The 57,105-nt window shown below is 42.4% G+C and carries 65 protein-coding genes, 1 tRNA gene and 1 pseudogene (1 of these 67 only partly in view); all 67 read left to right on the forward strand.

Annotation, left to right across the window (positions count from 1 at the left end; translation table 11 throughout):
* Positions 1-397: prepilin-type N-terminal cleavage/methylation domain-containing protein (locus PHG87_00135; GenBank protein MDD5476609.1), on the forward strand; the 397-nt coding region annotated here is incomplete at its 5' end.
* Positions 398-422: 25 nt separating this feature from the next.
* A complete protein-coding gene (locus PHG87_00140) occupies positions 423-833 on the forward strand; it encodes a prepilin-type N-terminal cleavage/methylation domain-containing protein (GenBank protein MDD5476610.1) in 411 nt (136 codons plus the stop codon).
* A 6-nt stretch (positions 834-839) separates the two neighbouring features.
* On the forward strand, positions 840-1,247 hold the full coding sequence (locus tag PHG87_00145; protein ID MDD5476611.1) for a prepilin-type N-terminal cleavage/methylation domain-containing protein: 408 nt from the start codon (positions 840-842) through the stop codon (positions 1,245-1,247).
* Positions 1,231-1,872 carry a hypothetical protein gene (locus tag PHG87_00150; protein ID MDD5476612.1) on the forward strand — a complete coding sequence of 214 codons (642 nt, stop codon included), beginning with the start codon at positions 1,231-1,233 and terminating at the stop codon, positions 1,870-1,872. The genes PHG87_00145 and PHG87_00150 overlap by 17 nt, the downstream gene beginning before the upstream one ends.
* A 61-nt stretch (positions 1,873-1,933) precedes the next feature.
* Positions 1,934-2,006 (forward strand) — tRNA-Ala (locus PHG87_00155).
* A 16-nt stretch (positions 2,007-2,022) separates the two neighbouring features.
* Positions 2,023-3,510: an AmmeMemoRadiSam system protein B gene (amrB, locus tag PHG87_00160; protein MDD5476613.1), complete on the forward strand. Its 1,488-nt coding sequence runs from the start codon at positions 2,023-2,025 to the stop codon at positions 3,508-3,510.
* Positions 3,507-4,244: an RsmE family RNA methyltransferase gene (locus PHG87_00165; GenBank protein ID MDD5476614.1), complete on the forward strand. Its 738-nt coding sequence runs from the start codon at positions 3,507-3,509 to the stop codon at positions 4,242-4,244. The genes amrB and PHG87_00165 overlap by 4 nt, the downstream gene beginning before the upstream one ends.
* Positions 4,231-5,454 carry a MiaB/RimO family radical SAM methylthiotransferase gene (locus tag PHG87_00170; protein MDD5476615.1) on the forward strand — a complete coding sequence of 408 codons (1,224 nt, stop codon included), beginning with the start codon at positions 4,231-4,233 and terminating at the stop codon, positions 5,452-5,454. Before PHG87_00165 ends, PHG87_00170 begins: the two co-directional genes overlap by 14 nt.
* On the forward strand, positions 5,432-5,866 hold the full coding sequence (locus tag PHG87_00175; protein MDD5476616.1) for a YbgC/FadM family acyl-CoA thioesterase: 435 nt from the start codon (positions 5,432-5,434) through the stop codon (positions 5,864-5,866). Before PHG87_00170 ends, PHG87_00175 begins: the two co-directional genes overlap by 23 nt.
* Before the next feature lie 2 nt (positions 5,867-5,868).
* Positions 5,869-6,372 (forward strand): nitroreductase family protein, encoded by a 504-nt coding sequence (locus PHG87_00180; protein MDD5476617.1) that lies wholly within the window; start codon positions 5,869-5,871, stop codon positions 6,370-6,372.
* Entirely contained in the window at positions 6,372-6,677 is a 306-nt protein-coding gene (locus tag PHG87_00185; GenBank protein MDD5476618.1) for a hypothetical protein, read from the forward strand. The genes PHG87_00180 and PHG87_00185 overlap by 1 nt, the downstream gene beginning before the upstream one ends.
* 390 nt (positions 6,678-7,067) lie before the next feature.
* On the forward strand, positions 7,068-8,315 hold the full coding sequence (locus tag PHG87_00190; protein MDD5476619.1) for a DEAD/DEAH box helicase: 1,248 nt from the start codon (positions 7,068-7,070) through the stop codon (positions 8,313-8,315).
* A 135-nt stretch (positions 8,316-8,450) separates the two neighbouring features.
* Positions 8,451-9,206, forward strand: a complete 756-nt coding sequence (locus PHG87_00195) for a polysaccharide deacetylase family protein (GenBank protein ID MDD5476620.1) — start codon at positions 8,451-8,453, stop codon at positions 9,204-9,206.
* Entirely contained in the window at positions 9,196-10,848 is a 1,653-nt protein-coding gene (locus PHG87_00200) for a glycosyltransferase family 39 protein (protein MDD5476621.1), read from the forward strand. The genes PHG87_00195 and PHG87_00200 overlap by 11 nt, the downstream gene beginning before the upstream one ends.
* A 10-nt stretch (positions 10,849-10,858) precedes the next feature.
* A complete protein-coding gene (locus PHG87_00205; GenBank protein MDD5476622.1) occupies positions 10,859-12,070 on the forward strand; it encodes an MFS transporter in 1,212 nt (403 codons plus the stop codon).
* A gap of 1 nt (position 12,071) precedes the next feature.
* Positions 12,072-12,758 (forward strand): cobalt transporter CbiM, encoded by a 687-nt coding sequence (gene cbiM, locus PHG87_00210; protein ID MDD5476623.1) that lies wholly within the window; start codon positions 12,072-12,074, stop codon positions 12,756-12,758.
* Complete coding sequence (locus PHG87_00215; protein MDD5476624.1) at positions 12,755-13,084, forward strand: PDGLE domain-containing protein; 330 nt, start codon at positions 12,755-12,757, stop codon at positions 13,082-13,084. The genes cbiM and PHG87_00215 overlap by 4 nt, the downstream gene beginning before the upstream one ends.
* Positions 13,085-13,141: 57 nt before the next feature.
* Positions 13,142-14,236 (forward strand): glycine cleavage system aminomethyltransferase GcvT, encoded by a 1,095-nt coding sequence (gene gcvT, locus PHG87_00220; protein MDD5476625.1) that lies wholly within the window; start codon positions 13,142-13,144, stop codon positions 14,234-14,236.
* A 37-nt stretch (positions 14,237-14,273) separates the two neighbouring features.
* Positions 14,274-14,663: a glycine cleavage system protein GcvH gene (gene gcvH / locus PHG87_00225; GenBank protein ID MDD5476626.1), complete on the forward strand. Its 390-nt coding sequence runs from the start codon at positions 14,274-14,276 to the stop codon at positions 14,661-14,663.
* Positions 14,660-15,991 carry an aminomethyl-transferring glycine dehydrogenase subunit GcvPA gene (gene gcvPA / locus PHG87_00230; protein MDD5476627.1) on the forward strand — a complete coding sequence of 444 codons (1,332 nt, stop codon included), beginning with the start codon at positions 14,660-14,662 and terminating at the stop codon, positions 15,989-15,991. Before gcvH ends, gcvPA begins: the two co-directional genes overlap by 4 nt.
* Positions 15,988-17,454: an aminomethyl-transferring glycine dehydrogenase subunit GcvPB gene (gcvPB, locus tag PHG87_00235; protein ID MDD5476628.1), complete on the forward strand. Its 1,467-nt coding sequence runs from the start codon at positions 15,988-15,990 to the stop codon at positions 17,452-17,454. The genes gcvPA and gcvPB overlap by 4 nt, the downstream gene beginning before the upstream one ends.
* A gap of 44 nt (positions 17,455-17,498) precedes the next feature.
* The gene (locus tag PHG87_00240) at positions 17,499-18,242 is read left to right on the forward strand and encodes a lipoate--protein ligase family protein (GenBank protein MDD5476629.1); all 744 of its coding nucleotides are present in this window, start codon (positions 17,499-17,501) and stop codon (positions 18,240-18,242) included.
* Positions 18,223-19,062 carry a lipoyl synthase gene (lipA, locus tag PHG87_00245; GenBank protein ID MDD5476630.1) on the forward strand — a complete coding sequence of 280 codons (840 nt, stop codon included), beginning with the start codon at positions 18,223-18,225 and terminating at the stop codon, positions 19,060-19,062. Before PHG87_00240 ends, lipA begins: the two co-directional genes overlap by 20 nt.
* Positions 19,063-19,074: 12 nt before the next feature.
* On the forward strand, positions 19,075-19,794 hold the full coding sequence (gene thyX / locus PHG87_00250; GenBank protein ID MDD5476631.1) for an FAD-dependent thymidylate synthase: 720 nt from the start codon (positions 19,075-19,077) through the stop codon (positions 19,792-19,794).
* Between the two features lie 10 nt (positions 19,795-19,804).
* Positions 19,805-20,653, forward strand: coding sequence for a cobalt ECF transporter T component CbiQ (gene cbiQ, locus PHG87_00255; protein ID MDD5476632.1), 849 nt, complete (start codon positions 19,805-19,807; stop codon positions 20,651-20,653).
* Positions 20,654-20,663: 10 nt separating this feature from the next.
* Positions 20,664-21,482 (forward strand): ABC transporter ATP-binding protein, encoded by an 819-nt coding sequence (locus tag PHG87_00260; protein MDD5476633.1) that lies wholly within the window; start codon positions 20,664-20,666, stop codon positions 21,480-21,482.
* Positions 21,482-21,820 (forward strand): cupin domain-containing protein, encoded by a 339-nt coding sequence (locus tag PHG87_00265; GenBank protein MDD5476634.1) that lies wholly within the window; start codon positions 21,482-21,484, stop codon positions 21,818-21,820. The genes PHG87_00260 and PHG87_00265 overlap by 1 nt, the downstream gene beginning before the upstream one ends.
* 88 nt (positions 21,821-21,908) lie before the next feature.
* Positions 21,909-22,643, forward strand: a complete 735-nt coding sequence (locus tag PHG87_00270; protein ID MDD5476635.1) for a Fic family protein — start codon at positions 21,909-21,911, stop codon at positions 22,641-22,643.
* A 203-nt stretch (positions 22,644-22,846) separates the two neighbouring features.
* Entirely contained in the window at positions 22,847-23,257 is a 411-nt protein-coding gene (locus tag PHG87_00275; GenBank protein ID MDD5476636.1) for a prepilin-type N-terminal cleavage/methylation domain-containing protein, read from the forward strand.
* 85 nt (positions 23,258-23,342) lie between these two features.
* Positions 23,343-25,283, forward strand: coding sequence for a tetratricopeptide repeat protein (locus tag PHG87_00280; GenBank protein MDD5476637.1), 1,941 nt, complete (start codon positions 23,343-23,345; stop codon positions 25,281-25,283).
* Between the two features lie 161 nt (positions 25,284-25,444).
* A complete protein-coding gene (locus PHG87_00285; protein MDD5476638.1) occupies positions 25,445-25,858 on the forward strand; it encodes a hypothetical protein in 414 nt (137 codons plus the stop codon).
* A gap of 3 nt (positions 25,859-25,861) precedes the next feature.
* Positions 25,862-26,884 carry a type IV pilus assembly protein PilM gene (pilM, locus tag PHG87_00290; protein MDD5476639.1) on the forward strand — a complete coding sequence of 341 codons (1,023 nt, stop codon included), beginning with the start codon at positions 25,862-25,864 and terminating at the stop codon, positions 26,882-26,884.
* Entirely contained in the window at positions 26,881-27,486 is a 606-nt protein-coding gene (locus PHG87_00295; protein MDD5476640.1) for a PilN domain-containing protein, read from the forward strand. Before pilM ends, PHG87_00295 begins: the two co-directional genes overlap by 4 nt.
* The gene (gene pilO / locus PHG87_00300) at positions 27,483-28,052 is read left to right on the forward strand and encodes a type 4a pilus biogenesis protein PilO (GenBank protein MDD5476641.1); all 570 of its coding nucleotides are present in this window, start codon (positions 27,483-27,485) and stop codon (positions 28,050-28,052) included. The genes PHG87_00295 and pilO overlap by 4 nt, the downstream gene beginning before the upstream one ends.
* Positions 28,039-28,407 (forward strand): hypothetical protein, encoded by a 369-nt coding sequence (locus PHG87_00305; protein ID MDD5476642.1) that lies wholly within the window; start codon positions 28,039-28,041, stop codon positions 28,405-28,407. Before pilO ends, PHG87_00305 begins: the two co-directional genes overlap by 14 nt.
* Positions 28,404-30,113 carry a secretin and TonB N-terminal domain-containing protein gene (locus tag PHG87_00310; GenBank protein MDD5476643.1) on the forward strand — a complete coding sequence of 570 codons (1,710 nt, stop codon included), beginning with the start codon at positions 28,404-28,406 and terminating at the stop codon, positions 30,111-30,113. The genes PHG87_00305 and PHG87_00310 overlap by 4 nt, the downstream gene beginning before the upstream one ends.
* 78 nt (positions 30,114-30,191) lie before the next feature.
* On the forward strand, positions 30,192-30,497 hold the full coding sequence (locus PHG87_00315) for a TIGR03936 family radical SAM-associated protein (protein ID MDD5476644.1): 306 nt from the start codon (positions 30,192-30,194) through the stop codon (positions 30,495-30,497).
* Positions 30,475-31,917 (forward strand): Rne/Rng family ribonuclease, encoded by a 1,443-nt coding sequence (locus PHG87_00320; protein MDD5476645.1) that lies wholly within the window; start codon positions 30,475-30,477, stop codon positions 31,915-31,917. The genes PHG87_00315 and PHG87_00320 overlap by 23 nt, the downstream gene beginning before the upstream one ends.
* A 134-nt stretch (positions 31,918-32,051) precedes the next feature.
* Positions 32,052-32,369 (forward strand): 50S ribosomal protein L21, encoded by a 318-nt coding sequence (gene rplU / locus PHG87_00325; protein ID MDD5476646.1) that lies wholly within the window; start codon positions 32,052-32,054, stop codon positions 32,367-32,369.
* Between the two features lie 5 nt (positions 32,370-32,374).
* Positions 32,375-33,328: a GTPase ObgE gene (gene obgE, locus PHG87_00330; GenBank protein MDD5476647.1), complete on the forward strand. Its 954-nt coding sequence runs from the start codon at positions 32,375-32,377 to the stop codon at positions 33,326-33,328.
* Entirely contained in the window at positions 33,306-34,079 is a 774-nt protein-coding gene (proB, locus tag PHG87_00335; protein ID MDD5476648.1) for a glutamate 5-kinase, read from the forward strand. The genes obgE and proB overlap by 23 nt, the downstream gene beginning before the upstream one ends.
* Positions 34,076-35,332 (forward strand): glutamate-5-semialdehyde dehydrogenase, encoded by a 1,257-nt coding sequence (locus tag PHG87_00340; GenBank protein ID MDD5476649.1) that lies wholly within the window; start codon positions 34,076-34,078, stop codon positions 35,330-35,332. Before proB ends, PHG87_00340 begins: the two co-directional genes overlap by 4 nt.
* Positions 35,329-35,895 carry a nicotinate-nucleotide adenylyltransferase gene (gene nadD, locus PHG87_00345; GenBank protein MDD5476650.1) on the forward strand — a complete coding sequence of 189 codons (567 nt, stop codon included), beginning with the start codon at positions 35,329-35,331 and terminating at the stop codon, positions 35,893-35,895. The genes PHG87_00340 and nadD overlap by 4 nt, the downstream gene beginning before the upstream one ends.
* Complete coding sequence (rpe, locus tag PHG87_00350; GenBank protein ID MDD5476651.1) at positions 35,892-36,542, forward strand: ribulose-phosphate 3-epimerase; 651 nt, start codon at positions 35,892-35,894, stop codon at positions 36,540-36,542. The genes nadD and rpe overlap by 4 nt, the downstream gene beginning before the upstream one ends.
* Positions 36,535-37,923, forward strand: a complete 1,389-nt coding sequence (locus PHG87_00355) for a phosphoglucomutase/phosphomannomutase family protein (protein ID MDD5476652.1) — start codon at positions 36,535-36,537, stop codon at positions 37,921-37,923. Before rpe ends, PHG87_00355 begins: the two co-directional genes overlap by 8 nt.
* Positions 37,913-38,518, forward strand: coding sequence for a lysophospholipid acyltransferase family protein (locus tag PHG87_00360; protein MDD5476653.1), 606 nt, complete (start codon positions 37,913-37,915; stop codon positions 38,516-38,518). Before PHG87_00355 ends, PHG87_00360 begins: the two co-directional genes overlap by 11 nt.
* 35 nt (positions 38,519-38,553) lie before the next feature.
* Complete coding sequence (locus PHG87_00365) at positions 38,554-40,095, forward strand: 30S ribosomal protein S1 (GenBank protein MDD5476654.1); 1,542 nt, start codon at positions 38,554-38,556, stop codon at positions 40,093-40,095.
* Positions 40,095-41,261, forward strand: a complete 1,167-nt coding sequence (tyrS, locus tag PHG87_00370) for a tyrosine--tRNA ligase (protein ID MDD5476655.1) — start codon at positions 40,095-40,097, stop codon at positions 41,259-41,261. Before PHG87_00365 ends, tyrS begins: the two co-directional genes overlap by 1 nt.
* Before the next feature lie 117 nt (positions 41,262-41,378).
* Positions 41,379-42,065 (forward strand): transposase, encoded by a 687-nt coding sequence (locus PHG87_00375; protein MDD5476656.1) that lies wholly within the window; start codon positions 41,379-41,381, stop codon positions 42,063-42,065.
* A 92-nt stretch (positions 42,066-42,157) separates the two neighbouring features.
* Positions 42,158-42,421, forward strand: a complete 264-nt coding sequence (locus PHG87_00380; protein ID MDD5476657.1) for a SemiSWEET transporter — start codon at positions 42,158-42,160, stop codon at positions 42,419-42,421.
* The gene (gene rfbA / locus PHG87_00385; GenBank protein ID MDD5476658.1) at positions 42,418-43,284 is read left to right on the forward strand and encodes a glucose-1-phosphate thymidylyltransferase RfbA; all 867 of its coding nucleotides are present in this window, start codon (positions 42,418-42,420) and stop codon (positions 43,282-43,284) included. The genes PHG87_00380 and rfbA overlap by 4 nt, the downstream gene beginning before the upstream one ends.
* On the forward strand, positions 43,277-44,098 hold the full coding sequence (locus tag PHG87_00390) for a sugar nucleotide-binding protein (protein MDD5476659.1): 822 nt from the start codon (positions 43,277-43,279) through the stop codon (positions 44,096-44,098). The genes rfbA and PHG87_00390 overlap by 8 nt, the downstream gene beginning before the upstream one ends.
* The gene (gene rfbB, locus PHG87_00395; protein ID MDD5476660.1) at positions 44,071-45,102 is read left to right on the forward strand and encodes a dTDP-glucose 4,6-dehydratase; all 1,032 of its coding nucleotides are present in this window, start codon (positions 44,071-44,073) and stop codon (positions 45,100-45,102) included. The genes PHG87_00390 and rfbB overlap by 28 nt, the downstream gene beginning before the upstream one ends.
* 60 nt (positions 45,103-45,162) lie before the next feature.
* Positions 45,163-46,221, forward strand: coding sequence for an NAD-dependent epimerase/dehydratase family protein (locus tag PHG87_00400; GenBank protein ID MDD5476661.1), 1,059 nt, complete (start codon positions 45,163-45,165; stop codon positions 46,219-46,221).
* A gap of 44 nt (positions 46,222-46,265) precedes the next feature.
* The gene (locus tag PHG87_00405; GenBank protein MDD5476662.1) at positions 46,266-47,303 is read left to right on the forward strand and encodes an NAD-dependent epimerase/dehydratase family protein; all 1,038 of its coding nucleotides are present in this window, start codon (positions 46,266-46,268) and stop codon (positions 47,301-47,303) included.
* A gap of 84 nt (positions 47,304-47,387) precedes the next feature.
* Positions 47,388-48,566, forward strand: coding sequence for an ATP-binding protein (locus tag PHG87_00410; protein MDD5476663.1), 1,179 nt, complete (start codon positions 47,388-47,390; stop codon positions 48,564-48,566).
* 40 nt (positions 48,567-48,606) lie between these two features.
* Positions 48,607-49,380: a hypothetical protein gene (locus PHG87_00415; protein ID MDD5476664.1), complete on the forward strand. Its 774-nt coding sequence runs from the start codon at positions 48,607-48,609 to the stop codon at positions 49,378-49,380.
* A gap of 292 nt (positions 49,381-49,672) precedes the next feature.
* Positions 49,673-50,005 (forward strand): MarR family EPS-associated transcriptional regulator, encoded by a 333-nt coding sequence (locus tag PHG87_00420; GenBank protein ID MDD5476665.1) that lies wholly within the window; start codon positions 49,673-49,675, stop codon positions 50,003-50,005.
* A 15-nt stretch (positions 50,006-50,020) separates the two neighbouring features.
* Positions 50,021-50,550, forward strand: a pseudogene (locus PHG87_00425) (Zeta toxin family protein).
* Positions 50,547-50,696: a hypothetical protein gene (locus PHG87_00430; GenBank protein ID MDD5476666.1), complete on the forward strand. Its 150-nt coding sequence runs from the start codon at positions 50,547-50,549 to the stop codon at positions 50,694-50,696. The pseudogene PHG87_00425 and the gene PHG87_00430 overlap by 4 nt, the downstream one beginning before the upstream one ends.
* 7 nt (positions 50,697-50,703) lie before the next feature.
* Positions 50,704-51,423: a phospholipase D-like domain-containing protein gene (locus tag PHG87_00435; protein ID MDD5476667.1), complete on the forward strand. Its 720-nt coding sequence runs from the start codon at positions 50,704-50,706 to the stop codon at positions 51,421-51,423.
* The gene (locus tag PHG87_00440; protein ID MDD5476668.1) at positions 51,407-52,156 is read left to right on the forward strand and encodes a hypothetical protein; all 750 of its coding nucleotides are present in this window, start codon (positions 51,407-51,409) and stop codon (positions 52,154-52,156) included. The genes PHG87_00435 and PHG87_00440 overlap by 17 nt, the downstream gene beginning before the upstream one ends.
* Entirely contained in the window at positions 52,146-53,393 is a 1,248-nt protein-coding gene (locus tag PHG87_00445) for an oligosaccharide flippase family protein (GenBank protein ID MDD5476669.1), read from the forward strand. Before PHG87_00440 ends, PHG87_00445 begins: the two co-directional genes overlap by 11 nt.
* Positions 53,390-54,184, forward strand: coding sequence for a glycosyltransferase family 2 protein (locus tag PHG87_00450; GenBank protein MDD5476670.1), 795 nt, complete (start codon positions 53,390-53,392; stop codon positions 54,182-54,184). Before PHG87_00445 ends, PHG87_00450 begins: the two co-directional genes overlap by 4 nt.
* Entirely contained in the window at positions 54,120-55,103 is a 984-nt protein-coding gene (locus PHG87_00455) for a glycosyltransferase (GenBank protein MDD5476671.1), read from the forward strand. Before PHG87_00450 ends, PHG87_00455 begins: the two co-directional genes overlap by 65 nt.
* On the forward strand, positions 55,100-56,605 hold the full coding sequence (locus PHG87_00460) for a radical SAM protein (GenBank protein ID MDD5476672.1): 1,506 nt from the start codon (positions 55,100-55,102) through the stop codon (positions 56,603-56,605). The genes PHG87_00455 and PHG87_00460 overlap by 4 nt, the downstream gene beginning before the upstream one ends.
* A gap of 5 nt (positions 56,606-56,610) precedes the next feature.
* Positions 56,611-57,105 carry the 5' portion of a glycosyltransferase gene (locus PHG87_00465; GenBank protein ID MDD5476673.1) on the forward strand. It continues 345 nt past the right edge of the window, so the window shows 495 of its 840 coding nt (coding positions 1-495); it begins with the start codon at positions 56,611-56,613; its stop codon lies beyond the right edge, outside the window.

The raw sequence follows: 57,105 nt of genomic DNA on the forward strand, positions 1-57,105 counted from the left end.
AAAAAAAGGGGGTAAAATGAGAAGAGGTTTTACGCTTGTGGAATTAATTGTCGTTATCATCATTGTAGGAATCTTAGCGGCTGTAGGTATGACTCAGTATACTAAAGTAGTGGAAAAAGGGCGTGCGGCCGAAGCCAGAATGCTTTTGGGTACATTAAGAAGCGCGGAAATTGCCGAATATACAGAAAATGGCGCTTATCAGGGGGTAGCCGGTTTAGGGGTTTCAGCTCCGACGGCTTGTGTATTCACGCATTATTTTTCGTATGTTTGCGACGCTGCTAGCGGGACATGTACGGCCACCAGATGTACTGCCGGCGGAAAAAATCCGCAAAGTACGATAGCTTATACTAAAACATTGGATGTTAATGGTAATTTCGGAGGTTCCGCGGGTTATTAATTGCAATAAGACAACATAAATACGGATGAAAAAGGGTTTTACCTTAATAGAAATATTAGTGGTGCTTGTTATTATCGGTATTTTAGCTGCTATTGCTTGGCCTAATTATAGTACTATGAAAGAAAAAACGCTGGACAGGGAAGCAAAAGTAAGCCTTGCGCTCATACGCGCGGCAGAGAAAATTTATAGGATGGAGGCTGGTGGGGTATTCTATCCCTATGCGGGTTATACTACTACCTCTGATGTTAATTTAATAAATAATAATCTAAAACTTAGCCTTCCTGCTACCCTGCCTATTGCGAACAGAAATTGGGCGTATAGCTTAAATAATAATTCCTCAACCGGAATTGGCCAGGCAACTAGATTGGGAAGAACCTGGACACTTGATTCAGCGGGTTCTTCCGAAAATCCGGTTTGTACTGGTACTTGTTATTAGCAGAATATGTGTAATAGATCCGGTTTTAGTTTAGTTGAGATAATTGTGGCCTTAGTTGTATTTGCGTTAGTGATCGTGGGGCTGCTTGGTCTTTTTGTCGCCGGAGGCAAAAATATAATCCATGCCCGCGAACGCATGACCAGCGCTGAATTAGGCAAGTTATTTATTGATTCCCTCCAAATGGATGTGCGCCAGGATACTTGGGACTTAGGCCAGGCAAGCAATGCTCTTACAGTAGGTACTACATATTGTGATAGTGTTGGCGGACACACGCAAAATAAAGATTGTCCTACAGCGGCCCAGCGAAAAGTTAATAATCGGGATTTTTCTGCCCAATACGTAATCGATGGTGTCAGCGGTACCGACTTACGCCTGGTAACCACAACAATTACCTGGAATGAACCATCCCCTTAATACTGTTAAATCCATAACTCTGGTGGAGTTGCTGATCAGTATCATTATTGTTACAATAATGATACTGAGTTTTTATAGCCTGGAAACATTTACTCAAGGGCAGGTGATTAATTCAGATAGAAGGGCAAAGGTCCAGAATCAGCTCGCTTATGCTTTGGAGCATATGAGTAAATATGTTCAGCAGGCCCAAGGAAATTTAACGAGGCCGCCGATCGAATATTTCCCCGCCGGCAATCCGGATGGTTTTCGTGTTTGGGTTGATTTCAACCAAACTCCTTGGGATCTAACCGATGATTCTTGGGTTAGGTACCAGATTAATGGTAACACCATTACGGCAAGTTGCGGAGGCGGTAGTTGTCCAGCTTCCTTTAATAATGAAAATTTGACTACTAAAGTTTTAAGCAATTTTTCTGCTGGAATTATGCCCAGTCCTCTGCCGAATAATCCTGCGGCTGGTTTTTATGTTAAGATAGATCCTAATTCCTCAGGTAGTCCTAACGTTGTAGAGATTGGTTTGGTTGGCCGTTATAATCCTTCTCAGCCTTATACTTTGGCAACCCGCTTGACAAACCCGCAGGTACAGATGAAAACAAGGATTATTTGTAACAATTCTTCCACAAATTAACCTATCCTTCTCATTGTAAAGCGCCTTAAGATGTGATAAAGTAATTTAATTATAGCAAATTGGGGCTGTAGCTCAGTTGGGAGAGCACCTCGTTCGCAACGAGGGGGTCGGGAGTTCGATTCTCCCCAGCTCCACAGAAGGTTGTATTTTATGTCAAATAAAATATTCCTCTTAATTCAAATCTTTGTGTTTTCTTTTTGTTTAAACTGTCATGCCGCATCAATAAAACAACCGGAGTTTGGCGGGCAGTTTTATCCGCAGCAGGAAGAGGAATTATCGGCGATGATCGGCAGTTTTTTGGGAAAAAGCAGCCCCGGGCCTGTATCCGGAGATATTTTTGCCCTTATCAGTCCGCACGCCGGTTATGGTTATTCCGGTCAGACTGCCGCATTCGGCTACAAGCTGATCAAAGATAAACCTTATAAAACCGTAATTATTTTAGGGACCAGCCACCATAAGATTTTTAACGGCGCTGCCCTCTATGGCCAGGGGGCTTTTGCTACCAGTTTAGGCAAAATAAATGTCGATGAAGAATTCACTAAAAAAATAATTGGTAAAGATCCCGAGGTTTTTACTGACGAATCTGCTTTTGATAAAGAGCACTCAGTAGAGGTAGAACTGCCTTTTTTACAAAAAGTATTGGCTGATTTTAAAATCGTTCCGGTTGTCGTCGGTGATTGTTCGCTCAAGACTTGCAGGAAGATCGCGCTTTTGTTCAAAGAAGCCATTGGCGAACGTAAAGATGTTTTGGTCGTGGTATCCTCTGACCTGTACCATGGTTATGATTTTGAGGAAGCCGATAGAGTTGATGCGGTTACTCTCGATTTGATCAAAAAAATGGATTACCAGGGTTTGTATTATGCTTTGCGTGAAGGCAGGGCGCAGGCCTGCGGAGGGATTGGTATCGTAATTGCTTTAGATATAGCCAGAGAACTAGGATATAGAAGAGCAGAGGTTTTAAATCATACAAATTCTGCGATGGTAACAGGAAAAGCAACTAAAGGCGAGTGGACAGTAGGTTATGCCAGTTGCGCGGTTTTTAGGCCGCCGGCACGGCCCCTTATAGGGCAAGGAGGAAATATGCTAAATATACAGCAAAGAAAAAAACTTTTAAAGATCGCCCGCCAAGCTATTGAAGAATATTTAAAAACCGGAGAGAAATTGGAAGTTAGCGAAGCTGACCCGGTTTTAAATCAGAAAATGGGTTCTTTTGTTACTCTTACCGAGCATGGAGGACTGCGGGGGTGTATTGGGAATCTTACGGCAAACCAGCCTCTATATTTAACTGTGCGGGATATGGCCATTGCGGCAGCAGTCGATGACCCGCGTTTTCCTCCGGTTAGCTTGACAGAGGTTAAAAATATCCAGCTGGAAATTTCTGTTTTGTCTCCATTAGAAAGAGTTGTTTCTGCTGAAAATATTGAATTGGGCAAACATGGGGTCCTGGTGCGTAAAGGCGCTCAAAACGGGGTGTTCCTTCCGCAGGTAGCTACGGAGACCGGATGGAACAAGGAGGAGTTTCTTAACAATCTTTGTTCCCAAAAAGCAGGTTTGCCGCCAGGCGCCTGGAAGGATAAAAATACCGAGCTTTATGTTTTTAATGCCGAAGTTTTTTCTGAGAAAGAGCTAGGAGAATGAATCGTTTTTTCATCGCCAAGATCAACCCGCTTGATAAATATATAATCTTGGATGATCCTGTTCAAGTGCATCACTTAAAAAATGTGCTTAGAATTAAGCCGCAGGAAAAGGTGGCGGTTTTTGACAGCCTGGGCAACGAGTATTTTGTTTTAGTTACTGAGGTGGGGCCAAAGGCGGTAAAATTGGAATTAAAAGAAAAAAAACTATCAGAAGATTCAGGGATTAAAATTACGGTTGCCTGCGCTATTCCGAAAAATGTAAAAATGGATGATATTGTGGATAAGCTTACGCAATTGGGAGTAGAATGCATAATTCCGCTTGAAACAGCACGCGTAATTGTAAGATTAGATAAGCAAAAAAAACTGGAACGCCTGCGGCGTTGGGAGAAGATTAGTTTGAGCGCGCTTAAACAAAGCCAGCGCAGTAAATCCGTAACGATTAAGCCGGTAAGCGAGCTTAGCGATGTAGTTTTAGCTGCGCGTAGCTTTGATTTAAAACTAATTCCCACCTTAGAAGGAGAGAGAAAGACCCTTAAAGGGGCTTTTGATGATTCTTCCAAGAAAATTAAAACTGTGATGGTCCTCATCGGCCCGGAGGGGGATTTTACGCCCGCGGAAGTTACTTTGGCAAAAGAAGCCGGTTTTCTTCCGGTTGATCTTGGTAAAGGGGTTTTACGCGTGGATACTGCCGCTATTGCAGTTGTTAGTTTTATTAAATTAAATGAAGAGCATTAAATTCTTTACCCTTGGCTGTAAGGCTAACCAGTATGATACCCAGAGTATCCGCGAAAGGTTCTTAAATAAGGGTTTTCAGGAGGCCAATCAGAGAAAGCCGCCTGATTATTTCCTGGTAAATACCTGCACCGTTACCGCTGGGGCTGACCAGAAATCCCGCAATACCATTCGTAAGTGTATCCGGGCTAACCCAAAAGCAAAAGTGATTGTCACCGGCTGCCTGGTGGAAAAAGACAGCCAAGCATTAGCCGATATCCGGGGCATTGCTTTGGTCGTCAGGAAAAGTTTTTTTCCGGAAGGGATAAGCAGTTTTAGCCGGCATACCCGGGCTTTCTTAAAAATTCAGGATGGCTGCAGTAATTTCTGCACCTATTGCAAAGTAGCTTTGGTGCGCGGCAGGGAGCGCAGTAAAAACCTAACCCAGATAGTTAGCGAGGCAAAAAAACTGATAGCTTGCGGATATAAAGAAATAGTATTGACCGGTATTTGCCTGGGCGCTTATGGCCGGGATTTTTCTCCTAAAAAAAATATAGTTGATGTTATTAAGGTTCTTGAAAAGATTGAAGGTTTATCGCGGATAAGATTAAGCTCTATTGAGGCCGGGGATATTTCCCCGAGATTAATTAAGTGCTTAGAGGGCAGCCGGAAATTTTGCCGGCATTTACATATCCCTATTCAAAGCGGAGATGATTATATCTTAAAACGCATGAACCGCAAATATACCAGGCAAAAATATCAGGATCTGATTAACCGGTTGAAACGCAGTATCCCCCAGATTTCTATTACTACCGACTGTTTGGTTGGTTTTCCGGGAGAAACTGAGAAAAATTTTGAGAATACCGTTGATTTAATCAGGAAGATTAATCCGTTAAAGGTGCATATATTCCCTTATTCCAGCCGTCCGGGGACAAGAGCTGCGGATTTTAACGGGTTAGTTGACCCCAAAATTATTAACCTTCGCTGCCAGAAGTTAGGAAAAATTGTCCAGCAGTGCCAAATGAATTTTATGCGCAAGTTTGTTGCTAAAAAGGCCGCTGTTTTGATTGAGGGCAGGGCCAAAGATAATCCTAACTTTTTGGAAGGTTTAACGGATAATTACCTGCAGGTCAGGTTGCCATTTAAACCGGATTTAAAAAATACGATTGCCAACGTCAGGATCAGCCGTATTTTTGAAGATTATTTTATCGGTGAATATATTGACAATTTTTAGTTTAGCGGTAAAATCTACCCACAAGGGTAATCTTATGAAAAAGCGTATTTATTACCATCATACCGATTGCGGCGGGGTAGTTTATTACGCCAATTATCTTAAATTTTTAGAAGAGGCGCGCACCGAATATTTTGAGCAGAAAAACGCTTCAATTAAGCTGTTGGCGGATTCCGGTTTTATGTTTGTAGTCGCCCGGCAGGAAATTGATTATAAGTTTCCGGCTAAATACGGCGACCAGCTGGATATTCAAACTCAGGTTGGCGCAATCAGCGGAGTGCGCATTGAATTTCTGCATGAAATCCGTAATCAGGATAAGCAAATAATTGTCCAAGCCAAAACCATCCTTGTTTGTGTCGATAAGAACCTAAAACCGCAAGCCATTCCCGAAGACCTGCGATTAAAGTTGAGGTAAAAATGGAAAATTTACTAAACCTTTTGAAGATCAGGCGCAGCGTAAGAGCGTTTCAGGATAAAGATATACCTAGAAAACAGCTTGAGGAGATTATTGATACTGCCCGGTTTGCTCCTACAGCCAGGAATGTCCAGCCTTGGGAATTTGTAGTGGTAACGAATAAGAAAAAATTAACGGAATTGGCTGCTTTGGGTCAAAACTGCAGGTTTATGGGCCAGGCAGCTGCCTGTGTTGCGGTTTTTTCCATTGATACCCATTATTTTCTTGAGGATGGGTGCGCGGCTACCTGCAATATTCTTTTGGCGGCTTGCGCCTTAGGAATAGGTTCATGCTGGATAGCCGGCGATAAGAAACCTTATTGCCAGCAGGTAAACACCTTATTGAATGCGCCATTAGGTATGAAGTTAATCAGCCTGGTCGCTTTGGGGTATTCTCAGGATAAAAACGCGTTTAAAATCGTAGAAAAGAGAGGATTAAAGGAATTATTGCATTGGGAGAAATTTTAATGTCTAATTCCGGGTTTGTTTGGATAGGAAGTTCAGGTTGTTTTTTGCCTTTTTTAATTATTTTTAATCTGTTTTTTGGCAGGTTTATATTTAATTCCATCCGCTTGTGGTTGGGCATTGAGGCCATACTAATCTTAATGTTTATCCTTAGTATTAATATTATGAGGCGCAAGATTATCCGGCAATTCGGGCGGCAGGGGCGTGGTTTGGCTTCCGATAGTAAAAGCTACAGGCGGCAAGGCCGGGGAGACGGTAAGATCGTGGATATTCAGGGTCAGGTAGTCGAAGAAGAGAAGAGAAAATAGGGACAGCGACTATTTTTTATTCTAATATTTTATCAAAAAATAGTCGCTGTCCCTATTTTTATTTTCTATTTTCCAATCAGTCGGGAAATAGGGTCGTATTTATTCCCTAGTTTTATGGTTGACAAACCGGATTAAAGGAGTATAATAAATTAAAGATTAGAGAATTTTTAAGCCGCCAAGGATAACAACTAACCTTTGCGGCTTTTTTTATGGAGGTGGAAATATCAAAAAAATAAAGACTTCGCTTAAAGGAAGAAGATGCAAATATTCACACTGTAAGAATATTTTGAGTATTTATAACCATGAGCTTTATTGCCATATTCATCTTGGCCTCTTGGCTTATGATGATAAACCTAAGGCAATCAAAGCCGCATGACCAATAAACCGATAATGACAAACAATATTACGCAAGCTCCGGTAAATTTTTATGGTTTGGGTATTGCTCCGAAGATCCTGGATCTCTTGGAGCGCATGAAGTTTAAAGTCCCCACGCCTATCCAGTTAAAGGCGATTCCCCTGGCCCTTGAAGGAAAAGATATCGTAGGTATCGCCCAAACCGGAACTGGTAAGACGCATTCTTTTGCTATCCCTATGGTCCAGCGCCTGGTTCAGAAAAAAGGTATCGGCTTAGTTCTTGCTCCGACCAGGGAGTTGGCTATTCAGATTGAGGAAGCCTTTGCGGAAATTGCGCGTGTTTTTGGCATGAAGACTGCCTGCCTTATCGGCGGTGCGCCGATGCCGCCTCAGGTACAGGCTTTGCGCAGGGACCCGCAAATAGTTATCGCCACCCCCGGAAGGCTGATTGATCATATGTCGCAGTGGAATTTTCTGCCTGATTCTGTAATTATGCTTGTGCTGGATGAGGCCGACCGCATGCTGGACATGGGTTTTGCTCCGCAAATTGATAAAATTTTGCGTTTTCTGCCCAAAGACAGGCAAACCATGCTTTTTTCCGCGACCATGCCGAAAGAAATTATGAGCATAGCGGCTAAACATATGAAATTACCTTTGAGTGTTGAGATCGCCCCTCCGGGCACTACCGCTGAACGCGTTACGCAAGAGTTATTTATTGTTAAAAAAGAGGCTAAGACGCAATTACTCAAGAAATTGCTTGCCCAATATCACGGTTCAGTCCTGTTATTTTCACGCACTAAGCATAACGCCAGAAAAATCGTCAAGTCAATCTGGGATATGGGCCACTCTGCTTCAGAAATACATTCTAACCGTTCTCTTAGCCAGCGCCGGGATGCCTTAGAAGGTTTTAAAGCCGGTAAATACAGGGTATTGGTTGCTACTGATATTGCTTCTCGCGGCATTGATGTTACCGGTATCGAGTTGGTGCTTAATTATGATTTACCCGAGGATGCGGAAAATTACGTGCACCGTATCGGCCGCACTGCCCGCGCCGGGCATAAGGGGCATGCGGTTTCTTTTGCCACCCCGGATCAGGGCCGTGATGTGGCGGATATTGAAAAACTTATTAAAGCCACCTTACCCGTATCAAAACACGCGGAACTTACCCTGGATAAATTTGGTGAGCCCAGCCATCAATCTAGTCATCGATCCGGACATAGGCAATCAGGATACGGCCAGCCCAAAAAACCGTATAAATATCCCAAGCCCAAATTTTATCGCTAGTAGATAAGACCCTGTTTCCCGATTGACCAGGAAACAGGGTCTTATTTTAAGGGCTTAAAACTAATCCCTTGTTTTTTTTATGCTCCCATCCTATAATAATTAATCTGTTTACTTAGTTCCTTAATTTAATCTAATATGAAGAAGATAACTGTAAAAAAATTAATATTTTTGAGTTTGGCCTCTATTGTTTTTATCATCTTAGCGGTAGGCGCATTTACCGTATTTTTTGATCAGGCGGTGATTGTCAGAAGGGATACGATTTACCGCATTCCTTCTTCCGAAAAGGCGGTGGCGCTTACTTTCGACGATGGCCCTTCTCCTGTCTGGACTCCCAAAATATTGGATGTGCTTAAAGAGGCCCGGGTTAAAGCCACTTTTTTTATGTTAGGCATGCATGTACAGCGTTATCCAGATGTGGCCAGGCGCGTGGCTGAAGAAGGCCATGAGATCGGCAATCATACCTACGATCACCATGGGGTATTTTATTATAAACCTGAGGAATTGAATAGAGAAGTAGGTGATGCTGAAAAAATAATAAAAAGTATTACCGGTGTAAAAACTAAATATTTTAGGCCCCCTAAAGCCTGGCTTACCAGGAAAGAAAAGGAGCAGCTTAAGGGTATGGGTTATGAAACTGTATTGTGGTCGCTAAATTCCAAGGATTGGGTTACTTTTGACGACCGCTATATTGTAAAGTATATATTGCGCCATGTCCGGCCGGGAGATATACTTCTTTTTCATGATAGCGGGGGGGTATTTAAGCCCGAAGGCGGCAAGCGCAAAGAAACGGTAAAAGCTGTCAGCCGCTTGATTGAGAAGCTGAGGGAACGCGGGTATAGATTTGTGACAATCAGTGAACTTTTGAAGTTGCAAGTAAAAAATGAAAAATAATAAATATATAAAACATATCATTATTTTGGCCGTTCTTTCCTATTTTTGTTTTATGTTTGGTAACGGCCTGCTTAGCCTTACTATTCCCGATGAAGTTTTTTACGCTCAAACCGCCAAAGAGATGGCCCGGCAGCATAGCTGGATGACTCCTTATCTGTTTGGCCAGCCGCAGTTTGAGAAGCCGGTATTTCTTTACTGGCTGCTCAGGCTGGGATTTATGATATTTGGAATAAACAGTTTTGCCGCCAGATTTTTCCCCGCTTTATTCGGGATGATCGGGGTAATTGCCGTTTACCTGCTCGGACGAATAGGTTTTAAAGACCCCCAAAAATCCTTTGTTTCCGCCATACTCTTAATGACCTGCGGGCTCTATATCGGCCTGGCGCGTACCGTATTTACGGATCTGATTTTTAGCGTATTTATTCTTTTGTCTTTACTATCTTTTTATTGGGGATATTCGTTTAAGAATAGAAAAGGCCCGGGGATATTGTTATTTTTTGTTTTTGCGGCGTTGGCAACTTTAACCAAAGGGCCCTTGGGCTTGCTCATTCCTTTTTTAAGCGCAACTTTATTTTTGTTGATCAAAAAGGATTTGAATTTTTTACTCAATCGGTATTTACTTTGGGGATTGTTACTTTTTGGATTAATTTCTCTGCCTTGGTATATCCTGATGTTCAAGCTATACGGGAATACTTTTGTTCATGAATTTTTTTACAATGACCACTTTAGGAGAATTATCGAAGCCGAACATCCTGGAAATGATACCTGGTATTTTTATCCTTTAGCTATGGCTGGCTGCATATTCCCTTGGAGCGTTTTTTTTATTTTTTCTTTATTTTTCCTGCCTCAATATTTGAAACAGAGAGATAATCATTTCTATGTTTTTTTGGTTTGCTGGATATCGGCTGTATTAGTTATTTTTCAGAGCGCGCATTCTAAATTAGTAAGTTATATTTTTCCGGTTTTTGCCGCCTTAGCTTTGTTTACGGTTAATTTTATCATGGATTTAATTTCTCAAAAGAAGCGCCTGATTTATTTCATTTTATCCCTTAACTTGCTTACGGTTTTTTTAATACCTGCGGCTTTAATTATTATTTCCATTTGGTTCAAGCATTATTTAAGCCCGTATCTCTTGGCGCAACCAGTAATCAATTTCTTTGTTTTTGTCTTTTTGGCCTTTGGCCTTGTTTTGTCCTTCTTAGTAGCCAGAAAAAAATTACTAAAGAGTATTTATTGCCTTACTTTGTTTGTTCCCATAATGGTATATCTTGTTCCGTTTGTGCGCCACAATATCCAGCCATATTTGTCCCCTAAGGAGAGTTGCGAGTATTTACTTAAGAATTATAAAATCGATAATGCTATTTTAAGTTCTAAGTTTTTTGCGCGCGGAGTAAAATACTATATGGATAAAGAGGTCGCGGTAATCGATATGCCGGGCACCCCTTTTTTTAGCCCTCATCCTATACCGTTCTTGAATTCTAAAGACAAAGTGCTTGATTTTCTGCGCAAGCAGAAGGTTACTTATTGCGTTTTAAAAAAGAGTTCAGTTGAGGATATTGCGCGTATTGTTTCCGGAGGATTTAAATATACGCTGTTAAAGGTTATCGGGAATGAATATATCCTAAAGATCGAAACCCTCTAATTAATCAGTTATGAACAATCACAAAAAATCCGCATTTCAATTGATTCTGCTTTTTGGGCTGGTCAGCCTTTTCGGGGATATGGTTTATGAGGGGGCACGCTCTATCAATGGCCCGTATCTTAAAACCCTTGGCGCAAATGCCGTAATCGTGGGTTTGGTTGCCGGAATCGCTGAATTTTTAGGCTATGCGCTGCGCCTGTTTTCAGGATATTTTGCCGATAAGAGCAAAGCTTATTGGCTATTTACCTTTTTAGGTTATGGCATGCTGCTGAGCGTGCCTTTGCTTTCTCTGGTTGGGGCCTGGCAGATTGCGATTGTCTTTATCATTATGGAAAGGTTAGGCAAGGCTTTGCGCAGTCCGGCAAGAGATACTATCCTTTCACAGGCTACTAAGCAGGTGGGCACGGGGATCGGTTTTGCCATAGCTGAAGTGCTTGATCAGGTTGGAGCAATCAGCGGTCCGTTAATTTTTACCGTGCTTTTTGTAATTCTTGGTAAAGGGGATCGGGGCCTGGTAGATTATCAGCACGGGTATGCTTTACTTTGGATCCCTTTGATTTTAGTTTTGTTCTGCCTTGCTATTGCCTACCGCAGGACGCCTAACCCGGAAGTTCTGGAGGAAGCGGTAACTAAAAATCCGGGGCAAGATAAGCTAAGTAAAGTTTTTTGGATTTATACTATTTTTACTTTTGTTACTACCCTGGGTTTTGCTAATTTTGCTTTAGTCGGTTATCACTTTAAAGCTAAACACGTGCTGACTGACGCGCAAATCCCCTTATTTTACGCTTTGGCTATGGGAGTTGACGCTATAGCGGCTTTGGCTATCGGAAAGGCCTATGATATTTTTAAGTCCAGGCATAATAATGAAAAGGCGGGCTTAGTTACCTTGGTTACTATCCCGGTTTTTTCCTTATTTATTCCGGCGTTTATTTTTTCTACTAAATTTTCTTTAGTTTTAACAGGAGCAATTATCTGGGGGATTGTTATGGGGTTACACGAAACTGTGATGCGTTCGGCAATCGCCGACATTACTCCGTTGAAAAAGAGAGGGACCGGTTACGGAATATTTAATGCTGCTTATGGTTTGGCGATTTTTATCGGCAGCGCCCTTACCGGGCTGCTTTATGAAAATTCTATACTTGCAGTTATCATTATTAGTATCGCGGTTGAAGTAGCGGCCATATTTGCGTTCTTTGTTTTGAAAAAAGAGGCCTTGAAATAATATGCATATACCCGACGGGTATTTAGGCCCGGCAACCTGCGGATTTTTTTATGTTGCAATGCTGCCGATATGGGCAGCAGCTTCCAGGATTGTGAAGAAGACGCTGGCGGCGCGCCAGGTGCCGATGCTGGCAATCGGGGCGGCTTTTAGTTTTGTGATCATGATGTTAAATATTCCCATCCCGGCAGGGACAACCGGCCATGCCGTGGGCAGTGTTTTAGTGGCGATACTGCTTGGCCCCTGGGCGGCTTGTATTGCCATCACCGTGGCGCTGGTTATCCAGGCATTGTTATTTGGCGACGGAGGTATTACCGCTATCGGCGCTAATTGTTTTAATATGGCATTTGCGATGCCGTTTGTCGGCTATTACATATATAAGATTATTAGTTACCGTACTCCGATAGGTTCACGCCGAAGGGTATTGGCTGCCGGAATAGCCGGATATATCGGCATTAATGCGGCTGCTTTTTTAACCGGCGTTGAATTCGGATTGCAGCCGTTATTGCATCATAATGTAAATGGCCAGGCATTATACTGCCCTTATGGATTAAATGTGGCCGTGCCGGTAATGGTGAGTGAACATCTTTTGGTATTCGGCTGGATAGAAGCAATTGTGACCGCCTTGGTAATTAAATATCTGCAGGAACATTCTTCAGAACTCTTGGCAGAGGAAAAAACAAGTTCATGAAAATTATTTCTAAGTTTTGGATTATTATGGGAGTGCTGATTATTTTGTCTCCTTTGGGGTTGTTGCTCCCGGAACATTTTAAGGCAGGTGCTGGTTGGGGAGAATGGGGTTCTGATGAAATTCAGAAGTCGGCTGGTTATATTCCAAAAGGCTTTGGGAATCTTTCTAGCCTTTGGCATGCGCCCATGCCCGATTATAGGTTCAAGGGCTGGGAGGAAAAAGGTTTACCGGCTTTAAGCTTTGCGTATATAATTTCAGCAATAATCGGTATTTTTGTTGTCGCAAGTATAGTATTTTTAATTGCTAAAGTTTTAAGCAAAAAATAATATTTATGATATAATCTTTGGAATTAGTTAATTTAAAGCGATTAGAAAAGATAGCCTGTGTTAAAAACTCCGCTTTACAATACGCATATTTCACTTAATGCAAAAATAGCCCCTTTTGGCGGATGGTTGATGCCCATCCAATATCAGGGTATTTTGGCTGAGCATGCGCATACCCGTAAGAGAGTTTCCGTATTTGATATTTGCCATATGGGCGAATTCATGCTTGAGGCAGACCCTTCCTTAAGCGGTTTTGACCGTATTGTCACGCAGAATATAATTTCCATGCCCGAAGGCTCCTGCCGTTATGGTTTTATGCTTAATGAGCAGGCAGGGATATTGGATGACCTGGTTGTCTACCGTATCAATAAAACCAGCTGGATGCTGGTGGTCAATGCCGCAACCACTCCCGGCGATTACGCGCATTTAAAGAAAAATCTTACCGGAAAATATAACCTCAAAGATATTTCCGATAAAACAGGGAAACTTGATGTGCAGGGGCCGGAATCCCTGGATGTGCTTAAAAGTATTTTTGGTGATGGCCTGTCAAAACTTAATTATTATAATTCTTGCGAATTTACTTTCCAAAACCAGCGCTGTATGGTAAGCCGCACCGGTTATACCGGAGAGCTCGGCTATGAAATATATATATCAACCGATTATGTAGTAAAATTATGGGAAGTTCTGCTTAAGGATAGCCGCGTAAAACCTGCCGGATTAGGAAGCCGCGATACTTTACGCCTTGAAATGGGTTATCCGCTTTACGGCCAGGACCTGGATATAAACCATACGCCCTTGGCTGCCGGGCTTGTAAAGTTTGTGGATTTATCCAAGGATTTTATTGGTAAGGATGCTTTGTTAAAGGAACAAGCCAGTGGCCCGAAAGAGCGTTTAATTTGTTTTCAGGCGGATTCCCGCCGCGCTCCCCGCCATGGCTTTGCTATATTTGCCAATAATCAGCGTGTTGGCACAGTAACCAGCGGTTCATTTTCACCCAGCCTTTCTGTGGGTATCGGGATAGGGTATGTTTGCGGTAATTATGATGTCGGTTCGAGGCTTATTGTTAAGGACGCAGGCACGGAGATTCCGGTGGTGGTTATAAAGAGGCCTTTTATAAGTAAAACTTCATTATTGGGGACAGCGACCATTTTTTAAAAAATGGTCGCTGTCCCTATTAAAAAGGAGAGTTTGAATGAATATACCAAAGGATCTTTTTTATACCAAGGATCACGAGTGGGCGCGTATTGAAGGCAAGACTGCTTATGTTGGTATTACCGATTACGCTCAACATTCTCTGGGGGATATCACTTTTGTGGAATTGCCCAAAATAGGGGAAGAGCTTAAGCAGTCCGGATATTGCGCTACTGTTGAATCGGTCAAAGCCGCCTCTGAAGTATACGCGCCTTTATCGGGGAAAGTCCTGTCCGTCAATACGCAATTGGCGGCCCACCCGGAATTAATCAACCAGTCGGCGTATGAAAAAGGTTATTTTTTCTCGCTGCAGATTTCAAATGAAGCGGAAAAAGCAAATCTTATGGATGCTTCAGCCTATGAACGTTATGTAGAAGGGCTTGCTAAATGAGTTATATTCCGCATACGCCAGAGGATATCCGGCAAATGCTTTCGGCGATCGGGGTCAAAAGCATCGCTGAGCTTTTTAAGGATATCCCCGCATCCCTTCGGCCAAAATCGTTTGCAATCCCCGCGTCAAAATCAGAGTTTGAAGTGACGCAAATATTGCGTAAACTTTCCGTAAAAAATGCCACGGGCCTGGTTAATTTTGTCGGCGCAGGATTCTATGATCATTTTATTCCCGCCGGCGTGGATGCGATTGCCAGCCGCGCGGAATTCTATACCGCTTATACGCCGTATCAGCCGGAGTGTTCTCAAGGATGGCTGCAGGCAATCTATGAATATCAAAGCATTATTTGCCAGTTAACCGGTTTGGATGTTTCTAATGCTTCTTTGTATGACGGGGGGACCGCCCTTTTTGAGGCGATGATGATGGCCATAAGGCAAACCGGCCGCAATAAAATAATCTTGGACAGCGGAGTGAATTTGATCTATCGCACCATGCTTTACACTTACACCTTGAATCTCTCCGTTGAGTTTGTGGAAATTCCGGTTGCCCATGGACAGAGCAGCAGGGAGGAGTTGTTTAAGCATTTAGATGACAAGACCGCCGCGGTAATTTTACAGAATCCTAATTTCTTCGGCGCTGTTGATGATCATAGCGACATAGTGGATGAGGCGCATAAATTTGGCGCTTTAGCAATTGCCTCGGTGTATCCGGTTTCTTTAGGTATTTTAAAGACCCCGGGGGAGATGGGGTTTGATATCGCCACAGGGGAAGGCCAAAGTTTGGGGATTCCGCTTTCCTTTGGCGGGCCTTATTTGGGATTTATGGCTGTAAAAAATGAATTAGTGCGCCAGATGCCCGGCAGGATCGTGGGGGCTACCGTTGACAGCGATGGAAAAAGAGGTTTTGTCTTAACCTTGCAGACCCGCGAGCAGCATATCCGCCGCCAAAAAGCGACTTCCAATATTTGTTCGAATGAGGCGCTTTGCGCGTTACGGGCTGCGGTATTTATTTCTCTTTTAGGCAGGGAAGGCTTGAAGGAATTAGCCGAACATAATTATCAAAAAGCGGAATTTGCCAAAGAAGAATTGTCGCGCGTTAAAGGTGTTACGGTAAAACGCTCTTCTCCGACTTTTAATGAATTTACAGTGCTGTTGCCTAGGGGTGCTGATGAAGTAGTGCAGCGGATGATTGAAAAAGGTTTTGCCTGCGGTTTTCCTCTGGGCAGGTTTTATAAAGGGATGGATAATTATTTGTTGATCGCGGTTACCGAGAAAAGGACCAAAGAAGAGATAGCCCGTCTTGCTGACAGCCTGGAGGCAGTGTTATGAAGTTGATTTTTGAAAAACATAAAGAAGGCCGGCGGGGTTTTTCATACGGCGAATGTGATGTTGGTAAAGCAAAACCTTTGGCAGAAAAATATTGCCGCAAGAGCCAAGCGCATTTAGCTTCCCTTAGTGAATTAGATGTCATCCGTCATTATACCAATCTTTCCCTGCTTAATTATTCCGTGGACACAAATTTCTATCCGCTTGGTTCCTGCACAATGAAATATAACCCAAAATTTTGCGAGCAGGTCGCTTCCTTAGAAGGGTTTTCTCAGCTGCATCCGTTATTGCCGCAACTTTCAGGAGGGGGGATGCTTGCGCAGGGGTCTTTAGAGGTTTTGTATGAATCTGAGAAGCTGCTTTGCGAGATTACCGGGATGAGCGCTTTTACCATGCAGCCAATGGCCGGAGCCCACGGCGAGTTAACCGGGGCAATGCTTATTGCCGCCTATCACAAAAATAAAGGGTCCCGGCGTAAATATGTAATTGTCCCGGATTCATCGCATGGAACAAATCCTTCAAGCGCTGCTATTGCCGGTTATGAGGTTATCGTTATTCCTACAGGTACAGACGGCTATATGGATTTAGTCGAATACAAAAAACATTTAACCGAAGAAGCAGCGGCAGTGATGTTAACCTGTCCGGATACGTTGGGAATTTTTAACCCGCGGATCAAAGAGATCGCTGATTTGGCGCATGCGTGCGGGGCATTGATGTATTACGACGGAGCCAATCTCAATGCCATGCTGGGCAAATGCCGCCCCGGAGATATTGGTTTTGATGTCATGCATATAAATTTGCATAAGACATTTGCCACCCCGCACGGAGGCGGAGGCCCCGGAGCAGGGCCGGTTGGAGTAAACGAGAAATTAGTTGAGTTCTTGCCGATCTCCCGGGTTATCCGCAGAGCCGACGGGACATTTGCCCTTGATTACCATCAGCCAAAATCCATCGGTTATATCGCTCCTTTTTACGGGAATTTCGGGGTAATCCTCAAGGCCTATGCGTATATGCTGCGGCTGGGCAGGGAAGGTTTAATCAAAGCGGCTGAAATCGCGGTGTTAAATGCCAATTATTGCCAGGCAAAACTTAAAAAATATTATGACCTGCCTTTTGATAAGACATGCATGCATGAATGCGTATTTTCCGCCATACGTCAGGCAAAGAACGGAGTGCATGCCCTGGATATCGCTAAGTATTTAATTGATCAAGGATTTCATCCGCCGACAATATATTTCCCTTTAATCGTTAAAGAGGCATTGATGATCGAGCCTACGGAAACAGAATCAAAAGAAACAATCGATGCTTTTATTGAGGTAATGATTGAGATCGCCCGTTTGGCAGAAAAAGATCCTTCTGCTGTAACCGCAGCGCCGCTTAAGATGCCGATAAAGAGGCTCGATGAGGTAAGGGCAGCGCGCCAGCCGGACCTTAACTGGAAACCACGGACCCTATTTCCCGATTAACTGCGAAACTGTTTCGAGCCTAAAGGGGAAACAGGGTTACGCATATGAAATCATTTAGACTTATTCGATCAGAAGCTTCAAGCGCAGCATATAATATGAACTTTGATGAGAAAATTTTTAATCGATATTTGGAGGATGGTATCGGGGTGTTGAGGATCTATCGTTGGGGAAAATCGTCTTTTACTTACGGGTTTTCCCAAAACCCGCGAAATGAAATTAATTTGGATAAATGCGCCTCTGACGGAATACAAATTGCCAAAAGAATGACCGGAGGAGGGATCCTTTTTCATCATGATGAAATTACTTATAGTTTTGTTTGCAGTAAGGATGATGTAGGGGAGCCGCAAGGTATTTTTGTTTCTTACCGTAATATTTGTAAATTTCTCATACAGTTCTATGAATCACTGGGAGTTGCCGCGGAGTTCGCGCTTGAGACTAAAAATTTCAAAGAAAGAAGCGCGGCGCACCAGCTTTGCAGCGCTGCGTATGAGAAATACGACATTGTCATTGGCGGCAGAAAAATCGGCGGAAACGCTCAGAAAAGGAAAAGGCAGGTTATCTTTCAGCACGGTTCAATCCCTTTAAGAGTTGATTGGGATTTTGTGCGCAACTACCTTAATTGCCTGCCGGATAATATTTCTACCTACGTGACAACTCTTAGTGATGAAATCGGGGTAGTCCCTGAAAGAGAGGTTTTGGAGCGAGGTTTAATTGATGCTTTTAGTGAAACTTTTGGCGTAAAGTTTATCGAAGAGAAAGAATCTGTATATGAAACCTGCTTGGCTTGATAAAAAAATAAATCTTAGAAGCTGCTCTGCGATGAAGAATACTTTGCGCAGTTTGGGAGTAGAAACTGTTTGCGAGCAGGCAATGTGCCCGAATATGGGAGAGTGTTTTTCCCGTAGTGAAGCGACATTTTTAATTTTGGGCCGAAATTGTACGCGCAGGTGCAGTTTTTGTAATATAGAGAAATCTAAACCGCTTGAGCCTGATTTAAATGAGCCTGGCCGCGTTGCGCAGGCGGTCAAGCAGCTTGGCCTAAAGCACGTTGTGATTACTAGTGTTACCCGGGATGACCTTGCCGACGGAGGAGCGGGAATTTTTGCCCAGACGGTCAGGCGGATCAGGGAAAAAGCACCCCAGGTAAGCATAGAAACCCTTATTCCGGATTTCGGGCTTTCTGTGGATGCTTTAAAAATTGTCGCTGACTCAAAACCGGATATCATCGCGCATAATCTTGAAACAGTCCCATCACTTTATAAGCAAGTACGTCAGGGGTCGGATTATTTACGTTCACTTAGCTTACTGTTTATGATAAATAAGATGTCGCCCGGTTTAAAGATAAAATCCGGATTGATGCTGGGTTTGGGTGAAAAAGAGGAAGAGATCCTCTATGTGATGCAAGACCTGCGTTATGTAGGATGCGATTTTTTAAGTATCGGCCAATATTTGGCGCCCAGCAAAGAGCATTATCCGGTTAAAAATTATATTACCCCGGGGCAGTTTGACTATTATAAAGAAAAAGGCAGGCAGTTAGGGTTCTTACATATCGAAAGCGCTCCCTATGTGCGCAGTTCGTATATGGCAGCTGATTATTTATCTTATTAGGAGAATTAATAAATGGGAAAAGTTATGATGAACGTCAAATTATTGGAGATGAGCCAGAACGCGATCTCACTTATTTATGTTGCCTGTAGGCAGTGTTATTCGGAGAAATTCGCCGGCGAGGTTTTTTCGGATGATACGATAAGCAAGGAAAAGCAGGAGGCCTTTGTTAAAGGCATTGTTGCCTCCGGTCATCAAAGCCCGCTGGAGCATGTTAAGTTTACTTTTGCTATTGAGGGGGTTTCGCGTGCCCTTACTCATCAATTAGTCAGGCATAGGATTGCCTCATTCAGCCAGCAAAGCCAGAGGTATGTAAAAGAAAAAGATTTTGATTTTATTATTCCGCCTTCTATTGAAGGAAACCCGCAAGCAAAGAATGAATTTGAAAAATTGATGGCCGCGATTCAACAGAGTTATACTAAGCTGATTGCGTTTATGGGAGAGGATAATATCAGCGGAGAGGTTGCAAACCAGGACGCGCGTTTTGTGCTTCCACAGGCAGCGGAAACAAAGATTGTCGTGACCATGAATTGCCGGGAGCTGTTGCATTATTTTGAGCACCGTTGCTGCTCTCGGGCGCAATGGGAAATACGCCAGTTGGCGAATATGATGCTGGATATTTGTAAAGAGAAACTTCCGGCTGTCTTTTCTGAGGCAGGAGCTAAATGTGAAACACTGGAGTATTGCCCCGAAGGTGAAAAATTCTGCTGCGGAAAATTCCCGGTAAAAGCTTAATTTGCCACAAATGAAAAACAATAATTTTATTCAACGTTCGATTATCGGGGCCTTGGTTTTCTTGAAAGATTCAATCTTTGCCGAGGAATTGGCGGCGCGCAAAGGATTCTTGCAGTCGCTGGATCCGCGGGTTAAATTAGCTACTTTTCCGCTATTCATTATCCAGGTATTGTTGGCCCGTAATTTACAGGCCATATTTTTTCTCTACGCGTTATGTTTATTGCTGGTGTTGGTTTCCAGGATAAATTTGTTATTTTTCCTAAAACGCACCTGGGTCTTTATTCCGTTGTTCTCATTATTTATCGCCGTGCCCGCGCTATTTAGCAATTTTAGCCCCGGCGCGATATTGGCCAGCTGGAATATCCTTGGGCTAAAATTTATGGTTACCCGTCCGGGATTGGCCGGAGCGCTGATTTTTGTTATGCGCGTGGCTACTTCAGTTTCTTTTGTCGTGCTCCTAAGTATTACTACCAAACACTTTGAATTATTAAGGGTGCTGCGTATTTTTAAGATACCCCAAATCTTTGTGATGACCATTGGGATCTGCTACCGTTATATCTACCTTTTTGTGGAAATAATTGAACAAACTTACCTGGCGATCAAAAGCCGGGTTGGTGTGTTGCTGCATTACAAAAGCGGCCAGCGTATCGTGGCCTGGAGTATTGCTTCCTTGTGGCAGCGGTCAGCCAGGCTTAATGAAGAAGTGTATCGGGCGATGCTCTCCCGGGGGTTTCAGGGGGAAGCGGTAGTTTGGCATGATTTTAAATTTAGGTCAAGGGATTGGTTGTGGTTATTAATAATAGGGACAGCGACCATTTTTCTTGCTAGCCTAGCCGGAAAAAATGGTCGCTGTCCCTAATTAATTTATTATGGACGATATAATCTTTGAATTAAATGATGTTTATTTTTCTTACCCAGGTAAAATTCCCGCCTTATGCGGCATAGATCTTAAAATTGAACAGGGCCGCAAGGTAGCTGTTATCGGAGCAAATGGCTCGGGAAAATCTACTTTCCTGCAGCTGCTTGACGGCCTTATTTTCGCGGATAAGGGAAGGGTAAGTTTTTTTGGCGAGGAATTAAACGAAAAGAAATTTTTCGATAATAATTTTTCTCGTGATTTTAGGCGCAGGGTGGGTTTTGTTTTTCAAAATCCCGACGCGCAGTTGTTTTGCCCGACGGTAGAAGAGGACATAGTTTTCGGGCCCCTGCAGCTGGGTTTTGCAAAAAATGAAATTAAAAAACGCCTGGAGAAACTTATCGATACTTTGGGTCTCCAAGGATTGCTTGCCCGCCCCCCCCATCAACTAAGTATCGGAGAAAAGCGCAAGGTAGCCATTGCATCTATTTTGATTATTGAGCCGGAAATCATTATTTTAGATGAGCCGACTGCCGGGCTTGATCCGTTAACCTCCCGGCATATAATTGATACCCTCATTGAGGAAAATATTAACGGTAAGACAATTATCAGCTCCACCCACGATTTGCATATTGTAGAGGAAATCGCCGACCTGGTGTATGTTTTTAGCAGCCAGAAGAAGATTGCCGGTTTTGGAGAGCCGGATCTGATCCTTAATGATACGGCTTTGCTGCAGGTAAATAATCTGGTGCATGTCCATCGCCATAAGCATGAAGATACGGTGCATATCCATCCGCATTTACACATCGATCACCATGGAGATGATCATTGATGAAAAAGGACTCCTCTACCAAAAAAGTTTTTTGCACGCGGCTTAAAGGTGAGCGAAGGTTTTTGCGCCTTTTAGGGGATTCCACTAAGACCAAAGGGTTACGGGCCGGCTTAGTTACTTTAAGGCCTAAAGAATTAATCGGTGAGCATAAAACTGAAAACAAAGAAGAGGCGCTGATCATATTAAAAGGCAGCGCGACTGTTTACTTTGGAAAAAATAAAAAACTCAAAGCATCTGAAGGCAGCTTTATATTTATCCCTCCGGAAACCCTCCATAATGTAAAAAATTCAGGAAGAAAAATTCTGCAGTATATTTATGTAACCAGCCAAGTTACATAGAGTTAAGAAAATAAGGATTAAATTTGATAAAAGAGGTGGTATAATACACTTAAAGGAGACACGGTGGATACTTACATAAGGGGGATAAATGAACGAACTACTTAAAGAAATAGACGTACTCCAGAAGGAAGTTAACTCTTTTAGACCTTTGCCACCAGACACGGTAAAGCAATTAAGGGAGTATTACCGAGTTGGCTTGACCTATACTTCTAACGCCATTGAAGGAAATTCCCTAACCGAAACCGAGACAAAGGTAGTTTTAGAGGATGGGATAACCATAGGCGGGAAGCCGATTAAGGATTACTACGAGGCGATGGGGCACGCCGAAGCATACGATTATATGAATACGTTAGCAACCTCTGGAGATTTTGGGGAAGACGTCATTAAAATGCTGCATAAATTCTTTTACCACAGGATTAATGAGGCAGAGGCAGGCAGATATAGAACGAATAAAGTTTTTATCTCAGGTTCAAAATACACCTTACCCAGCCCAGAGAAAGTCCCAGACCTTATGAAAGAATTTATAACAAAGATAAGAGATGTAGCAAAGAAAAGCCACCCCGTAGAGTATTCGGCAATCGCCCATAAAGAGCTTGTCTTTGTCCATCCCTTTGTCGATGGAAATGGCAGGGTTGCAAGGCTGCTAATGAATTTAATCCTCTTGCAGAAAGGCTATTGTTTAGCGGTAATCCCGCCTATCCTTCGCAGGGATTATATTAACGCATTAGAGAAAGCGCATACGGATGATAAGGATTTCAGAAAGTTTATTGCGGAAAGGGTAAGGGAAACGCAGAAAGATTATTTAAGGCTTTTAAGAGTATAAGAAACGCACTGGGATTTTTATTTTCACTTGACAAGGGCTACCTAACATGTTAAATTTGTTATGGATACATAAGGTGCACTTTAGTGTGAGCTTAGAAGTTAATCTCTTAAGGAATGAGTCTTAATTATTGGATCCAAAAATAAGAGTTAATTTTCGAGTTAGCGCGAAAAGTCAATCTGACCTTAGGAAGGAGGTTCTTTTCAATGAATAGAAAAGGTTTTACACTCGTCGAAATCATGATCGTTGTGGCAATTATCGCCTTGTTAGCTGCGATCGCAGTCCCCAACTTGCTTAGCGCAAGAAGGACGGCTAATGAAGCAGCAGCCAAAGCTACAGTACGCAGCTTATCTACCGCGGCTGAAACATTCTCAACCAGCCATAGCGGCGCATATCCTACAGATATATTAGGAGCCGGTAACTTGCAAGATTTTATAGCTTCTGCAGGTAGCTATTGCGCTAACGCAACTGGTACAGCGACTGCTGTGCAGGGTTATAACTACGCCTGTACTTTAACCTCGGGCGGTTATACCTTTGTAGCCAGTCCTGTTACACCAGGAACGACCGGAAACGTAACCTACACAGCTTCAACTGGTGGAGTGCTGACACCATTATAAAAAGTTGTTTTTTGAAAATCAAGGGGACGGTTCTATTTTTTAACAAGAATGATCGACAAAAAATAGAACCGTCCCCTAGTTTTTAATGAAAATCAAATTTTTTGTTTTTATTCTAATAGCAGTTATATGTTTCCTTGCCTATTTTAATTCTTTAGCTAATCCGTTTATCTGGGATGATCAGGCTCTGGTGGTTCAGAACACGCTGATCCGCAGCGCGCGGAATTTGCCTTTAAGTTTTACCAATGACCTGTATTTTGGAGTAGCCAGCGGCTCTAATTTTTACCGTCCCCTGCAAACCATATCGTATATCTTCGATTATCATTTCTGGCAGTTGGATCCCTTTGGTTATCATCTTACCAACATTATTTTACAGCTTGGTGTTTCTTTTTTAGTTTTTCTTTTAGTATCTGAACTACTTGGTGATTTAGCGGTAAGTATCGCTGCCGCAGCGATGTTTGCCGCCAGTCCTTTGCATACCGAGGCAATAACTTATATTTCAGGAAGAGCAGAGATGCTGATGGGTTTTTTTGTAATCCTGGCATTATTATTTTTTATCAGGAGCCAGAAAAAAACTATCCAGGGCAGCCGGTTATTTTATATCTTTTCACTATCCAGTTTTGTCTTCGCCATCTTATCCAAAGAAGTGGCGATTGTTTTTCCTTTTATAGTGAGCGGTTATGTTTTTTACTTTTTAAGGGATAAATTAAAAGAAAAATATTATCTTATAAAAAATGTTATGCCGTTTTTTATTATCAGCATAATCTATCTAATTTTGAGGTTATCTTTTTTTAAATTTTTAACTCTGCGGCCGCCGGCTTTGGCCGCTGTCCCCTGGTTTGTTCGCTTGAGTGTTTTATCCAAAGTAATCCTTACCTATTTTAAACTGCTTGTTTTACCGGTTAACTTGCACATGAACCATGAGTTGTTGCGGCCGACAAGTATCGCCGGCATCCTGATTGCTGTTTTTTCTCTGGGGGCAATCCTTTTTACCTGCTTGTATTATTTAAAGTACCAACCAAAGAACAAGGTGGCTTCGTTTATGTTGTTCTGGTCACTGGTTTTTTTTATTCCGCAATCCGGAATTTTTCCAATCAATGCTTTTGTCGCCGAACATTTTATCTATTTATCTTCAATTAGCTTTTTCATGCTTTTAGCGTATATTTTGCATAAAGCCCTAAGAAGGGAAATTTTTATTTTAAGTACGGGATTATTTTGCGTGTTCTATATTTTGCTTACCTGCGGCCGTAATTTTGAATGGAAAAACCCGTTGGTTTTTTACAAAAACATCATCAAATATTCTCCTGACAGCTTCCAGGCGCATAATAATTTGGGCCTGGAATATGAATACCGGGGCAGGCTTGATGAGGCAAGACTTGAATATAAGCGGGCATTAGAAATTAAACCGGATTTAATCGAAGGGCGTTCGAATTTAGCCAACCTTTATTTTAAATTGAAACTTTATGCTCCGGCAAAGGCAGAATACGAACTGCTTGAGAAAAGCCCGCTGGGCTCAAAAGCGGGCGAAGTGCAGAATAACCTGGGTAATATTTATGAGGTTACCGGCAACCCGGAGGGGGCAATCGCAAAATATAATCAGGCGTTAAAACTTGACCACAGCCTGAAGTTTACACACTTTAATCTGGCGCGGATTTATTTTGCCAAGAGAGACTTTAATTCCGCGGCAGCCCAGATAGCGGAATCTCTGGGCGAGGTTGCGGGTAAGGCTGATTTGGCCCGGAATAAAATCATCGCGGATTTCCTTAAAAGCGCCGGTTATCTTGATAATGGTGCGGAGTTCTATAATAATTTAGGGATTGATTTTGCCAAAAATAATTATTGGGCGGGAGCAGTCAGTGCCTTTAACTGCGCTTTGGAGCTAAGGCCTGATTTTGCCGATTGTTACTATAATCTGGGATTGGCCTATCTGAATATGGGTGAAAAATCCCGGGCCAAAAAGGTTTTAAAGCAGGCCTTAAAAATCAATCCTAATCATATCCGGGCCAAGAGGTTAATCGCAGTGAATTAAGAGAATAAGGCCCAATACGCAATACGACCCTATTTCCTAGCCAATCGGGAAATAGGGTCGTATTGTGATTAGGAAACAGGGTCTTTGTAAAAAATGATTGCCAAATAGCTTCTTTATGGTAAGATTAAAATAATGTTCAAGCGTAAGTAAGGATTTTAACTATGTTTAATCGAAAAGCCAGGAGTTTTGTTACGATCATGATCGTTGCGGCCTTGTCCGCGTTATTGCTGCGCCTGGCGGTACAGAAGATAATCATCTATAATATCGAGCATAACCAGTTATTGGCCCAGGTAAACCTTAAACTTCTTTCCACGGGCTTAGAAAATTACGCCAAGAATAATAAGAATGTATATCCTACCAGCATTGAGCAGCTTACCAAAAGTAATCCGGTTTATCTGGAGAGGAATTATCTGGCCAGTTCTTCAATACGGGGTTATGAGTATGATTGCCAGCGGTTGGACGCATCCGGTTATAATTGTTCGGCAGTTCCGGTTGACTGCAAACTTACCGGAAAGATGACTTATTCGGTTTCCACCGGAGGTTTGGTTCTTACGGAGAGCTGTGATAAAAAATAGACGATGAACATTTTTTCTAAAATAAAATTTCCCAAAGCAAAAGAAAAGTTTAGCATCGGCCTGGATATCGGCACGCAGTCGATTAAATGCGTAAAATTAAAAATTAACGACGCTATTGAGCTGGTTAATTTTGACCTTGAGGATGGCCAGCTTGATCCGACAGATGTACTTAAGAAGATCAAGCACGTCCAGGATGCCGATCTGGTAAATATTTCTTTTTGCGGCTCATCCACGGTTATCCGTTATGTAAATTTTCTGCGGATGAATAAAACCGAGCTGCGCCAAGCGCTTAAGTTTGAGGCCCAGAAACATATTCCTTTCTCGCTGAATGAGGTTGATTTAGATGCCGAAATCTTAAAGAATGATTTGCCGGAAAACAAGATGCTGGTCTTGATTGCCGCGATAAAAAAAGAATTGATCCAGCAAAGGCTTAAAACCCTTGAAAACGCCGCGTTAAGGCCTAATATCATTGATATCGATTCGATAGCATTGATTAACGCGTTTAATTTTAATTATCCTAAAATAGATGTGCCGGAGAACAAATCCATCTGTCTTTTGAATATCGGGGCTTCAATCAGCAATATTAATATCCTTGATAACCGGATACCGCGTTTAAGCCGCGATATCCATTCCGCCGGGGCAAATTTTACCAAGAAGCTTATGGATATTTTCGAGTTGGACTTTAAAACAGCCGAAGAGCTTAAGATTAATCCTGACCCTGAAAGAGCAAATAAGGTCAAGGCCGGCGTGGAGAACGTGCTTACGAATTTAGCGGCAGAGATCCGCACGTCATTCGATTACTATGAAAGCCAGAATTCCTCGAGCGTAGTCAAGATATTCTTAAGCGGCGGAGGAAGTAAAATAAGCGGTTTAAGCGAAATGTTAACTGTCTGTTTAGGTATCCCGGTAGAACCCTGGGATGCATTTAAGCAAATAAAGATCTCCGATGAAATAGATGCGCAGAAATTAAACAATTTTTCCGGGCAGTTTAATGTTGCCGCAGGCCTGGCTTTACGCCAAAGATGATTGAGATAAATTTATTACCCCAGGAACTAAGAGTTAAAACTAAGGAAAAGGCCCCCCAACAGGTTATTTTAACAACCATAACCGGGTTTAACCGGGACAAGTTGTTTATTTACGCCATTCCTGTTCTACTGGGATTATTTGTTTTAGCGCATTTTTATTTTGCGGTAATCAGCATAGCTAAAGGCGGGCAGTTGGCTTCTTTAAAGCGTAAATGGACGGCTCTTGAGCCGCAGAAGAAAATAGTGGATGAATTCAACCAGCAGTATTCACTGACTTCTCAGGATGCCAGCCTGACGCAGCTTTTAACCAGCCAAAGGATCCTCTGGGCGCAAAAATTAAATAAATTAAGCCTGAATTTACCCGCCGGAGTCTGGTTTAATGATATATCGCTTGTTAAACAGAACCTAACTATTCAGGGGTCAGTGATTTCGTTAAAAATGGAGGAGCTTAACCTGATTAACAAGCTATTGGATAGCCTCAAAGCCGATAATGGATTTTTTAAGGATTTCGCCGGCCTAGAATTGAGCAGCGTGCAGAAGAGAAGTATTGGAAGCTATGATGTCGCGGATTTTGTCTTAACGGGAACTTTGAAATCCAAATGAACCTGGACAATATACAAAATATACAATTAGATAAACAGAAGAAAATATTAATAATCATATTTTGCTTCTTTATTGTTTATGTGGAGGCCAATTATATCTTAAAGGCCCAGATTGCCGGATTGAAAAGCTTGGAGCCTAAGATTGCCCTCCTTGAAAAGGATCTTAAAAATTTAAACCGTGATTTGGAGAATATGCGCGTTTCTAAAGGTAAGCCTGCTTTGGAAGCCCGCAAGGCAGCCAGCAGGTCTTCTAAGATAATTACCGAAGACCAGGTTTCCGGGCTCCTGCAGGATATTTCAAGCGCGGCGAATAAATTTGACGTAAAGATTATTCAAATCCGGCCCAGCCGTGAGACAGGAAAATCCGCGATTGCCGGTGATAAATTTACGCCGATTTTAATCAATTTGGATTTAATCTGTGATTATCATAATTTGGGTAAGTTTATTAACAATCTGGAAAATTCACCGGTCTTTATGGGAGCGGTTGAGCTAAAGATTTCGGCACGAATGCCGGATTATCTAAAACAAAAGGCAAGCTTAGTTATTCGGACATATGTCAGTAAATAAGAAATTTTCGATTTTATTCTTTTTGTTTTTGGGGATCCTGACTTTGGCTTTTGGCCAGGGTGAATTTGTTTATGATGCCAAAGGCAAGCGCAATCCTTTTATCCCGCTGGTAACTGCCGAAGGCAGGCTGCTTAAACTTGATAAAGAGGAGGCCGCCTCTTCGGGGGGCCTGTCGATAGAAGGGATTATTTATGATAAGCTGGGCCGTTCATTCGCTATAGTTAACGCGGCGGTAGTGGGGATCGGGGATTACGTCGGAGATTATCAGGTTTTAAAAATTTTTGAAAACAAGGTAGTTTTTATTAAAGATAGCCAGCCTTTGGAGGTAGGGTTAATCAAGGAGGAAACAAAGTGAAAAAAATATTTTTAATATTTGTTTTTACTTTTTATTGTTTTGCTTTTGCCGCGCAGGATGCTAAAGATACGCAAAACGGGCCCGAATTAGCCAAAGCGCTGCCAATACCGGCGCCGGCAGTGGAAACAGCGGTTGCCCCGCCTTCTACGGGAAACGTAACTTTTGATTTCAGGGATGCGGATATCAACAATGTCCTTAAAATTATTTCTTATAAATCCGGGGTAAATATTGTAACCACTCCGGATGTTATCGGAAATATTTCGGTGCGCCTGACTGATGTGCCCTGGGAGATGGCCCTGGATGTAATCTTAAAGACTTATGGTTTTGGCTACCAGCGGCAAGGCAATGTTATTTTGGTTACTAAGGTAGAGAATGTGGCTAAGATTGCCGCGGACGAACCTTTGCAGACAGAGATCATCACGCTTAAATTTTTGGATGCCCAGGATGCAGAAAAAATTATTATTCCTTTGCTTTCACCGCGCGGAAGAATATCGGTTTTATATACCCGCGGCCAAAAGGGTTGGAAGTTTGGGACATTCCAAATTGGTAAAGAAAAGTCCAGTTCAGCTCCTGAAAAGGAGTCAGCCGGAGGGACCAAATCCGAAACGGTTTCTTATGAGAAGAGCGCTACCGGGGAAACTGTAATGAAGAAGGCGGAATTCGATCCTTCCGTAAAATCCAAAATTCTGGTGATTACCGATACTGCTAGCACTCTTGATAAAATACGCAATATTATTTTACCTAAGATCGATATTAAGCCTAAGCAGGTGCTTATTGAGACCAGAATTATCGAAGTTAACCGGGATAAGCTAAGAGACCTTGGCCTTGATTGGGGTTTGGGCGGCAATAATACCGCCAGGTCAAATACGATTACAATGCAGGAAGTTGCCAATGGCAGGGATATAGGGGGCCATGGAGGCACCGTCACTACAACTGCCAGTCCGTTAAAGCCTTCTGTGTTTAGCCCGGCAACAACCACAATCTTAGGGTATGAGCCTTATAACGCAGGAGCGGAATTTGTATTCCAGAAACTGACCGGTACAAAATTTGAGGCAGTTGTGCATGCTTTAGAGGATGATGCCAATACCAATACCTTATCCGCGCCAAGTATCCTTACCATTGATAACCAAGAGGCCTCAATGTTGGTGGGGTATCACACTCCCATACTTGGATCTACGGTTACAGCAGGTACGACCACGGAGGGGCCGACAGTTACCCAGACATTGGATTATTATCAGGAGATTGGTATCCGTTTGAATGTCGTGCCTCAGGTCAGTGAAGAGGGTTATATTAATATGATTATCCACCCCAGTATTACCTCCTCCACGTCTTCGATTTCAGCTACTTCTACCGCCGGGACTTCAAGTACGGTAACAAGTTATCCGGTTATTGATGTGCGCGAAGCGCAGACTCAAGTTCTGCTTAGGGATGGAGAGACTGTTGTGATCGGCGGTTTGCTTAAAGATGTCAAAGCAAAAGAGTACATTGGGATTCCTTTCTTAAAAGAACTTCCCTGGATCGGTAAATTTTTTGGCCGGGAAACAACCCATACGACTAAAGTTGATCTTTTGATTTTTATCAAGGCCAGGATAATTAAAGAGGGGGAATTTACTCCCGAAGAGCTGGCTAAGCTTGAGAAGAGGTTGGGCCAGACACAGGTTGTTGAAATCAAAAAAGACGCCGTAAGCCGGAAGAAAAAGAAATAAGGTTTTAATATGCCTCCATTTCCCCTTTGAGCGGGAAACAGTTTCGCAGTTAATCGGGAAACAGGGTTTTTTATTTTTATGTATAGAATAAGTTTTAATTTTTCTAAGAAAGGCCTGATGCGTTATATTTCGCATTTAGACCTGATGCGCCTATTTATGCGCGCTATGCGCCGGGCAGAGCTTCCCTTAAAAATGTCAGAGGGGTTTAGCCCGCACCCCAAATTGAGTTTTAAAAGGGCGTTAAAGTTAGGGGTGGAGAGCGAATCCGAAGAAGCTTCTGTGGTATTAAGGTTCCCGGTTGCCCCCGTTGATTTTAAGGATAGGCTGCAAAAACAATTGCCAGAAGGGATCCAGGTAAAAGATGTCCAAGGAAATTTTAATTAATGTTGAAACGCAGGAAAAACGCGTTGCCATAGTTGACAACGGGGTTCTTTTGGAATTTCATATCGAGCGCCCGCAGGACCGCACCATCGTCGGTAATATTTATAAAGGAAGGATTGAGGCAGTGATGCCGTCTATCGGGGCGGCCTTTGTGGATATCGGCTTGCCTAAAAACGGTTTCTTGTATTTATCCGAGATCGAATCTGCTTATGAGTCATTGGAGGCCCCGCAGCAGACCCCGATTAAAGAAGTAAAAAAAGGGCAGGAAGTTTTAGTCCAGGTAGTTAAGGAGTCTTTCGGGACCAAGGGGCCGCGCCTTTCCACGCAGATTGGTTTAGCCGGCAGGTACCTGGTAATTATGCCGCTGGATAAACAGGGCGGAATTTCCCGCCGCATTGAGGATGAAACCGAGAGAAAACGCCTGCGCGAGATTTTTAAGGGCTTGAAACTTCCTGACCCGGTAGGCTTTATTGTGCGTACCGCGGCCAGCGGAAGAAGCCAGCAGGAATTAATCCGCGACGCCCAGTTCCTTTATAAATTATGGAAACGCCTGGAAAAAAATGCTCAAGGCAAGAAGGCTCCGGCTTTGGTTTATGAGGAATATGATTTAACCCTGCGGGCAATCCGCGATTCCTTTACCGAAGATGTTAGCAAGCTTATCGTTGATTCCAAGCCTGAATTTTACCGCATCCAGCATTTTATGCGCACTTTTTTAAGTTATTTGTGTAAAAAGGTTGAACTTTACAAAGGAGACGACCTTTTTGGCGCAAAAGACGTGGAAAAACAAATCAATCATATTTTTGAAAGCCATGTTTATTTAAAATCCAAGGCTTACCTGATTATCGAGCCGACTGAAGGGTTGGTGGTAATCGATGTAAACAGCGGCGGTTTTAAGAAAAAGGTCAATCAGGAGGATATGGCTTTTAAGGTTAACGCTGAAGCAGCGGTTGAGATTGCCCGCCAGCTGGTGCTGCGGGATTTAGGCGGTATTATCGTCATCGATTTTATCGATATGGAGCGGGAAGGCCACCGCCGGGAATTACTGAATATTTTGAAAAATGCTTTATCCGGCGACCGGGCAAAATACGATATTTTGGGGATCTCTAAATTTGGGATAGTGGAGATGACCCGCGAACGGATACATAAGACCGTGCAGATGCTTTCTTTTCACCCTTGCCCGTATTGTAAGGGTAAAGGCAAACTGCGTTCACCGCAAACCTTGGGAATTTTCGCTTTAAAAGAACTCAAGCGTTATCTTAAGGGCAAAACCTTAAAACAGGTCTCGGTTACCTTGGCTCCGCCGGTGATTGATGAAATCTTAAAAGATAAGGAGGCCCTGCGCGCAGTTGAGCATAAATACCGGACTAAGATCAACCTCATTTCCAACCCTACCGCGCACCTGGAAGACATCAAAATAGCTTGACCCCAAAATCAACAGGTATATAATATAAAGTTCTTAGGTGAAAATCCTGGGAACGTTTCTATTTTTTTTCTAATCTATCCAAGAAAATTAGAAACGTTCCCGGGTTTTGATTCATTTTAAAGGAGGATAGTCAAATGTATGCAATAATTGAAGTTGGCTCAAAACAGTATAATGTAAAAAAAGATGATATTATCGAGGTAAACAAAGAAGTAGCGGCCAAAGGTGACAATCTTATCATTGATAAGGTTTTATTGGTCTCCAAGGACAAAAAAGTCGAAATTGGCCAGCCTTATGTTAAAGGGGCCAAAGTGGAAGCAACGGTCTTAAGGCAGACGCTGGGTGAAAAAACCACAGCTTATAAATACCGCCGGAGAAAAAATTCCCACTGGGAAAAAGGGCATCGGCCGCAGCTTACCGAGCTTAAGATTAAATCTATTGAGTTAGGCCTATAAATCAAGTGTTCATTGACAGCGCTAAAATCAATATTCGCGCCGGCAATGGCGGCAGAGGCTGCCAAAGCCTTTATCGCGATAAATACCAGCGCCGGGGAATTCCTGACGGCGGAGACGGGGGCAAGGGGGCCGATATCATTTTTCAGGCAGATCCCAACCTGCTTACTCTTTTGGATTTTCAGTACCATCGGCATTTTTTTGGCGCCCATGGGGGGCACGGCTCAAGCAATCACAAAAAAGGTAAAGGGGCCGCGGATATAATTGTGGGCGTTCCTTTGGGTACAATTATAAAAGATGCGGCGACCGGCTCTATTTTACGCGACTTAAATGTTGCAGGTGACCAGGTAATTGTCGCCCGCGGAGGCAAGGGTGGCATCGGCAATTGGCACCGTAAAGAAGCAACACCGGGTGAGCCGGGAGAAGAAAAAACAATTATTTTAGATTTAAAACTCCTGGCGGATGTGGCAGTGGTTGGATTTCCTAATTCCGGAAAGTCCACTTTGATTTCCGCGATTTCCAACGCTCACCCGAAGATTGCTGCCTATCCTTTTACGACAACGGCCCCGATTTTAGGGGTAGTCAACAGCAGTCATAAAAGATTTGTCGTTGCCGATATCCCCGGTTTAATCGAGGGTGCCTGGGAAGGCCGCGGATTAGGGGATAAATTCTTAAAACACGCGGAGCGGACAAAAGTTTTAATCCATTTGATTGATATGGCAGGCTTTGAAGGCAGGGATCCGGTCGATGATTACAAAAAGATAAATTTGGAATTAAAGAATTACAGCAAAGAGGTCTATAAGAAGCCCCAGGTTATCTGCGCCAATAAAATGGACCTTAGCGGCGCAGAGGAGAACCTGAAACGGTTTAAGAAGCTGGTCAAAAAACCAATTTATCCGATTTCGGCTTTAGAGAAAAAAAATTTAGAGGAGTTAGTTGATGCGGTCGCCAAAAAAATATAACAGAATCGTGGTAAAGATCGGGGCAAGTATTTTTGCCGCAGATAAGCATAAGATCGATGCCGCTTTAATTAATAATATCGTTGTTCAAATATCCGGCTTGGTAAAGGCAGGTAAAGAGGTGGTGGTTGTTTCTTCGGGGGCAATCGCTATCGGTATGTCAATTTTAAAGACTACCAACCGTCCCAAGGAACTTGCGTATTTGCAGGCAACCGCGGCTATCGGCCAGCATGAATTAATGCACATTTATAAACTGGCCTTTAATGAACACGGCATAAATTGCGCGCAATTACTTTTGACTTGGGATGATTTTTCGGACCGCAGGTTTCTCAATGCAAAGCATACATTGAATACTTTGCTTCGACTAAAGTGCGTGCCGATCATAAATGAGAATGACACAGTGGCAACCGAGGAAATTAAATTCGGCGACAATGATAAGCTTTCCGCCTTAGTTTCAATATTGGTGGATGCTGATTTATTGATTATACTTTCTGATGTCGACGGGCTATTGGATAAAAATAAGAAAGTTATCCGTTCGGTGGAAAAAATAACCGCACAGATAAAATCCCTGGCTTGCCCGACCAATAAGAAAACCTGTGTCGGCGGAATGATTACAAAAATCCAAGCAGCCTCCATTGCCGTTGATTCCGGAATCCCTTGCGTAATTGCTAATGGAAAGAAGAAGGGTATTATCAGCCAGGTGGCTAAGGATCCTTTTAGCTGCGGCACGGTATTTACAACTAAGAAAAAATGAAACAAAATCTTAAGACAGAAATAGAAACTATTGCCAAAAAAGCACAGGCTGCATCAAGAGCGCTTGCTGTTTTGCCTAAAGAGGCCAAAGATAAAGTGCTTGTCGATATGGCCGCTGCTTTATTGAGCAATAAAGATGCGATTTTAAAAGCGAATAAAAAAGATATTGCCGCATTGACCGGCAAAGGCATCTCTTTTATTGACCGCCTTTCTTTAAATGAGGAAAGAATTAAAGAGATGGCGGATTCTTTGCTTGATGTTGTTAAGTTGGCAGATCCTATCGGCCAGGTTTTACGCGATTGGAATACCCCCAGCGGCCTGCATATTCAAAAGGTGCGCTGCCCTATCGGGATAGTCGCCATAATTTATGAATCCCGGCCCAATGTTACCGCGGATTGTATCGGGCTTTGTTTTAAATCCGGGAACAGCGTAATTTTACGCGGCGGCAGTGAATCCTTAAATTCCAATCTTGCGATTTACAATGCGCTTAACGCGGTAATGAAAAAACACGCTATAGCAAGCGGGGCAATTAACTTAATTGATACCCGCGGCCATAAAGCGGTGGATATTTTGTTAAAGCTAAATAATTATATTGACGTGGTGATCCCCCGCGGCGGAGAAGAACTGATCAATAAAGTAGTTAAGTCTTCGCGCATACCGGTGATCAAACATTATAAAGGCATTTGCCATGTTTATGTGGATGAGTGGGCGGATTTAAATATGGCCGAGAACATTTGTTTTAACGCTAAGGTGCAGCGTCCGGGAGTCTGTAATGCCATGGAAAGCATGCTGGTGCACCGGGATGTCGCCGCCAGGTTCTTGCCCGGGATGCTTAAAAAATTAAAAGAAGCAGGGGTAGAAATCCGCGGATGCGCCTTTACCAGAAAAATCGCTAAGTGGGCAAAAATTGCCACAGAGAAAGATTACCGCAGCGAGTACCTGGATTTAATCTTGTCGGTTAAGGTGGTTGATGATTTGGATGCGGCGATCAGCCATATCAATGATTACGGCTCGCATCATTCAGACAGCATTGTGACGGATAATCAGGATAACGCTTTAAAATTCCTGAAAGAAGTGGATTCGGCTTGCGTTTATCTAAATGCTTCGACCCGTTTTACCGACGGAAATCAGTTCGGGATGGGGGCTGAGATCGGCATCTCAACGGATAAGCTGCATGCCCGCGGGCCCATGGCCCTTGAAGAATTGACTACTTATAAATATATGGTTTTTGGCTCAGGGCAGGTCAGGCAATGAAGATCGGCATCCTCGGCGGGACTTTTAATCCGGTACATATCGGGCACTTGATTTTGGCCGAAGAAGCAAGAGAAAAGTTAGCGCTGGATAAAATTATCTTTATTCCCACGGCGCTGCCGCCGCATAAAGATAACGCGGGTATTGCCCCCGCGGATGACCGCTTGAAAATGCTAAGAGCGGCGGTTAAAGGGAATAAGTTTTTTGCGGTTTCGGACATTGAAATCAGACGCCACGGGCGCTCTTATACAATCGATACCTTAAAAGAATTAAAAAATAAATTTACCCGCGATGAGCTTTATTTTATTATCGGTTCTGATTTGCTTAAATATTTGAACGAGTGGAAGGATTTAAGTGAAATAATCAAAATGGTAAAATTTATCGCGGCTACCCGGCCCGGATATCCGCTTCAGCAGTTACCGCATTATATACAGACTTTGGCTATCCGGGCGGTAGATGTTTCAGGTTTTGAGGTGCGCCAGTGTATTAAAGAAAATAAATCATTTAGATATCTGGTGCCGGATAAAGTTTTTGACTACATAAATAAAAGGAAGCTGTATAAATGAAAATAAAGATTGCCCCGTCAATATTATCGGCGGATTTTACGCATCTTGCGCTTGAGCTTAAGAAAGTCGAGGAAGCGGGCGCGGATTTAATCCACGTTGATGTAATGGACGGCCACTTTGTACCGAATATTACTATCGGCCCGCAAGTCGTAAAATATTTACGCAAAGCAACCTCGTTACCTTTAGATGTGCACTTAATGATTGAAAATCCCGCTAAATATGTGGATGCTTTTGTCAAGGCAGGAAGCGATATGATTACCGTGCATATTGAGACGGTTAGTTTGGGAGAATTATCCGCTATTGCTAAAAAATTAAAAGCCAAAGGAGTAAAACTGGGGATTTCTTTAAATCCGGGCACGCCTTTAACTAAGATTAAAAAAGCTTTAACGCTGGTTGATTTTGTTTTGGTTATGTCGGTTAATCCCGGTTTTGGAGGACAAGCATTTATCCCGGGAGCAATAAATAAAATAAAACAGCTGCGGGCAATTTTTAAGAAGGATATCTCTGTTGACGGGGGAATCAATAATATTACCGCTAAACTTGTAAAGAATGCCGGGGCAAACGTTTTGGCAGCCGGTTCATATATTTTTGGGGCAAAGAATATAAAAAAAGCAGTTAACAGTTTAAGGAGAAATACCGATGAGTGATACTGTTGCGCAAATTAAATTCGGCACCGACGGATGGAGAGCAATTATCGCCGACACTTATACCCTGGAAAACGTTAAGATCCTGGCTCAGGCCGTAGCGGATTATTTAGGCGCCGGGAAAAAGGTTGCGGTTGGTTTTGATACGCGTTTTATGTCGGATAAGTTCGCCCAGGCCGCGGCCATAGTATTAAAAAGCAATGATATAGAGGTGCTCCTTTCTGACCGGCCCACACCTACTCCGGCATTGAGCTTCGCGATTAAGTCGCGCAAGCTGGATTTAGGGATCATGATTACCGCTTCGCATAATCCGGCCGAATATAACGGTTTTAAAATTAAGAACTCCAGCGGCGGAGGAGCCAGCTCTGAGTTGACTGAAGAAGTAGAAGATCTTCTTGGCAGGACCCCGGTAAAAGATGATGTTGCATCCAGTTCTATCCAAACCGTAGATATTATCAAAGATTACATAAAATTTATCCGCAATTATATTGATTTAAAGAAAATAAAGGATAAAAAATTTAAAGTTTTGGTGGATTCGATGTATGGTTCAGGGGACAGTTTTATTGCCCAGGTTTTAAAAGGCACAAGCATAAAACTGGAATTTATGCGCAATACTATTAATCCTTCTTTCGGCGGAGGCAGGCCGGAGCCGGTTGAAGATAACTTAAAGGAATTAAAGGCCCGCGTAAAAAAAGAGAAATTTGATTTAGGCATCGCCCTGGACGGTGATGCCGATAGGATTGCCGCGGTTGCCCCCGGCGGCGTGTTTATCCATCCGCAAAAAATCCTGGGCCTTCTGGCGTTGCATTTAAATCAGGACCGCCATTTTAGCGGCGGATTGGTCAAAACTATCTGCGGCTCAACGATGATGGATGCGATCGCAGAATTTTTGGGAATTAAGCTTTATGAAACTCCCGTAGGATTTAAATATATTTCCAATCTTATGGAGACTGAAGATATTGTTGCCGGAGGAGAAGAGGCCGGCGGCATGGGGGTTAAAGGTTATATCCCTGAGCGCGATGGGACAATGGCAGGGTTGCTATTAATTGAAATGATGGCCTACCGCAATAAAAATATGTTAAAGATTTTAAATGAAACTGAAAAAAAATTCGGTAAATATTATTATGTGCGCCAGGATTTTCATCTGGACAAGCGCGTTGAGCCCAAAAAAGAAAATCTGCCCAAAGAATTATTAGGCAAAAAAGTCATAGCTATCAAAGATTACGACGGAATAAAACTTATTTGTGAGGATTCAAGCTGGCTGATGTTCCGCGGTTCAGGCACCGAGCCGATTATGCGCACCTACGCCGAGGCCAGAAGCCTCACTCAAGCTAAAAAACTTCTTGTTTTGGCTAAAGAGATTATCATAAAGGATGGCGTATAGGTTCAGCAGATTCTTACTGTTAATTTTTTTAAAGCTCTTTTTTGATTTTAAGGTGGAGGGCAGGGAGAATCTGCCTAAAAATGGCGGATTCATTTTAGCCTGTAATCATCTAAGTTATCTGGATCCGGTTGTTTTGGGTTCAGGATGCCCGCGTACCGTGCATTTTATGGCGCGCGACACTTTATTTAATAACCGGTTTTTAGGTTTTTGGATGAAGTTAGTGGGGGCAATTCCGGTAAAAAGGGACAGCGCGGATTTTTCGGCGTTAAAAAAGTCGCTGCGTTTGGTTCGCAGCGGAGAAGGGCTGGCGATTTTTCCGGAGGGGGCGCGCCGGACCATTGATAGAGCGTTTATTAATCCGCAACCCGGAGCCGGATTTTTGGCGGATAAAGCAAATGTACCGGTTATTCCGGCTTATGTTTCAGGAACATACGAAGCACTGCCTAAGGGGGTTAATAAGAAGATTAATTTTGGCAGAGAAATTTTAGTGCGCTTCGGAAAAGAAATTCACATAGAAAGGGGGAAGCCTTATCAGGAAATTTCGAATATGATAATGGCTAGTATTAAACAGTTATCGAATAATTCATTAAACTAATCAAAATATAATAATGAGAGAAGGAGTAATTAGAAATGTCAGATACTAGAGCAGAATTAGAGCAGATGTATAACCAAAGTATCAAAGTTTTAAAGGAAGGCCAGGTTGTAAGCGGCAAGATTGTGGAAATTAAGAGTAAAGAAGTTTTAGTGGACGTGGGTTTTAAATCAGAAGGTATTGTTCCGATCACTGAATTCAGCGCCGTGGATTTAGTTATAGGCCGCGAGATGGAATTTTTGCTGGAGTCTATGGAAAATGACGCCGGCGTCATGACCCTGTCCCGTGAAAAGGCGATGAGGATGCAAGGATGGGACCGGATTGTTAAGTTGTCTAATGAGGGGACTTTAGTTGAAGGTAAACCGGTCAAGAAAGTCAAAGGGGGATTCCTGGTCGATATTATGGGTATCGAAGGGTTCTTGCCCAGCTCGCTTTCCTCTTTCCGGAATATGGCCGATAAGGATATCTTATATAAGATATTCAAGTTTAAGATCGTCAAAGTTAATAATTTACGCCGATCCATTATTGTCAGCCGCCGCGAAGCAGTGCAGGCGGATAGGGACATCGCTAAGGGAAAAATCTGGGGTGAATTGAAAATCGGCAATATTTATCCCGGTTTGGTCAAAGCGATTACCGATTTTGGCGCCTTTATTGATTTGGGCGGAGTTGACGGCCTGCTGCATATTACGGATATGTCCTGGTCAAAGATCAGCCATCCTTCCGAAATTGTGGCTATCGGCGATAAAATCGAAGTCATGATTTTAAACCTTGATCAGGCTTCGGGTAAAGTTTCTTTGGGCCTTAAGCAGAGGCTCTCTGATCCGTGGAAAGATATCGAGAACAAATTCAGCGTCGGGGCAAAGGTAAAAGGTAAGGTAGTTAATATTTTGCCTTACGGAGTTTTTGTGGAACTGGAAAAAGGAATCGAAGGCCTTATTCACGTTTCCGAGATCTCCTGGACCAAGCGCGTGAATAATCCGGGCGAGATGTTTGCCGTCGGAGATATGGTGGAAACCCAGATCTTGAGCATTGAAAAAGATTCCCGCAGGATCTCCCTTAGCTTAAAACAACTGGAGCAGAATCCCTGGCTGGAAGCGGAATCAAAATACCCGGTTGGCACAAGCGTATCCGGAAAGATCCGCGGTTTTACCGAGTATGGCGCGTTTGTGGAGCTGGATTCCAACCTGGAAGGCATGATCCATGTTTCCGATATTTCCTGGACCAAAAGGATTGGCCATCCGCAGGATGTTTTAAAAAAGGGGCAGAAGGTCGATGTTTCCATACTTTCGGTTGATTCTGCCAACCGCAGGATTGCTTTAGGCTTAAAGCAATTACAGGAGAATCCCTGGCCAAAAATCGCCGAGAAATATCCTCTGGATACCCAGTTGGAGGTTGAGGTATTTAGCCTGACTGAATTCGGCGTATTTGCCAAGATCGACAGCGAATTGGAAGGGCTGATTTATTCCAGTGAGATTGAAAAAGAAACAGCCGCCAATTTAAAACCCGGTGATAAAATAAAGGTTAAAGTAATCAAGGTGGATGTGGAGCAGGCAAAAATCGGCCTGACAGCGCGTTTATAATGGATATAAACAAGCAGATAGAAATAATTAAAAGGGGCGCTGTAGAGATAATCTCTGAAGATGAGCTTCGTAAGAAGCTGGAGCAGAGCATAAAACTTAAGCGCCCCTTAAAAATTAAAGCCGGGTTTGATCCTACTGCCCCTGATTTGCACCTAGGCCACACTGTACTCTTAAGAAAACTGCGTCAATTTCAGGATTTGGGGCATGAAGTTTATTTTCTTATCGGTGATTTTACCGGCCAGATCGGCGATCCTAGCGGCCGCTCTGAAATTAGAAAACAACTCACCAAACAGGAGGTATCCAGGAATGCCCAAACCTATAAAAAGCAGGTGGCTAAAATTTTGGATATTGGTAAATTAAAGATCGTTTTTAACAGCAAATGGTTTGAAAAAATGTCGGGGGTAGAGATGTTGCAGCTTACTACCCATGCTTCGGTTTCTCAGATGCTGGCGCGTGATGATTTCAAGAAGCGTTTTACAAACGGAGAAAATATTTCGATTTTGGAGTTTGTTTATCCTTTAATGCAAGGGTATGATTCGGTCATGCTTGAGGCTGATGTGGAGATCGGAGGCACAGACCAGATATTTAACTTGCTGGTCGGCAGGGAATTTCAAAAAGATTTCAGCCAGCCGCAACAGGTGGTCCTGACTATGCCGCTTTTGGAAGGCACCGATGGCGTAGCTAAAATGAGCAAGTCCTACGGAAATTATATCGGCATCAATGAACCGGCAAGCGAGATCTTCGGTAAAATCATGTCAATCTCCGACGAGCTAATGCTTAAATATTACGAATTGTTAACTGATGAAGAGTTGGTTAAAGTTAAACAGACGCATCCAAAAGAGGCAAAGGTAAATTTGGCCAAGATTATTATCACTCAATATCATTCTGCCGGGGCCGCGGAAAAAGAAGCGGAAGAATTTTCCCGCGTTTTTTCCCAGAAAGAAATTCCCCAAGATATGCCTGTTTTTAAAACTGACGGCAAAAAAAATATTCTTACTATCCTTACCGAAAGTAATTTAGCCGCCAGCGGCAACCAAGCGCGCAGGCTGATAAAACAGGGGGCAGTCAGCTTCAATAACGTAAAAATCGAAAAAGATGATTTTACCCCGATTGAAGCCGGCACCCTTAAGGCCGGTTCCCGCAGGTTCCTGAAAATTACTTTGTAGACAGTTTACGTAACCGCATATTCCCCAATCAGATCTATAAGAAATATTTCTCCGCAAAATAAATGTGGTTAGATTTTTCTACCTTCTGCGTCCATTATAACTGGAGGAGAGAGGACCATGCCATCATATGCGCGTAAGCATCAATTGCAACAGTCATTAGTGTATCATGCGTTTAGCCGAAGCAGCGGACGCAAGGTGATTTTTCAAGAATCTAGGGACTTCGATCATTTTAAGACCTTGCTTTGCGAGTATAGCAATAGGTTTGATTCAAAAATATATCATTGGGTCATTATGCCGAATCACTACCATCTTGTGGTTGAATTCGAATGCCCTGAATTGATTTCGAAATTTATGGCAGGATTACATCGAGCGTATAGCCATTATTACCATAAGCAATATAACGCGGCGGGTTTTTTATGGCAAGGCAGATTTAAATTACAGCCGATACAAAAAGATTTATATTTGAAAAATTGCGGCAGATATGTGGAGAGAAATCCGGTGCGCGCGGGAATGGTTGCGGAGGCCTGCGAATATGCGCATAGCAGCGCGCGATTTTATTGTTTAGGACAAGAGGACGGAATAACGCGAGTTAGTCCCGATTTTGAAGACTTCGGAAAAGAGATTGTTGGGCGACAGGCAGCCTATAAAGAATTCTTGAGAGTTTTTGATAGTAAAGAGAATGTTTATTTCTCGAATATAGAGATCCCCCGTGGTGATCAGGATTTCCTACGCAGGCTGGTGAAGACAGGTATGCATTATTTTCCGAGAAGGCAAGGCAGGAAAGCCGCAATATTTGTTCCGTAACCATTTAACTTCAATAGAATTACCTACACTGTCTATAATTCTTAATTCTTTTACCTTTATTTTCCAGGGGTTTAGCGATATAATCATTAATTATGCTTTGGATGATAATCGGCATTTGTGCCGCCACCCTAACCATGTTTTCTTTTATCCCCCAGATAGCCAGGTCTTTAAGGACCAAATCTGTCAAGGATGTAAGCCCGGTTACTTTATTTCAGCTTTCCGCGGGGGTTTTATTATGGATGATTTACGGAATTTACCGCAAAGACCCGATAATCATATCGGCAAACGCAGTAACTTTAGTAAGCTTATCGATATTAATATTTTTATATTTTAAATATGGGAGATTAGCCAAATGAAAGGAATAATTTTAGCCGGAGGCAAAGCCACGCGCCTTTATCCGATCACTAAAGGCGTCTGCAAACAGTTGCTGCCGATTTATGATAAACCGATGATTTATTATCCTTTGTCGGTATTGATGCTGGCTGGCATAAAAGATATCCTGGTGATTTCAACTCCAAAAGACACCCCAAGATTCAAAGATTTGCTTGGCGATGGCCGCAACTTAGGGATCAAGCTTGCTTACGCGGCTCAACCTGAGCCAAAAGGAATCGCCCAGAGTTTTATCATTGCCGAAGATTTTATCGGAGACGATAATGTGTGTCTTATTTTAGGCGATAATATATTTTACGGCCAAAACCTTACGGAATTGCTTCAAAAAACAGCTAAATTAAAAAAAGGGGCGGTAATTTTCGGTTATTATGTCAAGGATCCAGAGCGTTACGGCGTGCTTGAATTTGATAAAAAATGCAAGGTGACTTTAATTGAAGAGAAGCCTAAAAAACCCAAGTCTAACTGGGCGGTGGCGGGTTTATATTTTTATGATAACAAGGTGGTAAAGATTGCCAAGAATATTAAACCTTCCGCAAGGGGAGAACTTGAGATCACCTCAGTAAATAACGAATACATTAAAAGAGGCAAGCTCAAGGCGGAATTTCTCGGCCGCGGCCACGCCTGGCTGGATACCGGCACCTATGAATCGCTGATTGACGCGTCAGTTTTTATCAAGACAATCGAAGACAGGCAGGGATTAAAGATTGGTTGTATTGAAGAAGTGGCTTATCACATGGGGTATATTAATAAAACGCAATTGCTAAAGCTCGCCGGCCAGACGCCAACCAGCTATGGGCAATACTTAAAGGATTTGCTCAAGAATGAATAAAAATATTTTGATTTTGGGAAAAGGATTTATCGGCCAAAGGCTGCAAAGAGAGCTTAACTGTGAAATTGACGGCTCGATGATAAATTGTTTTAGTGATGCGGAAAAACTGATAAAAAAATACAATCCAAAAATAATCATTAATTGCATCGGCTCGACCGGCAGGCGCAACGTGGATGACTGTGATCTGGATAAGGACGCGGCTTTGTTGGCAAATAGTTTTGTTCCGGTAATCTTGGCTGAGATATGCCTGCGTAACAGCATCAAGCTTGTGCATATAAGCAGCGGGTGTATTTTTAATTACGATTATAAGAAAGATAAGCCGATTAAGGAGGAGAGTGAAGATTATTTTTTCAAGCTTTTTTACAGCAGGAGCAAGATTTACTCAGAGAGGGCTATTGAAGAGTTAGCGCGCGATTATGATATCCTGATTGCAAGAATTAGGATTCCGCTTATTAACGAAAAACATCCTAAGAATTTGTTAGATAAACTTTTAAAGTATAATAAGGTCATTAATATCCCTAATTCTGTTACTTATATCCCTGATTTTATCCGGGCAGTTAAACATTTGATAAAGATTGGCGCCCGGGGAGTTTATAATGTGGTAAATAAGGGTGGTTTACGTTATCCCGATCTTATGCGGGCATATCAAAAATATGTCCCATCGTATAAATTTAAGCTTATTCAAGTAAAGAGCCTTGGGTTGGTTAGGACCGATTTAATTTTATCTACAAACAAGCTTGAGAAATCCGGTTTTAAGGTTAGGAATATTAACTCAGTCTTAGAAGAATGCGTAAAAGAATACCTAAAATCTTAGTTACCGGCGCCGCCGGCTTTATCGGCAGCGCATTTGTTAGATTATTATCGAAGGGACTGTCCCCGAAGGGGACTGTCCCTGAGGTTACTATAATTGATAAACTCACTTATGCCGCAGACCTGAAGCGTCTCGAAGATATTGATAAAAGGGGACTGTCCCCGAAGGGGACTGTCCCCTTTTACAAAGCCGATATTTGCAATAAAAAACAGATTGAAAGGATTTTTTTAAAAGAGAAACCGGATATCGTCGTCCATTTCGCCGCTGAAAGCCACGTCGACCGCAGCATTAACGATGCTTCGCCGTTTATCGAAACTAACATTAAGGGCACGCAGGTTCTTATTGATGCCAGCCGCAAATACAATATAAAGCAATTTATTTTAATCTCGACTGACGAAATCTACGGAGAGATTGCCAATGGCAAGTTTAATGAGGATTCTCCGATTAAACCGAACAGCCCTTACGCGGCTTCTAAGGCCGCCGCGGATCTTTTAGTACAATCATATATCCGGACTTATAAGTTTCCCGCGATAATTATCCGTCCCTCAAATAATTACGGGCCATGGCAGTATCCGGAGAAGTTGATTCCACTGGCGATCTTAAGAATAATAGAGGGAGGTAAAGTTCCGCTTTATGGTAAGGGGCAAAATGTGCGTGAATGGCTCTATGTAGATGATTGCGCAAAAGGCATCCTGGCGATTATGGATAAAGGCGCAAGCGGGCAGATTTATAATTTAGGCAGCAGCCAGGAAAGCAGGAATATCGATACGGTAAAACTTTTATTGGAAACTTTGGGAGTCAGCCAGAAAAGATTTAAATTTGTTAAGGATCGCCTTGGCCACGATATAAGATATAGTTTGGATTCCAAAAAGCTTTACCAAAAGCTCGGCTGGGAACCCAGCGTTAAACTTGCGCAAGGCCTTAAGCTTACCGTGGACTGGTCGCTTAAGCATCAAGCTTGGCTTAGAAGTAAGCTAGGAGATATAAATAAATTGTATAATAAATAGGGACAGCGACCATTATTTTTGAAAAATAATGGTCGCTGTCCCTATTAAAAAAGGAGAGATATGCCGGTTGTTATAGTAACGGGTTCCTGCGGTTTAATCGGCTCTGAAACCGTCAGTTTCTTTGCCGAAAAAGGTTTTGATATCGTCGGTATCGATAATAATATGCGCAAAAGTTTTTTTGGCGCGGATGGCTCAATCCTTTGGAATAAACAGCGTCTCCAGAAACAACATAAAAACTACCGTCATTATCACGTGGATATCCGCGATCAAGGAAAAATAAATTCAATATTCAAGAAATTCAATAAAGATATCGCTTTAATTGCGCACGCCGCGGCCCAGCCTTCCCATGATTGGGCGGCTAAAGATCCCATGGTTGATTTTGGGGTTAATGCTCAAGGCACGCTGGTTATGCTTGAGGCCCTGCGCAAATTCTCACCCCATGCGGTTTTTATCTTTACCTCAACGAATAAAGTCTACGGTGATACTCCTAACCGCCTGCCCTTAATTGAAAAAGAAAAGCGTTTTGAAATAGCCGGCGGCCATAAATATTATAAGGGTATCGATGAAACCATGAGCATCGATAATTGTTTACATTCAGTTTTTGGGGCATCTAAAGTTGCCGCGGATGTGATGGCCCAGGAATACGGAAAATATTTTCATTTAAAGACCGGCATATTTAGGGGAGGCTGCCTTACCGGCCCGGCGCATTCCGGAGCCGAACTGCATGGATTTTTGTCTTATTTAGTAAAATGCGCGGTAACAAAACGCACATATAAAATTTACGGTTACAAGGGTAAGCAGGTAAGGGACAATATTCATTCATTTGATTTGGTTAACGCGTTTTACCACTACTTCCAGAATCCCCGCTTGGGTGAGGTTTATAATATTGGAGGAGGCAGGTTTGCCAATGTGTCGGTTTTAGAAGCAATTGAGATTTGCGAAAAATTAACCGGGGAACAGTTTGAGTATGAGTATATTGATACCAACCGTATCGGCGACCACATCTGGTGGATCAGCGATGTCTCTAAATTTAAATCACATTATCCGAACTGGAATTACAAGTTTGGTATCGAAGAAACAATCAAACAAATTCACGATAATTATAGACAGTCTATGTAATTCCATAAAAGATAACCAGTTACAAAACAAATATTGTGGAAAATATGAAGTATAATAATATTTTAATCACCGGCGGCGCGGGGTTTATCGGCAGTAACCTGGCGGTATATTTTAAGCGCGAATATCCGCGGCTTAAAGTTTTTGTTTTGGATAACTTGGTCCGCCGGGGAAGCGAATTTAATTTACCGCGGCTTAAGGAAAACGGCGTTAAGTTTATCCGCGGTGATGCCCGGCGCCCCAAAGACCTGGATCTGGAATTTGATATAGATTTGATATTGGAATGTTCAGCCGAGCCGTCGGTATTGGCGGGTTATCAGAATCCATCTTATATTATTGATACCAACCTGATGGGCACGGTTAACTGCCTTGAGTTGTGCCGCAAGCGTAAAGCGGGGATGATTTTCCTTTCCACAAGCAGGGTTTATCCCTATGAAAAAATAAACGCGATCAAGCGCCTTGAATCAAAGAGCAGGTTTGAGTGGCCGCGTTTTAGCGGTATCGATACGGATTTTTCTTTAACCGGCCCAAAGACTTTGTATGGGGCGACTAAGCTGGCGTCGGAATTTATCCTGCAAGAGTATATTGCCGCCTACGGGATCAAGGCGGTTGTGAACCGCTGCGGAGTGGTTGCCGGGCCATGGCAGTTTGGCAAGGTTGACCAGGGGGTATTTACCTATTGGATGCTGGCGCACTATTTTAAAAAGCCGCTTAAATATATCGGTTTTGGCGGGCAAGGCAAACAGGTGCGCGACCTTTTACATGTTGATGACCTTTGCCGGCTAATTGGCATACAGGCAAACAGCCTTCCTAAGTTAAGCGGCAATACTTATAATGTCGGCGGCGCAAGAGAAATAAGCCTTTCTTTATTGGAAACCACCGCGCTTTGCCGGCAGATTTCCGGTAATAACGTTAAAGTTGGCCACAACTTGCGTAACCGTCCGGGCGATATCGCCGTATACCTTACGGATAACAAAAAAGTTACCCGGGAACTAAAATGGCAGCCGCAAAAACCGGCAATAACGATCCTGAATGATATTTTTAACTGGATCAGGAATAATGAGGCGAAGCTAAGAAAACTCTAAATAAAAAAAATAGATCCGATCACGGTTGTTTTAGTAAATACATAATTAACTTGACAAATCATATTTGTATTATATAATTTTAGCATGAAGTATTACAGGCGAAATATAGAAGGTGTCCTTAAGAAAGCCGCTCTCCAATTCCGCGTTTTAGTTTTGACCGGGATGCGCCAGACGGGAAAGTCTACGCTTCTTGCGCATCTTTTCCAAAAGACGCACCGCTATGTTTCTTTAGATAATCCGCGCGATTTAAAGCTCGCCCAGGAGGATCCGGAGCTATTTTTTGATGAGTATAAAGAGCCGTTAATCATAGACGAAATTCAATATGCCCCGCAGCTTCTGCCGTATATTAAGATAAGGGCGGATGAATCAGGGAGAAGAGGGCGGTTTATACTCACCGGTTCGCAGCAATTTACGATGATCCATAATCTCCGAGAGAGTTTGGCGGGTAGGGCGGCGATTTTTCATCTTTTGCCCATGGCTATTACTGAGGCAAAAAGCGCCACGCAGAACTATTCTTTCCGCGGTATTAATGGTTCATATCCAGAGTTAATGTTAAGGCCAAACCATGATTCGCAGCGCTGGTTTGGATCTTATGTATCCACATATTTAGAGAAAGACGTGCAGCCTTTTTATCGGCTGGAGAAAATAACCCATTTCCGCGACCTGCTCTTTCTTTTAGCTGCCCGCTCATCCCAGGCCTTAAATTATCAGTCTCTTTCTAATGATTTGGGCGTATCGATTCAAGCGGTGAAATTATGGGTAAGCATCCTTGAAGTATCCCAGGTTATATTTCTGCTTAGGCCATATCATCTTAATTTAGGCAGCCGTATTGTAAAATCTCCAAAAGTATATTTTACCGACATCGGATTAGTAAATTATTTAATCGGCAATAAATCAAAAATTGCTCTTACGCGCGGCGCGCAGGCAGGGGCTATTTTCGAGAATTTTGTGATCCAGGAACTATTAAAACATTATTTTAACCTCGGATTAACGCCGCCTCTTTACTATTACCGGACAAACAACGGGCTGGAAATAGATATAATTATTGAAGAAAAGGCGGGTGTGATTAGGCCTTGTGAGATCAAATTAACTAAAACGCCCAATTCCAGCATGATTAATTCGATAGAACGGTTGCGCAATCTGAGCAAAAGCAAAAAATTGTCTATACTAGACGGTTGTGTTATCTCGCTTGTTGATAAATCTTTTCCTCTTACTAAAACTGCTAGGGCATATAATCTAAAAGAGTTCTTGTCGGTTATTTAATAATCTCGTAATAGGAAAACAGATCCGGCCCCAATTTGAGATGAAATCAATTAAGCCAAAGAATATCCTGCGTAAACGTTTTATCGCCGCTGAATCTGGCGCCCTGGTTATCGAAACCATCCAAACAATAGAAGAGGACACTCTGCGAAGCAGGGTGTCCTCTGGTACTAGATTGCGCGTGCTTAAACTCAAAGGTACCTGGCGCGCCAATGATTACAATGAACTTTGCTTTGAAGTTACCTTACGTAAAGGCCCGCCTGAAACCTACACCTTTAAAGGAAGCTGGAAACTAAACAAAAACCAACAAATAGAATACACATCCGAAGATGGCCGCGACACATTAACCTTCCAGGGTTATTGGAACATATCTTCGGCCAATCGCCTTGTTTATATGCTTGAAGGCAGCTCAACCTCGCGCTTTGAATTCAAGGTTCAGCTTGAATCGCCGACGCTTTATCCTAAAAAAGGAGAAATCCGCTATCGTATTGGCGTAGGTATCCGCCAAAGCCGCCTGAGCGCGCCCGGCCAGATAATTATTCTCTACGGTGAATGGAAGTTTGGCCGCGATTTAGAACTGACTTTTCAAATGGATTATGGCCAGGGTAAGGTCAGGGCAATAGAATTTGGGGCAGAGGTAACCTTTGGCCGTGACAAAGTAATTTTGGCGCTTAAGAACGAGTTTGGCAAGCCTTTAGGTCTAACTCTTACCATGACCCATAGATTCTTAGAGCACCTTGACGCCGAAGCCTTTGTAAGGCTAAAATCCCGCCAAAAAGAACAAGCAATCGAAGCCGGCATCACCATCCCTTTCTAATAACGTAGACAGTGTAGCTAAGATCTTGTAATGTAAAGAGATATAAAACAAATATTTTATATTCAAAGAATTTTTATTAGATTTTACGTCTTTCTACGTCCATTGATAGTAGAAAGGAGAGCTTAAATGAGCAATAAACTTTGAGGTTTCATTCTGCAACCTCATGTTTTTACTGGGTAAATAGGGACAGCGACCATTTTTTTCTTCTATGTGAACAAGAAAAATGGTCGCTGTCCCTATTTAACATCATATCTCTTGACTTTTTTACCTTGTTTGTTAAAATATCCGTTCAATGACTGAACAGCCCCAAAAAGAAGAAACTCTCTTTATTTTCAAAGAGTTAGAGGCCAACCCAAATACTACTCAACGGGATCTTTCCAGCCGCCCGAACATCTCCTTAGGTAGAACTAACTATCTTCTCCGTGAACTCATTTTAAAGGGTTTCATCAAAGCCAAAAGCTTCACCGGTAACCCCGGGAAGCTAAGAAAAATGCATTATCTTCTAACCGAGAAAGGCTTGGAAGAAAAATTCAGGCTTATTAAACATTTCCTGCAAATAAAAGAAGTAGAATACAATAAACTGAAACAGGAAAGTGATCTACTGATGAAAACTTATGGAGATTAACTATATTAGAAATCCATGAAAAATAATAAAAATGTATATATAATTGCTGGCCCCAATGGTTCAGGAAAGACTACATTTGCGAATAAATTTTTGCCTGATTATGCCGTATGCCAGAATTTTGTGAACGCCGATCTCATAGCTCAAGGGCTTTCGCCATTTTCTCCCCGCGTATTTGCTATAAAAGCTGGAAGAATTGTTTTGGAGCAGATCAATGGGTTTGCGGAAAGCGGGGTTGATTTCGGATTTGAGACTACGTTGTCAGGTAAATCATATGTCAATATCCTAATTCACAGCTTGCTATCGCGCGCATTAAGGAGAGAGTCTTAATGGGCGGCCACGATGTCCCCTCTAAGGATGTGCGTAGGCGTTTTACCAGGTCTATGGTTAATTTGTTTAGATTGTATCAGCCGTTATTGGATTCTTGGATGATTTTTAATAACTCCGGCATTACTCCCGTTTTAATCGCGAAAAATGTGGATGGGAATTTAATTATTTCTGATGAGCAATCATTTAACAAGATTATAAAAATGGAGAATAAAAAATGAAAAGGGAGATTACTATACAGGATAAGGCGGAGTTAGCTATGAAAAGCGCGATTCGCCAGGTTGTCCAGGAGCATAAAAAATCCGGGCGTCCTTTGGCCGTATGGAAAAACGGTAAAATGGTAAGGATATCGGCAAATAAACTTTAATTATAGAATGAGATTACGTACACTGTCTATAATTATTATTCTTCTCTTGGCCACCACTCGCGGATTTTGCTATCCGGCCGACGTAGTCAGCCTCAACAACCGGGAGTATTTTCCGGCGGCGCAAAAAGCGATCGCGCAGGCAAAGAAATCTATATTTATAGTGATGTATTTAATCAGTTTCGACAAAGAAAACAAAAGCTCAAAAGTTTTTCAATTAGTGGACGAACTGGTTAAAGCTAAGCTTAGGGGGGTGGAGGTTAAGGCTATTTTGGATTACCAGAGTAGCTCTACTTTTCCCGCGGGCCAGGAAAATTATGCGGCATTTAAGTTTCTTAAGGATAAGGGAATTGATGCTTATTTTGACGGCGCGGTAGTTTACACCCACACTAAAGCCATGGTTATCGATAAGAGGATAGTTATTTCCGGAAGCCACAACTGGTCTGACGCCGCGCTTGAGAGGAACAACGAGACTTCATTTTTAATCGATTCACCTGAATTAGCCAGCCGGCTTTTGGATGAATTTTCGCGGATCAAGCTCTCGAGGCCTGAATTAAAAGAAGGCGCGGTGGCTAGAATTCCATATTGGGCAATGGAAAAAAACGGAATTATCCTGGATATGCTCCACCGGCACGATGAAAAGTGTCTTGATACCTGGCTTTTGCTCCTAAGGGATTTTGATGGCAATGCCGCTGGCCTGGTAAATACAAATTATGAAGTGCTGGCTTGAAGGTTTAGGGATGTTAAAGGATATAGATCATCCGTTTTACCGCAGGGATATAAACGCGCTACTTCGGCACTTAAATAAATTATACAAATTAGTTGAGATAGATACCCGGCTTAATCAGCCGATTAAAGTGAAGCTTTTAAGAAAAGTAGAAGGAGAAAATTTTAGCCTTCCTAGGGCCTATTGGGATTATGGCTGGGCAAATAGATTGGATCTGAATGCCAAGGCCTGCCTTTTGATTAATTTAGCCGAGCTGGGGCGTAATCCGCGGTCGCCGGAGTGGTCGCTCTCTCGCCCTCAGCTTATCGAAAAATATGGGGTAGGTATGAATTCGCTTTATCGGGGAATGAAGGCCTTAAGGGATTTTAATATCATTGATGTTAAGTGTAGCGAGATTGATGTGGGGTATGAGAGCAGGATGGCCTCCACAACCACTTTCCTGGGATTATATGATCCGCGCGAATTTGAGCAAAGCCTAAAACACCTTGAGGATACTCACGGTAGAGAATTAATAACCAAAAGCAGAAATTATGCTTTTGTGGTTTTTAAGGGATATGATTTAACCGTGATTGAGATGATCGCCGGTTTTATTAACACTTATGGGCCAGCTAAAGTGGATGAGGCTTTTAAGGTAGTTGCGAAGAAAAACCCGGATAATCCCAAAAGATCATTCGGCTACGTAACCGGAATTTTAGGCAAGATGAAAGGTAAAGTATCGCATTCTTATGTTAAGTAAAATTAAAAAACTCGACCATTTCACCAGGAACATAATCTTCGTTTTTCTGGGGACGTCCCTGGCTAATTTCCTTAATCTTATCTACCAGCTTTTAATCGCGCACAAGCTTTCTCCGCAAGATTTTGCTTCCTTCAATGCTTTGCTTGCCGTATTTATGCTTATTTCTAATCCTTTAGGAACACTCCAGGTAGCGGTAGCTAAATATGCTTCGCAATACCGCGCCCGCAAGGAAGCCCATAAAATCAACGCGTTAATCTATGGCTTATTCACCAAGGGTATAATTATTGCATTCTTTATTTTTATTTTATTTATTTTTATCTCGCCGTTTATTATCAACAGCTTAAAAATATATTCTTTGCCTTCAGGTTATATCTTAGCCATGTTAATTGCTTTATCTTTGCTGGCTCCGGTTTTAGTCGGAGGATTGCAGGGTTTGGAATTATTTGGCTGGTTAGTTACCTCTTCATTATTCGGCGGGATTATAAAGCTGCTTTTTACAGTGTTATTTATTTCGCTGGGTTATCAGATCGCCGGAGCGTTGGGGGCGTTTTTGATCTCTGTTATTTTCGGAGTGATTATCGGAATTATCCCTTTGCGTAAATTCTTAACTGCTCAGGTGACAGCGGAGAAGCCGGATTACAAAGATGTATTTTTATATTTATTCCCTATTGCTATAAGCAATATGTGTTTTATCTGGTTGATCAGTTTTGATATGGTTCTGGTAAAATACTTTTTTTCGCCGCAGGCCTCAGGAGTATATTCCTTGGCACAGATGGTGGGTAAAATATTCCTATTCTTACCAGGGGCAATTAGCCTGGTAATGTTCCCGCGCACAAGCGGCCTAAACGCTATTAACTCTGATACCCGGAGTGTTTTAAAGAAGTCGCTGCTTTATGCGCTTTGTCTTTGTTTGAGCGCTGCGATATTTTATAATATCTTTCCCGGGTTTACTTTAAAGCTTCTTACCGGTAAAGCGCTGCCGGAGTCAATATTATTAGGAAGGCTATTTAGTATTTCGATGACTTTTTTCGCATTGTGTTTTGTGCTGATTAATTATTTTCTTTCCCTTAAAAGTTTTAGTTTTATAAAATATTTGGTTATTTCAACGGTACTGCAATTCGCGGGTATTCTAATATTTCATAATAGCCTGTTTGAGGTACAGCTGGTTCTCTGCGTAAATTCATTTCTGCTTTTTACATTATTATTCTCAAAGTTAAGGATTAAACCTAGCGTATGAAAGATATTAAAGAAAAAGTATCCGTAATCATGCCTGCTTATAAAGAAGTAGGACATATTGCCAACAGCATAGATATTACGGCTAAGACTTTTCAGGATTTTGGCTGCCCCTGGGAATTGATTGTGGTCGATGATGGTTCAGAAGATGGGACCTATGAAGCGGCGCTTGAAGCCGCAAAGAAATACCCCGGTTGCGTCATTGTAAAGAAGAACGCTTTTAATATAGGCAAGGGCCGGGCATTAAAAAGAGCAATCCATTTTGTAACCGGTGATTATACCGTGTTATTGGATGCGGATATGGATTTACATCCTTTACAGATAGTAACCCTCTTTGATATTATGCGCCTGAATAATGCTGATGTAGTAATCGGCTCAAAGATGCATCCTAATTCAGTCGTTAATTATTCGCTGCAGCGTAGAATGATCAGTTTAGGTTACTATATCTTTGTGAAAATACTTTTTGGTTTGCCTTGTCATGATACCCAGACAGGTTTAAAATTGTTTAAGACTAAGGTTTTAAAGGATGTATTTCCGCGTATTCTGGTTAAGAAATTTGCTTTTGACCTTGAGTTATTGGTAAATGTTTTTCATTTGGGCTATAAAATAACCGAGGCGTCGATTGTGCTTACTCCTCAGAGAAGATTTGGAAGGGTCAGTTTTTCTTCAATATATACTACTTGGTGGGATACTTGCGCTGTTTGGTACAGAATGTATGTTTTAAAATATTATGATCGTATCGATTATCATCGCCGTAAAAACCTGGCAAAAGAATTTAGAAGAATGCGTCGCTAAGTGTTTGGAATTGGATTATCCGGATTTTGAGATAATTATCCTTCCGGATAAAGCTTTCGCTAGGGGACTGTCCCCGAAGGGGGCTGTCCCCATAAAAGTAATTCCAACCGGTAATCTTAAGCCCGCTGACAAACGCGATATCGGTTCCAAACACGCCAAAGGTGAGATCATCGCCTTTATCGATGATGATGCTTATCCGGTTAAAGATTGGCTTAAATCTGCTATAGTAAATTTCTCAGATCCAGAAGTGGCCGCAGTCGGAGGCCCGGCAATAACCCCGCCGGATGATACCTTAAGCCAACAGGCAAGCGGCAAGATTTATTCATCACTTATGGTCAGTGGGAATTTTGTTTACCGCTATGTTCCTAAAGTAAAGAGGACAGTTGATGATTTGCCAAGCTGCAATTTTATTGTGCGTAAGGATGTAATTGAAGAACTGGGAGGTTTTAATACAAGCTTTTGGCCCGGAGAAGACACAAAGCTATGCCTTGATATTGCGCATAAGTTAGGCAAGAAGATTATCTATGATCCGGCTGTTCTGGTTTTTCATCATCGCCGCACAGTGTTTATGGCTCACTTGAAGCAAATCGCTAATTATGCTCTGCATCGGGGATATTTTGTTAAGAAATTTCCGGAGACATCCTTAAAACTATCATATTTTATCCCCAGTATATTTGTCGCAGGTTTAATCTTTGGTCCGGTTGTTGGATTATTGTCCTATCCGGCTAAGTTATTGTATCTTGTTTGTGCAGTTTTATATTTAACAATAGTTTTTATATCAAGCTTATCAGGGACTAGGGACTATCCCCGAAGGGGACTGTCCCTAAGTTTTATGGTTTTCTCAGGTATTGTTCTCACGCATATTACTTATGGTATTTTTTTTATCAAAGGTTTGTTGGCTAGAGGGTTAAAAGAATGATGAAAGTCATAATTTCTTATCCGCCATTAAGCAATGAAAAAGGTTGTCCTACTTTAGGCCAGAACCGGCAGTTCCAGTATTTTAAAGAGCCAACTCTGATTTATCCGGTTGTTCCGGCTACCGCGGCGACTATGCTTAAACAGGCAGGATATGATGTTATTTGGAACGATTGCCTGGCTAAGGGCTGGAGTTCTGCGCAGTTTCTTGATTTTATTCGTACAGAGCAGCCGGATGTTATTGTTTTTGAAACCAAAACCCCGGTTGTAAAAGAGCATTGGAAAATCATTAATGACCTAAAGGAAAGCGCCAGGGGACTGTCCCCGCAGGGGACTGTCCCCGTGATCGTATTATTCGGCGACCACGTTACCGCCTTACCCGAAGAATCTTTTCAGAATTCTCAGGTTGATTTTGTCATTACCGGTGGAGATTATGATTTTTTGCTTTTAAACTTATGTAATGTTCTTAAGCAAAGGGGACTGTCCCCGCAGGGGACTGTCCCCGACAGCGTTGAATTCGAGCCCGGTATATATTATCGAGAGAACGGCCAAATAAAGAATACCGGTAAATTTACTTTAAACCACAATTTAGATAAAGTTCCTTTCATTGATCGTGTTCTGACATGTTGGCAGGATTATGCTTATAAGAATGGTAACTATAAGCGTATTCCCGGAACTTATATTATGAGCAGCCGTGATTGTTGGTGGGGAAAATGCACATTTTGCTCTTGGCCTACGCTTTATCCAAGCTTCCGCAGCCGGAGTGTTGAAAATGTCCTTAATGAAATTGGGGAGCTTATTGAAAGGTATAATGTTCGGGAAATTATGGATGATAGCGGGTGTTTTCCGGCGGGAGAGTGGTTGCGTAATTTTTGTCAGGGCATGATTAGCCGCGGCTATAATAAAAAAATTTACTTTGGCTGTAATATGCGTTTTGGCGCACTAAGTGATGAAGATTATAGTCTTATGAAGCAGGCTAATTTTCGTCTGCTTTTATTCGGCCTTGAGTCAGCGAATCAAACAACATTAGACAGGATAAATAAGAACCTTAAGGTTGAGCGTATTGTGGAGGGATGTGAGGCAGCGACTAAGGCCGGGCTTTACCCGCATATTACGGTTATGTTTGGTTATCCTTGGGAAAGTTATGAAGATGCGCTTAAAACATTACGGTTAGGCAGTTGGCTGCTTAAGAAGGGATACGCCTATACGATGCAGGCAACTATGGTAATTCCTTATCCGGGAACTCCATTATTTGAAGAATGCAAGAAAGAAGGATGGCTTAAGACTTTGGATTGGAATGATTATGATATGAAACAGCCGGTTATGCGCACTCCATTTGATGATGTTAAGGTGATGCAGCTTGTTCAGGGGATGTATAAGGTTTCCTATCAGCCCGAATTTATCTTAAGAAAATTATTTTCCTTAAAAGATATTGATGATCTAAAGTATTGGTTACGCGCCGCCAGAAAGGTTTTCGGGCATATTGTTGATTTTAAGAAGGTTTAGTTATTATGATTGATGTTTCGGTAGTAATTACGACCAGGAACGAAGAGAAAAACATAGGGAACTGTCTGGATTCGATAAATAGGCAGGATTATCCTCGGGATAAAATAGAAGTTATTGTAGTCGATAATAATTCTACGGATAATACACAGGAGATAGCTAAGAGATACAATTGCCAATTGTATCTGTATGGGCCTGAGCGTTCTGCCCAGCGTAATTTTGCAGCGCATAAGGCAATTGGGGGGTTTATTTTGTTTTTAGATGCGGACATGGCGATTTCAGAAGGCTTGATATCAGAGTGTGTGCAAAAGTGTAGACTTGATCATCTAGGGTCGCTTTATATTCCTGAAAGGATTACCGGGAATGGTTTTTGGATTAATGTCCGGGATTTCGAAAGAAGTTTTTATAACGGTACGGTTATTGATTGCGTTAGATTTGTTCGTAGGGAAAATTTTCTTGAGATCGGTGGATTTGACGAGAATCTTACTGGGCCTGAAGACTGG

Source organism: Candidatus Omnitrophota bacterium (assembly GCA_028716245.1).
Classification (GTDB): Bacteria; Omnitrophota; Gorgyraeia; order Gygaellales; family Profunditerraquicolaceae; genus UBA6249.

Coding starts and splice junctions, on each gene's coding strand:
- PHG87_00440 (MDD5476668.1), top strand. CDS start 51,407: ATGAAGTGCTGGCTTGAAGGTTTAGGGATGTTAAAGGATATAGATCAT.
- PHG87_00400 (MDD5476661.1), top strand. CDS start 45,163: ATGCCGGTTGTTATAGTAACGGGTTCCTGCGGTTTAATCGGCTCTGAA.
- PHG87_00180 (MDD5476617.1), top strand. CDS start 5,869: ATGGAAAATTTACTAAACCTTTTGAAGATCAGGCGCAGCGTAAGAGCG.
- PHG87_00195 (MDD5476620.1), top strand. CDS start 8,451: ATGAAGAAGATAACTGTAAAAAAATTAATATTTTTGAGTTTGGCCTCT.
- PHG87_00165 (MDD5476614.1), top strand. CDS start 3,507: ATGAATCGTTTTTTCATCGCCAAGATCAACCCGCTTGATAAATATATA.
- PHG87_00190 (MDD5476619.1), top strand. CDS start 7,068: ATGACAAACAATATTACGCAAGCTCCGGTAAATTTTTATGGTTTGGGT.
- pilO (MDD5476641.1), top strand. CDS start 27,483: ATGAACCTGGACAATATACAAAATATACAATTAGATAAACAGAAGAAA.
- PHG87_00185 (MDD5476618.1), top strand. CDS start 6,372: ATGTCTAATTCCGGGTTTGTTTGGATAGGAAGTTCAGGTTGTTTTTTG.
- PHG87_00315 (MDD5476644.1), top strand. CDS start 30,192: ATGTATAGAATAAGTTTTAATTTTTCTAAGAAAGGCCTGATGCGTTAT.
- gcvH (MDD5476626.1), top strand. CDS start 14,274: ATGAATATACCAAAGGATCTTTTTTATACCAAGGATCACGAGTGGGCG.
- amrB (MDD5476613.1), top strand. CDS start 2,023: ATGTCAAATAAAATATTCCTCTTAATTCAAATCTTTGTGTTTTCTTTT.
- PHG87_00340 (MDD5476649.1), top strand. CDS start 34,076: ATGAAACAAAATCTTAAGACAGAAATAGAAACTATTGCCAAAAAAGCA.
- PHG87_00365 (MDD5476654.1), top strand. CDS start 38,554: ATGTCAGATACTAGAGCAGAATTAGAGCAGATGTATAACCAAAGTATC.
- nadD (MDD5476650.1), top strand. CDS start 35,329: ATGAAGATCGGCATCCTCGGCGGGACTTTTAATCCGGTACATATCGGG.
- lipA (MDD5476630.1), top strand. CDS start 18,223: ATGAAACCTGCTTGGCTTGATAAAAAAATAAATCTTAGAAGCTGCTCT.
- PHG87_00460 (MDD5476672.1), top strand. CDS start 55,100: ATGATGAAAGTCATAATTTCTTATCCGCCATTAAGCAATGAAAAAGGT.
- PHG87_00375 (MDD5476656.1), top strand. CDS start 41,379: ATGCCATCATATGCGCGTAAGCATCAATTGCAACAGTCATTAGTGTAT.
- rfbA (MDD5476658.1), top strand. CDS start 42,418: ATGAAAGGAATAATTTTAGCCGGAGGCAAAGCCACGCGCCTTTATCCG.
- PHG87_00145 (MDD5476611.1), top strand. CDS start 840: ATGTGTAATAGATCCGGTTTTAGTTTAGTTGAGATAATTGTGGCCTTA.
- thyX (MDD5476631.1), top strand. CDS start 19,075: ATGGGAAAAGTTATGATGAACGTCAAATTATTGGAGATGAGCCAGAAC.
- tyrS (MDD5476655.1), top strand. CDS start 40,095: ATGGATATAAACAAGCAGATAGAAATAATTAAAAGGGGCGCTGTAGAG.
- cbiQ (MDD5476632.1), top strand. CDS start 19,805: ATGAAAAACAATAATTTTATTCAACGTTCGATTATCGGGGCCTTGGTT.
- PHG87_00260 (MDD5476633.1), top strand. CDS start 20,664: ATGGACGATATAATCTTTGAATTAAATGATGTTTATTTTTCTTACCCA.
- PHG87_00355 (MDD5476652.1), top strand. CDS start 36,535: ATGAGTGATACTGTTGCGCAAATTAAATTCGGCACCGACGGATGGAGA.
- PHG87_00240 (MDD5476629.1), top strand. CDS start 17,499: ATGAAATCATTTAGACTTATTCGATCAGAAGCTTCAAGCGCAGCATAT.
- PHG87_00170 (MDD5476615.1), top strand. CDS start 4,231: ATGAAGAGCATTAAATTCTTTACCCTTGGCTGTAAGGCTAACCAGTAT.
- PHG87_00150 (MDD5476612.1), top strand. CDS start 1,231: ATGAACCATCCCCTTAATACTGTTAAATCCATAACTCTGGTGGAGTTG.
- pilM (MDD5476639.1), top strand. CDS start 25,862: ATGAACATTTTTTCTAAAATAAAATTTCCCAAAGCAAAAGAAAAGTTT.
- PHG87_00445 (MDD5476669.1), top strand. CDS start 52,146: ATGTTAAGTAAAATTAAAAAACTCGACCATTTCACCAGGAACATAATC.
- PHG87_00140 (MDD5476610.1), top strand. CDS start 423: ATGAAAAAGGGTTTTACCTTAATAGAAATATTAGTGGTGCTTGTTATT.
- PHG87_00390 (MDD5476659.1), top strand. CDS start 43,277: ATGAATAAAAATATTTTGATTTTGGGAAAAGGATTTATCGGCCAAAGG.
- rfbB (MDD5476660.1), top strand. CDS start 44,071: ATGCGTAAAAGAATACCTAAAATCTTAGTTACCGGCGCCGCCGGCTTT.
- PHG87_00280 (MDD5476637.1), top strand. CDS start 23,343: ATGAAAATCAAATTTTTTGTTTTTATTCTAATAGCAGTTATATGTTTC.
- cbiM (MDD5476623.1), top strand. CDS start 12,072: ATGCATATACCCGACGGGTATTTAGGCCCGGCAACCTGCGGATTTTTT.
- PHG87_00430 (MDD5476666.1), top strand. CDS start 50,547: ATGAAAAGGGAGATTACTATACAGGATAAGGCGGAGTTAGCTATGAAA.
- PHG87_00415 (MDD5476664.1), top strand. CDS start 48,607: ATGAAATCAATTAAGCCAAAGAATATCCTGCGTAAACGTTTTATCGCC.
- PHG87_00410 (MDD5476663.1), top strand. CDS start 47,388: ATGAAGTATTACAGGCGAAATATAGAAGGTGTCCTTAAGAAAGCCGCT.
- rplU (MDD5476646.1), top strand. CDS start 32,052: ATGTATGCAATAATTGAAGTTGGCTCAAAACAGTATAATGTAAAAAAA.
- PHG87_00455 (MDD5476671.1), top strand. CDS start 54,120: ATGATCGTATCGATTATCATCGCCGTAAAAACCTGGCAAAAGAATTTA.
- PHG87_00200 (MDD5476621.1), top strand. CDS start 9,196: ATGAAAAATAATAAATATATAAAACATATCATTATTTTGGCCGTTCTT.
- PHG87_00205 (MDD5476622.1), top strand. CDS start 10,859: ATGAACAATCACAAAAAATCCGCATTTCAATTGATTCTGCTTTTTGGG.
- PHG87_00405 (MDD5476662.1), top strand. CDS start 46,266: ATGAAGTATAATAATATTTTAATCACCGGCGGCGCGGGGTTTATCGGC.
- PHG87_00320 (MDD5476645.1), top strand. CDS start 30,475: ATGTCCAAGGAAATTTTAATTAATGTTGAAACGCAGGAAAAACGCGTT.
- PHG87_00305 (MDD5476642.1), top strand. CDS start 28,039: ATGTCAGTAAATAAGAAATTTTCGATTTTATTCTTTTTGTTTTTGGGG.
- PHG87_00295 (MDD5476640.1), top strand. CDS start 26,881: ATGATTGAGATAAATTTATTACCCCAGGAACTAAGAGTTAAAACTAAG.
- PHG87_00435 (MDD5476667.1), top strand. CDS start 50,704: ATGAGATTACGTACACTGTCTATAATTATTATTCTTCTCTTGGCCACC.
- proB (MDD5476648.1), top strand. CDS start 33,306: ATGCGGTCGCCAAAAAAATATAACAGAATCGTGGTAAAGATCGGGGCA.
- PHG87_00420 (MDD5476665.1), top strand. CDS start 49,673: ATGACTGAACAGCCCCAAAAAGAAGAAACTCTCTTTATTTTCAAAGAG.
- gcvPB (MDD5476628.1), top strand. CDS start 15,988: ATGAAGTTGATTTTTGAAAAACATAAAGAAGGCCGGCGGGGTTTTTCA.
- PHG87_00360 (MDD5476653.1), top strand. CDS start 37,913: ATGGCGTATAGGTTCAGCAGATTCTTACTGTTAATTTTTTTAAAGCTC.
- PHG87_00285 (MDD5476638.1), top strand. CDS start 25,445: ATGTTTAATCGAAAAGCCAGGAGTTTTGTTACGATCATGATCGTTGCG.
- PHG87_00215 (MDD5476624.1), top strand. CDS start 12,755: ATGAAAATTATTTCTAAGTTTTGGATTATTATGGGAGTGCTGATTATT.
- gcvPA (MDD5476627.1), top strand. CDS start 14,660: ATGAGTTATATTCCGCATACGCCAGAGGATATCCGGCAAATGCTTTCG.
- PHG87_00450 (MDD5476670.1), top strand. CDS start 53,390: ATGAAAGATATTAAAGAAAAAGTATCCGTAATCATGCCTGCTTATAAA.
- PHG87_00270 (MDD5476635.1), top strand. CDS start 21,909: ATGAACGAACTACTTAAAGAAATAGACGTACTCCAGAAGGAAGTTAAC.
- PHG87_00265 (MDD5476634.1), top strand. CDS start 21,482: ATGAAAAAGGACTCCTCTACCAAAAAAGTTTTTTGCACGCGGCTTAAA.
- PHG87_00275 (MDD5476636.1), top strand. CDS start 22,847: ATGAATAGAAAAGGTTTTACACTCGTCGAAATCATGATCGTTGTGGCA.
- PHG87_00380 (MDD5476657.1), top strand. CDS start 42,158: ATGCTTTGGATGATAATCGGCATTTGTGCCGCCACCCTAACCATGTTT.
- rpe (MDD5476651.1), top strand. CDS start 35,892: ATGAAAATAAAGATTGCCCCGTCAATATTATCGGCGGATTTTACGCAT.